The organism is Paracoccus sp. SY, assembly GCF_002901215.1.
Taxonomy (GTDB): Bacteria; Pseudomonadota; Alphaproteobacteria; order Rhodobacterales; family Rhodobacteraceae; genus Paracoccus; species Paracoccus acridae.
Window position 1 is genome coordinate 1 of sequence record NZ_NWMQ01000021.1, and the last position, 55377, is coordinate 55377.

Consider the following 55377-nt stretch of genomic DNA (forward strand, 5'->3'; position numbering starts at 1 on the left):
AATCCCCAACTTGCAAGGGGAAATTTCTTCCCGCGGACAATTATTTTCCGGTGGGCGTTCCGATGCCTTCGGAACAGGGCTTTCCGGCGAATTCCGGGCTGAACTGGAGCCATGACGGCCTTAAGGACAACGGGATCTGCCCGGGAACGGGCCGCTGGCGCGATGGAAACCGTGCTTCGCCAGCTGACGCTGCTCATTCGGAATCATCCAGCCCGCGCGTGATCTGACATGCACAGGAAAGAAGCCGCAGGCTGACCTCACCGGCAACGACCGGCTATCGCCGGGTGATCCCCTCGATCAGCTGCGGCGGAACAGGGCGCGTCACAAGATAGTTCCGGCGCTTCTCGTAGAAGGCGTTGCCGCCCGTCACGAGAACGTAATGCATGTTGTCATAAGGGAAACGGTGTCCCGCAGTATGGAAGAACATCGCATTGCCGATCAGGGGGTGACGCTCACCGCGCAGGACGGATCGGGCGGCCTCGCGCACCTGCGGCGCCGTCTTGAGGTTCATCTTGCGCTTCATGATCCCCGGCGCGAACTGGTTCTTCTGGGCCACCACCCCGCAGACCGAACGGGGATACTGCCCCGATTGGACCCGGTTCATGACGACGCTGCCGACAGCGATCATGCCGTCCCGGCTGGAACGGTTCGATTCGAAATACATGGCCCGTTCCATGCACTCCTGCTCTGACATGCGGGAGCCGAAGCCGCAGCCCGACAGCACGAGCGCAGCCGCGGCCAGGGTCAAGCACACCCGCGCCTTCAAGTTGAGGTTCATATCACTGCCCTTGTTCTTCCTTGTCGTTTCCCGGGATGCTTCTGACCCCTGGGTGCCTTGATCATCATGCAAATCCGCACCGAACCGGAAAGCTCTTGTTGAGGCCATCCGGCCAGGCTGCTTCTTTTCCCTCAACCAGCAAAGCGCGTTCTTGAAAATGCCGAGCTGAGATCTGCCCGATGTTTCCATTGGCCAAAGACCGCCAAGACCCTCCTGCCTTTGCAGGAAACGACAAGATCAGGCCCGGACAGCTCCGCCAGCGAAGCTGCCCCGGACCGTCCACTGCCGCTGACACCGTCATGCGAAGCTTGGGCGCACAAGCCCTGGCCTCGCAGATCATCGTATTCGAAACTGGCTTCCGGTCCTTCAGAGGCGAAGCGCCATGCTTCTATTCCGGCACCTGCTGTCCCACGGTGGCCGACAAGGACGGCTCGGCGGGGTTTTCGGTCGGGGGGGCCGCCTCTCCGGTCAGGCGCTCGGCCACTTCGGCCGCGAGGGTTTCAAGAAGCTCGCGTTCCTTGTCCTCGAGGTCGCGCACCTCGTCATGGATCAGGCACAGGGCGCCCAGAACAACCCCATCCGCCTGGCGCATCGGCGCGGCGGCAAGGGCACGGGCGGACCAGGCCCGCAGGACGGCATTCTCGGCAAGCAGCGGGTCGCGTTCGATGTCGGGAACGATCAAGGACCGTGCTTCCGCCAGCAGCAAGGAGGCCATCGAGGCATCCTGCGGCAGCACCATGACCTTAGCCTGAGGGTCGATGCCCAGGCCGGGCAGTTCGCGATTGGCCCCGATCAGCAGTTCCTGCCGAGGGCCGATGGCGATGATGGCGGCGGTCTTGACGTCGAACACATCGGCGGCCCGGATTGCCAGATCGTTCAGATCCTCGCGCAAGTCAGGATCGTCCAGCGGCACCTTCTTCAGGGTCTCGTTCCGGGCTTCGACCGCCTGGGGATCCTGGACGATCCCGACCGTCTTGTCCTCTGCGTTCCGCAACAGCAGCAGGATGCGGCGCGCCGCCTCGTTGATCGAGGCCACGACGGCATCCGCGCCAAGCATCTCGGCGCCGTGCCGGTCCAGTTCCTCCAGGGGCACGCCCCACAGGCCCAGCACGATCTTGAGCCGGGGCCACCGCGCCCGAAGACGGCGGGTCAGGTTGCGGGCGGCGGCGTCGGGTTCGCTGCTGAAGAAGCTCAGCACCACGATCTCGACCCCTTCCAGTTCCAGCCCGGCGACATAGCGCGAAGTGGTGCTGCCATAGGCCCTGGATACCGCCGGCACCCCGTCCAGTTGCAGGCTGTGGACCAGCATCTCGCAGGCCTGGCGGTCGATTTCCCATTTGCCGGGAATGCAGGCGACGCGGGGCGCGGCACCTTCGGGCAGGTCGGCGGGATGGTCCTCGCGGATCGCTTCCAGCAGTTCGTCCATGCCGTTGGCGATCCGCAGCCTGTGTTCGGCGCGGGCGTTGTTGATATAATCGATGCTAGCCTGGCACAGCACCTCCATCCCCTCGTCGTTATAGAACTGGGTGACGGATGTTTCCTCGATCGCATCTTCGGCGATGTCGATGGCGTCGTCGGGATCGTTGGCGATCAGCCGCTGATAGATGCGCGTGTGACGACTGAGGGCGGGACTGGATCCCAGAAGCGTTTCCAAGATCGACAGCTGCGGGATATAGCGGCCAACGACCAGCAGGCAGACGGTCAGCGGCGTGGACAGGACCAGCCCCACCGGTCCCCAGATCGCCGTCCAGAAGGTCGCGGCGGCGATCAGCGACAGCACCGAAAGCCCCGTGCTGGTGCCATAGAGCAGCGGCTCGATCACGTTGTTCGAGACAAGCTCCAGCACCAGGATCAGGCCTGCGGTCATCAGCACCATGTTCCATCCGGGATCGACCGCAAAGGCCAGGCTCAGCGGGAAGACCGCCGACAGGATCGGCCCGACATAGGGGATGAAGCGCATCACGGCGGCCAGCGTGCCCCACAGGATGAAGCCCGGCACCCCGATCAGCCAAAGCCCGAGGGCCATCGGGATCGCATAGGTGACGTTCACCACCAGTTGCATCAGCAGGTATTTCGAGATGCGCCTGCTTGCTTCCTCAAGGGCGTCGGTGGACCGGAACATGTTGCCGCCCAGCAGCCGCAACAGCCTGTCGCGCAGATCCCCCTGGTCCAGCAGGATCAGCACCACGAAGACCAGCACGATGCCGGCCGTGGCAAGGGGCGCAAGCAACGGCGACAGCCACAACAGCGCCGTTTCGAAGGGCGAAACCGGTTCGGGAATCACCCGCACCCGCTGGGGCGGGACTTCGTTCTCCTCGCCCCCGCCCACCACCTCGGCCACTTCCTTCTGCACGGTGTCCACGGTCTGCATCGCGCCTTCCAGGATGCCGGGCCCCTTCATCCGGGCGCCCAGATCCTCGATCTTGCTGCGGATGGTGGTCTGATAGGTCGGCAACTGCGCGCTGAGCGACCGCATCTGGATGCCGACAAGCGTGCCCACCGCGCCCAGCACGGTCAGCACCAGCACCATGGTCAGGGCGACCGCCAGGATGCGCGACAAGCCCCGCCGCACCAGCCAGTGGACCACCGGTCCCAGGGCAAAGCTGATCAGGAAGGCGATGGCCAGCGGGATCAGCACCGCCTGCCCGTAATACAGGGCGGCGACGATGATGGCTGAGATCACAAGGCCCGCCGCAAGGCGCAGCAGATCGCCTTGCTGGGACTGGATCAGCGGCCCGCTGCCGCGTGGCGGAAGGGGTGGGATCACAGGGGCACCGATCGGATGAGGTCCAGAAAAAGAACAAAGCCTGTCCCTTGGACGATGACATGGACCGGATCGTGCTTCTGGATTGGTCCTCCAAAGTCATGGATGCCGGCCGAGGCATCGCAGCCCAGGTCGTCGCGCCTGGCATAAGTCGAGGCAAGAAGGTCGAGCACTTTGGGATCCTTCCAATGCCCTGCACAGCAGTTCCGCAACCAAACCTTCCGAAAGGAAGCAGAGTTCCGCACAACCCTGCACACCTTCCTTGCAGGCTGGATCCTTTGGGTACGGCAACAGGGTCATGTCGCCCAACATCCCCGGCCCCGGCATCCCGCCGGTAGCCGGGCCTTGTCTGAACCCACGTCACGGCCACCCCCAGGCCGCCTGAAATTACGGATCGGAGTGCTGGAACACTCTTGCCACTTTCGGGTTTACAGAGCTTGGCCCGCTCGCCTGCAGATGGCACGAGCAGCCAAATGCCAGACGCGGCCGACACCGGATCGGTTGCACCAGCAAGGGGGACATCATGGATCTGACCGTGAACGGACAGGCGCGCAACTTCGGGGGCGACCCTGACATGCCGCTGTTGTGGTATCTGCGCGATGAACTGGGCCTGACCGGCACCAAGTTCGGATGCGGCGCGGGCTATTGCGGCGCCTGCGTGGTCCATATCGACGGCGTGGCCAGCTTTTCCTGCGTCACCCCGATGACGGTGGCCGAGGGTGCCGAGGTCGTCACCATTGAGGGCCTGTCGCCCGATGCCAGCCATCCTGTCCAGGTTGCGTGGCGGGAGTTGAACGTGGCGCAATGCGGCTATTGCCAGTCCGGCCAGATGATGCAGGCCGCGGCCCTGCTGGCCGAAACGCCCGATCCCACGGACGACGACATCGACGGCGTGATGGCCCAGAACATCTGCCGTTGCGGCACCTATCCACGCATCCGCGCCGCCATCAAGCGCGCCGCCGGGCAGGAGGCAGGGTGATGGCCGTGCTGGAAAACGTCAGCCGTCGTGCCGTTCTGCTGGGCATGGGCGCAGGCGCCCTGGTCCTGTCGCTTGGCCTGCCCACTGCCGCGCAAGAGGAACCGCTGAAGTTCGGGGCCGATGCCATGCCGCATGGCTGGCAGGACGATCCGCGCATCTTTGTCGCCATCGACCCCGATGGCACGGTCACGGTGACCGTGCACCGATCGGAAATGGGACAAGGGGTCCGCACCTCGATCGCCATGGCCGTGGCGGATGAACTGGACGCGGACTGGGCGCGCGTGCGCGTCGCACAGGCGCCGGGGGACGAGCCGACCTTCGGCAACCAGGACACCGACGGTTCGCGCAGCTTGCGCCACTTCTTCCATCCGATGCGCCGCGCAGGCGCCGCCGCCCGGCAGATGCTGCGAGAAGCGGCGGCGGCCGAATGGGGCGTGCCCGTGGACGAGGTCACGGCCGAGAACCACATCCTTGCCCATGCCGCATCCGGGCGGCAGGCGGGCTATGGCGACATGGCGACCCGCGCGGCGGGCGGCCAGGTTCCGGCGCGCGAAAACCTGACGCTGAAATCGCCGGACCAGTTCCGCTATATCGGTCGCGACGACATCGGCCTGATCGACAACCCCGCCATCGTCACCGGCGGCACCGTCTATGGCATCGACGCCAAGGCCGACGGCATGCTGTTCGCGGTCATTGCCCGCCCGCCCGTCATCGGCGGTCGGGTCGCAAGCCATGACGCGACCGCCGCATTGGAGGTGCCGGGCGTCGAGCGGGTCGTGGTGATCGACCCCCCGCCCCAGCCGTCCGAATTCCAGCCCCTTGGCGGGGTTGCCGTCATCGCTACCAACACCTGGGCAGCCATGCGCGGCCGCGAGGCATTGGTGATCGAATGGGACAACGGCGACCACGGCGCCTATGACAGCGAGGCGTTCCGGGGGGAACTGGAACAAGCCGCGCGCAGCACCGACGGCGCGGTCGTGCGCAACCAGGGCGACGCGCTGACCGCCCTGCAGGAAGCGCCCCGCAGGTTCGAGGCCGAATACTACATCCCCCATCTGGCGCAGGCACCGATGGAGCCTCCGTCAGCCCTGGCGATGATCCGCGACGGCAAATGCGAGGTCTGGGCCTGCGTGCAGGCGCCCCAGGTCACGCGCGTGCGGGTGGCGGAAAAGCTGGGCCTCGATCCCAAGGACGTCACGGTGAACGTGACCCTGCTGGGCGGTGGCTTCGGGCGCAAGTCCAAGCCCGACTTCGTGCTGGAAGCAGCCGTTCTCAGCCGCGAAATGGACGGCAGGCCCGTCAAGGTCACCTGGACGCGGGAAGACGACCTGCATCACAGCTTCTATCACACCGTCTCGGTCGAGCATCTGCAGGCCGGGCTGGATCAGGACGGCCGCCCCGTCGCCTGGCTTCACCGCACGGCGGCGCCGACCATCGGGTCGATCTTCGCGCCCGATCCCATGCAAAAGCTGCCCTTCGAACTGGGCATGGGGCTGACCAACATGCCCTTGGACATCCCCAATGTCCGGGCCGAGAACCCGCAGGCCCAGGCCCATACCCGGATCGGCTGGTATCGGTCCGTGTCCAACATCCCGCATGCCTTCGCGATCCAGTCCTTTATCGCCGAACTGGCGCACGAGGCGGGCCGCGATCACCGCGACTACCTGCTGGAGGTGATCGGACCCGCCCGCAAGATCGACCCGACCGAACAGGGCGATGTCTGGAACTATGGCGAGGATCCGGCGCGCTATCCCATTGACACCGGCCGCCTTCGCCGGGTGATCGAGACAGCAAGCGATGCCGCGGGATGGGGCAAGGAGATGCCGGCCCGCAGCGGCCTGGGCCTTGCCGCGCATTACAGCTTTGTCAGCTATGTCGCGGTGGCCGCCGAGGTCGAGGTGGGCGAGGACGGCAATGTGCGCGTTCCCGTCGTCCATATCGCCATCGACTGCGGCCCTCATGTGAACCCCGACCGGATCCGGTCGCAGATGGAAGGTGCCGTGATCATGGGCACCGGGCAGGCCCTGATGTCGCAGATCACCTTTGCCGAAGGACGGGCGCAGCAGGACAACTTCGACAGCTATCTGGTGCCCCGCATGGACAGCGCGCCGCGCAAAATCCACGTCCACCTGGTTGGCGGCGAGGATCCCGACCAACCCCTTGGCGGCGTCGGCGAACCCGGCCTGCCGCCCGTCACCCCCGCCATCGTCAACGCCATCTTTGCCGCCACGGGCCAGCGCATCCGCCGGTTGCCGGTCGGCAATCAACTGACCAGCTAGGAGAGAGCCATGATCCCCTTCCGGTCTGCCCTGACCGCCACGCTCCTGGCCCTTGCCGGGACAGCCGCTGCGGCCGATTGCGCGTCGCATCTGGACCTGATGGACGAGGTCCTGGACCAGGCATCGAGAGAGTCCATCGCCTCGTCATCGGGCGGGCAGGGCGTCGCCGGTGCCCGCGAGGCCCGGGCGATGACCGACACCGAGGCCCCAGGCAATGACGCGACCGCGACCGAGGCGGCGCAGGATCCCCAGCCCCCGCAGGCACCGGGCCATGCCCCCCCGCCCGAGGCCGGCGATCAGGTGCAGCGGCTCCGCGCCTCGCTGGACGAGGCAAGGGCCCAGGCGGGCCAGGACGATGCGGCCTGCCGCGAGACGCTTGTGACAGCCCTGCGGGAGTTGGTGTCCGGGGAAGACAAGCCCGAGACCCCTTGAAGCCACCGGGGTTTGACCGCCGGCTTACGTCCCGGACTGTCCCGAAAGGGGCAGTCCGCCCGGTCCGTCCAGCGATGCTGATTCCTCAGCCTTCATTTGCTGACCCGGACTGCCGAGGGTTCCAGCCTTCGTGACAGGCTCAGCCACCCCCCAGGGTGGTCAGAAGCAGCGCGCCCAATCCGACAAGGGCGCCCAAACCCGCAAGAAGGATCACGAGCCCGTCCCTTGCCATCAATCCCAGGCCCATCAAGGCGATGGCACCCATCGGGATCGAGGAGGCAAAGGGCAGAAGTTCCAGCGGCGGAACGGTCATGCACAGGAAAATGCAAAGCAGCGCAACGACGCGCAGGCCTGCCTTTCCCGAAAGCCAGGAAAGCCGCCGCCGCAGCACCCGGTCGATCCAGCCTGCCGGCCGTTCCAGCCAATCCATCCCCTTCTTGATGCGGTCGCCCTTCAGTGTCTGGCGCTCGAGAAGTCCGGGAAGCCAGAGGTGATCGCGGCCAAACAGAAGCTGGGCCGAGACAAGGGCAATCACAAGGGCGATCACCGTCGGAAGGCCGGGGATGCCGCCGATCGGGGTGATCTCGATCAGCGCGGGAATGGCCAGAAAGGGGCCGAAGCTGCGTTCGCCCAAGGCCTCGTGGATATCGTGGACGCTGACCTGATCCTGCTGTTCTCCAAGCTCGCGCAGGTCGCCCACAAGGTCGGAGAGATTGGTGTCTTTGCTGCTCATCCCAGCAAACGGGGCTGCGGCGCTGCCGGTTCCTGATGCGCGATTTCGAAAGGCCAGCCACGAAGGTGCCGCAGGCTTCCCGACGGCGATGTTCCCGACGACACGCGATGATCTTGTCATGAAGGACATTCATGGCGCGGACGCACCGGGTCAGCCGGCGTCGGCCTTGCGGCACATCGGGCGACGAGCCATGGAAAAACCGTCGTCCCTCCCGTCGCCCGATGGCGTTCCGACAGCCCCCCTGATCCCATAGCGTGACGGTGCGATCCCTTTGCGGAACGGAAGCAGGCCATGGCGGACCACCGCCAGAGAAAGGCCACCACCCTCATGCTGCCGGAACTGCAACACGACGACCGCACATGCGGCACGACGGCGATGCGCCGCCTGATTGCCGCCGCTTGAGCAAGCAGGGCAGGACGGCTAAGGACGAAGGATAGGACGGACGCGCCGTCCTGGCCTTTCGTGATATCCTCTGACCTCGGGTGCATGATGACCGACACGTCCTTTCTTCAAGAAGCCATTGATCTGGCGAAAGACAACCTGGCCGCGAAAGGCCGCCCGTTCGGCGCGGTCGTGGTCCGGGACGGCGCGATCATCGCCCGTGGCGTGAACAGGATGGATGCCGACAAGGATCCCACGGCGCATGCCGAACTGCTGGCGCTTCGCGCCGCCGGGGCGGCGACCGGAAGCACCCGGCTTGACGGCTGCACCGTTTATGCCAGCGGACAGCCCTGCCCCATGTGCCTGGCGGCAATGCGGCTTGCCGGCGTGACGCGGGTCGTCTTTGCCTATTCGAATGAAAACGGCGCGCCCTACGGGCTGTCCACGGCACAGGTCACGCAAGACCTGTCGGTGCCGCTGTCCCAGCAATCATGGGCCGAGATCACCCATCTTCCGCCGGAAGACAGCAACGACCCGGTGATCTACAAGACCTGGGCCGAACAGCGTGGTGGCAGGGCCTAGCCCTTTGACAAAGGCCGGCCAGCCTTGATCCGCCGGATCCGATCCGGCGACGTCATCCCCGCGCCTGCTCCAGCATTCGGATCACATGCTCGGGCCCCGCAGGCACGATCCCGGTGGGGTTGAGCGCCTTGATCGAGTAATATCCCGCCTTGATGTGGTCGAGGTTCACGGTTTCCGCCACGCCGGGCAGGCGCAGGATCCGTTCCTGATAGGCCGACAGGCGGGGATAATCCGCGATGCGGCGGATGTTGGCCTTGAACAGCCCGTGATAGGCCGCGTCGAAGCGGATCAGCGTCACGAACAGGCGAATGTCGGTTTCGGTCAATCGCTCGCCGAACAGGTAAGGGCCATCCAGCCGATCCTCCAGCCGGTCGAGCATCTCGAAGACGCCCGCCACCGCCTCGTTATAGGCGGCCTGCGAGGAAGCGAAGCCGGCCTTGTAGACGCCGTTGTTCAGGCCGTCATAGATCTGGGCGTTCAGCGCGTCGATCCGGGTCGCCAGGTCGGCGGGATAAAGATCGGGCCTGTCCGGCACCAGACCGGCAAAGGCGCTGTTGAACATGCGCAGGATCTCGGCGCTTTCGTTGCTGACGGCGGTGTCGGTTCGTTCATCCCACAGCAAGGGCACAGTCGCGCGGCCGGTATAGTTGGCATCCGCGCGGGTATAGAGCTGGTGCAGATGCCCCGCCCCGTGCAGCGGGTCGGCATCCGCGCCGGGATGGCCGCCAAAGGCCCAGCCCTGGTCGGTCAGGACCGGGTTCACCACCGTCACGGCCACCAGATCCTCCAGCCCCTTCAGCTTGCGCGCGATCAACGTCCGCGACGCCCAGGGGCAGATCAGCGCCACATACAGGCGATAACGCCCGGCCTCGGCCTTGAAGCCGCCCGTGCCGGTCGGGCCGGGGCTGCCATCGGGCGTGATCCAGTTGCGAAAGGACGACACCTGCCGCACGAAGCGCCCCTGGTCGTCCTTGGCCTGCACCGGGTGCCAATCCGTCGTCCATGTTCCGTTCACCAGCATGTCGTTCTCCGTCATCAAGGGGGAACCGCGCCGCAACGGGCGGCGCGGCCAAAAGGTTCAGGCGCGCTTCTGCGTGGGCGCCAGGGCATAGGGACCGTCACCCAACAGGGCCAGCGCGGCCTGCACGACGGCCCACATCACCGGGTATTCCCAGCCGCCGCCCGCATTGGACCAGTTGAAGCCCGCGCTGCCATGCCCGAAGATCGCCGCGCCCAGCAGGACCGGCACAAAGGCGGCCGAGACCAGCCGCGCCTTCACGCCCAGGATCAGCGCCAGGCCGCCCAGGATCTCGAACAGCATGGTAAGATAGCCGAGCGCGCCCGGCAGGCCCAGCGATTCAAAGAAGCCCGCGGTTCCGGCCGGCGTGAAGACGAAAAGCTTGACCAGTCCGTGGACAAGGAACAGCGCACCCGTGGTGACGCGCAGTGCAAGGATGCCCATGGGGGCGGTCTTGTGGTCGATCATGGTGTTTCTCCTGACAAATGGCCGGCGGGAACGGTTGTCCTGTCCCGGCGCTGATCTCATGCAGACAATATGCCATCGGCGGCCTGTGGCAGAAATGGCGGTATTGGCGTATGATAATCGCCGCTTTGTTCCGAATGAGGTACGGGATGGATCTGGTTGATGGGATGCGGGTCTTCGTGTCGGCTGTCGAAACGGGTTCCTTCGCAGGGGCGGCGCGTCGGGTGGGGATCACGCCGAAGCTCGCCTCGAAATACATGGCCGAGCTTGAGGCGCGGATGGGCACGCAGCTTCTTCATCGCACCACCCGCCGCCTGGGTCTGACGCCCGCAGGCGAACGGCTGATGGCCCAGGCCCCTGCCTGGCTGGGCCTGCTGGACGAAATGACCGCCGACCTGCGCGATGCGCAGCGCGGCTTGTCGGGGACGATCCGTGTCTCGGCCGCGGTGACGCACGGGGAACTTGTGGTCGCACCTTTGTTGCGGCGCTTCCGGGCGGACCATCCCGACCTGGTCATCGACCTGCGCCTGTCGGATCGCTTCGTGGACCTGGTGGCGGACGGGGTCGATCTGGCCTTGCGCATCGGGCATCTGGAGGCCTCGTCGCTGATCGCGCGCAAGTTGGGCACGATGTCGCTGCTTGCGGTCGCCTCGCCGGGTTATCTGGACCGGCATGGCCATCCCGAAACACCGGGCGACCTGGCTGACCACCTTTGCATCTGCGACACCAACATGCGCGGCGATGGAAGCTGGCCGTTGAGGGACGGCAAGCAGGAACATCGCGTCCGGGTGACCGGTGGCTTCCAGGTCAACAACGCGCGGATCGCCCGCGACCTGGCAGTGCGGGACGAGGGGATCGCGCTTTGTCCCGATTACGTTGTCAGGGATGATCTTGCCGAGGGTCGGTTGGTCCGCGTCCTGCCGCGCTTTCACGGACCCTGCCTGAACATGCACGCGGTCTATCTGCCCCAACGCCGCCTGCCCCGGCGGACGCGGACCTTGCTGGAGTTTCTGGTGAAATCCTTTGCCGAGGCGAAAGGGCCAGCCGCCGGGTTCTGATACAGGCGGCTGGTGACCTGCGCCTGCGATCAGGGGGCAGCGGCTATCCCCAGGACGAAGGCAGCAGCCTTTCGCGGCCCCGGTCCGGTCCCTGCCCGGAACCCTCGCCAAACGCCTCGCTGGTCCTGCGCGCCAGGTGCCTGCCCCCGGGATCGCCCATGGGCCGGCCGTTCAGGGCGATCGTTCGTCCCCGCAACAGGGTCCGGACGGGCCAGCCGGTGATCTCCATGCCTTCATAGGGCGTGTAGTCGCAGCCGTGGTTCAGGTCGTCCTGGCGGATCGTCCGCGTCGTCCGGGGATCCCACAGGGTCAGGTCCGCGTCGGCCCCCACCGCGATGCTGCCCTTTTGCGGATAAAGCCCGTAAAGCCGCGCGGGATTGGTCGAGGTCAGAGCGACGAAACGCTGAAGGCTGATGCGGCCCTTGATTACCCCTTCCGAAAACAGGATCGGCAGGCGCGTCTCGACGCCGGGGATGCCGTTCGGAACCCATCGGAAGGATGTCCGGGCACGGGGATTGTCCTTGCTGGCCTCGCCGGCGAAGCGGAACGGGCAATGATCCGACGAGAAGATGTCGAAGGTCCCGTCGCGCAACCCCTGCCAGATCGCCGCCTGGCTGTCGGCGTCGCGCGGCGGGGGCGAACAGACGTATTTCGCGCCCTCGAAATCCATGTTCAGGCCGCGCAGGTCGTCGGCGGTCAGGGCGATGTATTGGGGACAGGTTTCGGCATGGACCCGCAGGCCGCGTGCGCGCGCCCACTGGATCTGCTCCATCGGGTCGCGGCCCGAGACATGGACGATGACGATGGGCAGGTCGATCAATTGCGCATGGCTGATGGCGCGGTGGGTCGCCTCTCGCTCGGCGATCTGGGCATGGGCCTGGCCGTGGTAAAAGGGCGCGGTGCGGCCCTCGGATTCAAGCCTGCGGGTCAGATGCTTGATCGCGTCATGGCCTTCGGCATGAACCATCACCAGGGCCCGTTCGCGCCGCGCGACCTCGAACACGTCCAGCAGTTCGGCGTCGTTCAGCACCAGGTCGTCATAGGTCATGAAGACCTTGAACGAGGTATATCCGTCCCGCACGAGCGCGGGCAGTTCCTGTCCCAGCACCTGCGGGGTCGGGTCGCTGACGATCAGGTGGAAGGAAACATCGGTATGGCAGTTTCCCTGGGCCTTGCGATGATAGTCCTCGACGCAGGACCGCAGGGACTGTCCCTTGATCTGCAGGGCGAAGGGCAAAACGGTCGTGTTGCCCCCGGCCGCCGCCGACCGGGTGCCGCTGGCAAAGCCGTCGGCCATGAGCGTGCCGTCCGACGTCGGCTGGTCCAGATGCACATGCGCGTCGATCCCGCCCGGCAGGACCAGAAGGCCGGTGGCGTCGATCCGGTCGGCCCCGGCAAGGCCTTCCCCGATCTGGACGATGCGGCCGTCCCTGATGCCGACATCCGCCGGAAAGCTGTCGGCGGCCGTGACCACGGTCCCGCCCGAGATCACCAGATCCAGCTGGCTCATGCGGCAGCATCCGCAAGGATCCGGGTCAGCGCGTCCGTCAGGCGGTCCACCTGTTCCACCGTGTTGTAATGGACCATCGACACGCGCAGGACGCCCCCGTCCCGATCCTGACCCAGGTGTTCGACCAGGCGGCGGGAATGGAAATCGCCAAAGCGCATGGCGATGCCGTGATCGTCCATGGCCCGCGCCATCGCGCCCGAATCCACGCCGTCGAACTTGAAGGCGATCGTGGGCACGCGGGTGCTGTTCCGGTTCAACGCCTCGCCGATAATGCGGCAGTCGTTGCGCCCCGACAGCCAGGCCAGCAGGCGGTCGGTCAGCGCGTCTTCCTGCGCGGTGATCAGCCGGAACGCCGCCTCCAGCAGGGCACGGTCGTCGCCGGTCGCGCCATGGTGCCGCGCAAGGTCGGTCAGGTATTCCAGGATGCCGTCGGTGGCATAGGCCGCCTCATAGCTGGGATTGCCCGGCTCCAGCTTGGCCGTCACTTTGTCCTTGCCGTAAAAGTAATGGTAAAGCCCGTCCAGTTCGGCCAGCAGGTCGTATTTGCCATACATCAGCGCGCCATGCGGGCCATAGGCCTTGTAAAGGCTGAAGACATAGTAATCGACATCCCAGGCCCGCACGTCGATCAACCGGTGCGGCGCATAGGCCACCGCATCCACGCAGATCCGCGCGCCCCGGTCGTGGACGAAGCGGGCGAAATCCGCGACCGGATGAACCTTGCCAAGGATGTTCGACACATGCGTGACGCAGACCAGCCGGGTGCGGTCGGTCATCAGCGGCTCCAGGTCGGCCAGTTGCAGGTCCATCGTCTGCGCGTTCAGCGGCCAGACCTTGATGGTGACGCCGAATTCCTGAAGCCGCATCCAAGGGCCGATGTTGCTTTCGTGGTCGGCCATGGTGACGATCACCTCGTCGCCCGGCTGGAACTGGCGGCGCATGGCCTGCATCAGGTTGCCCATCAGCACCGTGGTCGAGGGGCCGAAGACGATCTCCTCGGGGCGGGCGGCGTTGACCAGGGTGGCGGCGGCCCGGCGGCCCGTCATCAGCGCCTCGGCCGCGGATTGCGACACGGCATAGCTGCCGCCGATCTGGACGTTGCGGTGGGTCAGGAACTCGACCATCCGGTCCAAAGCGGGCTTGGCGATCTGGGCGCCGCCGGCATTGTCGAAAAAGACCCAGTCGCTGGCAAGGCCGGGAAATTGCGCCTGCACATAGGCCATGTCCAATTCTGTCGTCATTCTTGTTTTTCCTTAGTGGTTCAGGACAGCGCCCAGAAAGTTGCGCGTGCGGGTTTCCTGCGGGTTCGACAAGACCTGCGACGGCGGGCCCTGTTCGACGATCTGGCCGCCATCCATGAAGATCACCCGGTCGGCGACCTGGGATGCAAAGCCCATCTCGTGCGTGACGACGATCATGGTGACGCCGGTGCGGGCCAGATCGCGCATGACGTCCAGCACCTCGCCCACCATCTCGGGGTCAAGGGCGCTTGTCGGTTCGTCGAACAGCATCACCTGCGGCTCCATCGCCAGGGCGCGGGCGATCGCCACGCGCTGCTGCTGGCCGCCCGACAGATGTTCGGGATACTTGTCGGCCTGGCTGGCGATGCCCACGCGCGCCAGAAGGCGGTCGGCCTGGGCTGCGGCATCCGCGCGCGACGCGCCGCGCACGCGGCGGGGGGCCAGCATGACGTTCTCGCGCACCGTCAGATGCGGGAACAGGTTGAAGGACTGGAACACCATGCCCACCTCGGCCCGCACCTTCGCCAGGGCCCGGCCGGCGGTGACGGGAATGCCGTCCACGCGGATCTCGCTGTCGGGCGAGAAGCTTTCCAGCCGGTTGATGCAGCGGATCAGGGTGGACTTGCCCGACCCCGAGGGGCCGATGATGCAGACCACCTCGCCCTTGGCGACGTCCAGGTCGATGCCCTTCAGCGCCTCGAAGCTGCCATAGGATTTGCGCAGGTTGCGGATGCTGACGAAACCGGCCATCTCAGCGCCTCCTGGCCGCGAAGCGGCGTTCCATGCGCGACACCAGCGCCACCAGCGGCCACAGGAAAGCCACATAGATCGCTGCCGCGACGATCAGCGGCGTCGGATTGGCCGCCAGGGCCTGCGCCTGCGTCGCCTGTTTCAGAAGGTCGGGCATGGCGACGACCGATGCCAAGGCCGTGTCCTTGACCACGTTGATCGAATTGTTCGTCAGCGGCGGAATGACGATCTTGACGGCCTGCGGCAGGATCACGTCCGCCATCGTCTGCCGCCCGCTGAGACCCAAAGCGGCCGAGGCTTCGAACTGGCCCTTCGGAATGGCCTCGATCCCGGCGCGGAAGATTTCGGCTGTATAGGCGCCGGAGACCAGGGTCAGCGCGGTCATGGCGGACACGAAGGGCGAAAGGCGCAAGCCCACGAAGGGCAGCGCGTAATAGACGATGATCAGCAGCACCAGAAGCGGGATCGACCGGAAGATGTCGATATAGACGCGCGTCAGGAAGCGGACCGGCGCGGGTCCGTAAAGCCGCAGCATCGACAGGCCCAGCCCCAGAACCAGGCCCGCGACGATGCTGGCGGCCCCCAGTTGCAGCGTGATCCACAGCCCCTGCAGCAGCATGGGAAAGGTCCGCCGCATCACCTCGGCGTTCAGGAAGGTGTCGAAGATATCCATGGGATCCTTTCGGGTCCGGGGCCATTCCCCCCGAACCCGGCGTCAAAGATCAGTCGAGCGAGGGCATCGGCAGCACGGTCACGGTCGAGGAGCTTGCCTCGGGCGCCACGCCGAACCATTTCTCGTGCAACTGGGCCAGAACGCCTTCCGTCTTCAGGTCGTCCAGGACGGCGTTCACCTGGGTTGCCAGTTCGGCATCCTTGGCGAACATCATCGAATATTTCTCACCCGTCGGGATGCGTTCGACCACGGCCAGTTCGGGCTTGTCCTTGACGTAATACTGCAGCGCCGGAATGTCCGAGACATAGCCGTCGATGCGCCCAGCGGTCAGATCCAGCATGGCAGGCGCCAGCCCTTCATAGCGGCGGATCTCGGCGAATTCGTACTGGCCCTGATGTTCGGTCGCCCACATGTCGCCCGTCGATCCCGTATCGACGCCCACGACCTTGCCCTTCATCTCGGCCAGCGACTTGGGTCCGGTGGCAAGCGCCGTCAGCGACTGGTCGCTGTCATAATAGGGCTGCGCGAAGGACACCGATTGCAGCCGCTCGTCCGTGATGGTGATGGACGAGGTGGCGATGTCGATCCGCCCCGACTGGACGGCCGAGAAAAGGCCGTTGAACGGGATGTTCACCGTCTCGACCTCGGCGCCCAGGCGTTCGGCCACGGCGGCGACAAGATCGATCTCGAAGCCGACGAAGTCGCCCGACGCGTCCTGGAATTCCCAAGGCACGTTGCCGATATTCGCCCCGACAGTCAGTTTCTCCTGCGCCGCCGCCGCAAGGGCTGAACCCGCCAGCAAGGTGGCGGTGACGGCTGCGACACGAACCCCATTCCAGAACATCCACATCTCCCTGTCTTGTTTTTTGGATTGACCGGACAAACCGGTCTGACCAATATGGCCATGGTTTTTCCCGCTTGGCAACCATGCCGTTGCATATGGATAAGGACGGGCAGACGTCGCCGGATTGAAGGGCAGTTGAATTGATGTGGGACAAGGGACCGGTGGCACAGGGCGTCGCCAGCCGGTTGCAGGACATGATCCGGTCGGGCCAGTTGAAGGCCGGGCAGAAGCTGCCGTCGCAGCGGATTCTGTCGGAACAGTTGCAGGTGTCGCGCCCGACCCTGCGCGAGGCGCTGATGACGCTGGAAACGCTGGGCCTGATCCAGACGCTTCCCGCGCGGGGGACGTTCGTGCTGGACCCTGCGTCCCAAGCGCCGCGGACGACCTGGCGTTATGACGATGCCCATGCCCTGCGGGACGTGTTCCAGACCCGGCTTCTGGTCGAGGGCGAGATGTGCCGCCTGGCTGCCAATGCGATCGATTCAGCGGCGGTTACCGGCCTGACCGCCGCGGCCGATGCCTTCGAGGACGCCTGGCACCGGCAGGATCTGGTCGCGCATGTCGAAGCCGATCTGGCCCTGCACCAGGGTATCGCCGACGCCTGCCCCAACCGCGTCCTTGCAAGCGTTTACGGCAACCTCAAGCATCTGCTGAGCGAAACCCAGCGCCAGCCGATCCCGAACACCGATCCCGGGCGCATGGAACAGTCCATCGCCGAACACCGCCTGATCCTTGCAGCCCTGGCCAGCCGCGACCCCGAGGCGGCCTGCCGCAGGATGCAGGAGCATATCCGGAACACCGCCCGTTGTGCCGGGCACGACCTGTGAACGGTCCAGGGCGCCGTGAAGGTCAGGCGGACCTTGCCTGTGGCGAAAGGACATGCGTCTTCGCCGGCATGTCGCCGGCGGGCTCCGGCGGCGCACCCATGACGGTGATCCGGCGCAAGGGCGTGGTCGCGTCGGCCTCTCGGAGCGCCTTGTCCACCTGGCGCCAGATGGCGTCGCGGCATTCTATCTCGCGGTCGAACCTGTCCAGCCAGTATCGCAGCGCGTAATGGACGCCGTCGGTCCCGATGGACTGGACCCGCACGTCCGGCCGGGGCACCCGCTTGATCATCGGCGCCTGCAACAACGCTTCTTGCAGGATCTCGACGCCCCGTTCCGCGGGAATGGCGTGATCCAGGACCAGTTCCACCTGGGCGCGAAAGACGGAACTGGGCGCGCTGTAGTTCACGATCCGCTGCCGAGAGACTTGGCTGTTGGGAAGGATCACATAGGTCGAATCCCGCGTCAGAAGCCGGGTGGTGCGCCAGCCGATCTCGATCACGCGGCCGCGTCCCAGACCCTCCACATCGACCCAGTCACCGATGCGGAACGGCCCTTCCAGTCCAAGCGCGATCCCCGACAAGGTATCCGCAACGACGTTCCGGATCGCAAATCCCATCAGCGCCAGCACCACCCCGGACCCGGCCAGGGCGCCGCCGGCGCCATGACCCAGCATCAGGATGACGCCCGACACGATGGCGATCAGGAACAGCAGTCCCGACACGAGGTCCTTCACCAGCTTCGGGATCGGCCTGCTGCGGGGTCGCAGGTTGCCCAGAAGCAGGCCCGAGATCCTGCTGAGCAGCCAGGCCAGCGACAGGTAGATGGCGAAATGCAACGCATTCCCGGCATTTTCCGGGGGTTCGCCGATGCCCAGGCGCAGCCCGATGCCCGGCCCGCCAAGGCCAAGAACGACCAGGATCGCAAACAGCGCGGCCGGTGGAAGTAGCCGGCGGAGATGCTTCAAGACCGCCTCCTTGCATCGCGCAGCATGGCATGGCCATCCCCTTCCCCGTTCGAGGTCCGCAGCGCCCCCCCTCGCGGCGATGCTGCCGCCTGGGTCACGGCAACGAACTCGGTCCGGCACAGCGGGCAACGCCCGGCGGCAGAACGGGGTATCCTTGCCTGGCAAGCAGAGCAGGTCGCGGGAAGAAGACGGCGGAACATCGGGTATCCTTTATGGTGAAGCTTTATGGGGGGACGGCGAACCCCGGATCATGCGGCCGCCAGCGGCAGGCCAAGCCGCAGCACCGTCAGGGCACCTTTCTGGCCCGTGCGCGTGGTCCAGCCGACACTGGTCCCGACAGGCAGGCCCAGAAGCGCGACCCCGATCGGGGTCAGCACCGAAATGGCGCCCTGGCTGATGTCGGCGTCCTCGGGCCAGGCCAGGGTGACGTCCTGTTCGCGGCCGGTGACATCGTTGCGATAGGTCAGCGCCGTTCCGATCGTGACCACCTCCGCGGGCATCTGCCTGGCAGGGACCACCTTGGCTGCGGCAAGCTTTGCCAGAAGCGGTTCAGCCACTTCCGGCAAGCCCGCATCGGCGGCGTCGGCAAGGGATTCAAGACGGCCGACATGATCGGCGTCGATGACCGCACGGATGCGGCGTGGGGATCGAGACATGGCAGTCTCCTTTCAGGTCATGAATGTGATTTCGTTTCAGTCGTTCAGGCTTGAACAAAAGTCCGCAGGATCCTGGACGGCCAGGACCGTGACCGTGCCCAGCACGTCCTCGCTGTCCAGAAGGGCCATGCCCTGCCCGATGCGCAGACCGATCAGCGTCACCCCCAGATAGGTGCCGACGGCCAGACGGCTGCGGTCATGGTCGGGATAGGTCCAGTGATACAGCGTCCGGGTCTGCGGCTGCCCGGCCCCCAGGACGAAGCTGACGCGGGACGCGCCTGTCACGACACCGGGACCGACATCGCGGGTGTTGACGACCTCGGCATCGGCCATCTTGGCACGGATCAGTTGCGCCAGCCGCAGGAACGGCGCGGTGCCGATTTCCTGAAAGCGGCGCCTGTGTTCGTTCAGCTGCCAATAATCGTAGGTCCCCAGCCGGGCGCGGATCGGCCTGAGCATGGAGATGTCGCGCAAGGCGGGCAGGTGGTTGTGCTGGCGGGCGATAAGCCCTGCTCCGTTCCGGAGCCGGTCCTGAGAAGTGTAGCGCATGATGATCCCGGTCGGGCCTGAGGCCCGGTTGACTGACACGGTGAAAGGAAGTCGCGCCCGGGAAGAGGCGTCAGCGGTCGCCCGCCTCTGCCCGGGGCAGAGAGCGCGTCAGCAAAGACCCGGAATAGATCCGGAACCTCGCGATATGGGCAAAGATCATCATGTCCAAAAACCTAGGCTGGGCGGGCAGCGTTTGCAAGCCATGCGGCCGTGCCCCCGTTTCCGGGCACAGCCGCATGGACCTTCTTTCTAGCGGGCCGATGCGGTCCGGCCGGATCGCAGCACCTGCGCCGGACGCGGATCGTCGGCCAACAGATCGTCGGCCACCCGGCCGATCTCATGCCGCGGCAGGCCGATGTCATGGAGCAGCCGATCATCAAGGCCTTGGAGCGTTTGGATCGCGCGGCGCCTGTAAAGCGGGCGAAGCGCCGCCCTGACGCGCTGTCGCAAGGAAGGGATGATCCCTGCGGTGCTTCCTGAGGAAAAAGGGATGCGCGCGGCAAACGGATCCCACGGTCCTGAATCATGTGGCATGACGGCCTCCTGCGTCATCGGGCCGCTGCAGGTCCGATCGACGGATCGTGCAACGACGATGCTGAACCCCGGGGCGGCTTGCGACCGACACGCCTGCGCGCGGTCCCTTGGCTGCCCGAATGTGAAGAAGGATGTTCCAGGTCCCCGCAGTGGTGGCCGGATGCAACTCCGCCCCCTGCGGGGTCAGCCGCGGTTCAGCATCGGACCCTTGATGCTCGGCCGGCGCCGGTTATGGTTCAACATGATAGCCATGCTTCATAGATGGTGATCCGGGCCATCAAAGTCAACTGCGTGCCACCGCCATCAGCAAGGGGCGGGAACATTGGGTCGTGTCCAAGGCCCCCTGTCACCATCCGTCGATCACCGGCGCCTCGACAGCACGGAATCCTTTCGACACGCGGCGGGTTCAGAGGCTGCCCGATACAGGTGCGTGTCGACCATCCGTCGGCTGGCCGCCGCGACGGGCAATCATCCGGCGGCGGGGTCTGGGAAGGTCACCGCGCGGCGATAAAGATGCCAGGTCGCATGGCCCAGAATCGGCAGCACCACGATCAGCCCGGCAAAGAACGGAATCATCCCCAGCAACAGCGCCCCGCAGACGATCATCCCCCAGGCGGCCGTGGCGCCCGGATTAGCCCTTGCCACCGCCAGCGAGGTCGCAAGCGCCATGGGGACACCCACGGGCCGGTCGATCAGCATGGGGAAGGACACCATGCCGATGGAAAGCACCAGGACGGCGAACAGAAAGCCGGTGGCGACCCCCAGGATCAGCATCTCTTGGCCCGCCTGGGTCGTCAGGCAGTCGCGCAGCAGGACCAGAAGGCTGTCATAGGTCTGCGGCCCCAGTGTCGCGGACCAGATCGCATGGGCGGTGTTCAGCCACAGCACGAAGACCACCAGCAGAAGCAGGCCAAGCATCAGCACCGGCCCAAGCACCCGCCCGCCCAAGGCCGAGAGTGCGGCGCCCCAGTTAGCGGGCAAGCCCGCCTCGCGACGGCGGCTCATCTCGTAAAGGCCGACGGCGGCGGCAGGGCCGATCAGCGGAAAGCCCGCCACAAGGGGAAACAGCAGGTGGACCTGACCGGCGTTCAAGACCCAGACCGCCAGGATGAAGCCGATGACCGGATAAAGGGCCACCAGGAAGATCACGTCCGACCGCAATGCGGCAAAGTCGCGGGCACCTTCCCTCAGGGCCATGCGAAGATCGGCAAGTTCGATCCGGTTGACCTGTGGTCGTGCGATCTGATGGCCGCCGATCCCGTCGATGGCATGTCCCACGCCCCGCCCCATGCCGGCCAGCTTCTGCGCGCTCCAGCTTACCGGGTTGCCGATGGTTCTTCCTGTCATGGCTGCATCCTCCCCGTGCAGGGGTCGGCCAGACCGAGGTATCCGCCGGAGGCCCGGCCTCTGCCCCGCTTTTCGGGCCGATCCGTCCTTGAGACGCCAGCATAGCAGATTTAGGTGATTCCCGCACGCGATGATTGCACCAACCAAGGTGCAACCGTCATGGGCGCAGGCCGAGGACACGGGCCTCCTCGCGGATCCGGATGCGCAGGATCAGGGCATTCAGGATCGTGAAGACGGCGGCCACCGGCCACAATCCCAGGACCATCGGCGCCACGATGATCTCGGCGATCACGACCATGTAGTTGGGGTGCGAAACCCAGCGATAGGGGCCGCGCGCGACCAGCGGTTCGTCCAGGACGATGATGCGGGTGGTCCAGCGGGATCCGAGGCTGACAAGCACCCAGAGCCGCAAGACCTGCAGGACCGCGAAGGCCGCAAGCCAGCCCAGATGGATCGGGTTCGACCAGCCGAGGACCGCGATCGCCAGAAGCCAGGCCGCGTGCATCGCGACGATCAGCGGGTAATGCCCGGCGCCGTGTTCGACCGCCCCCCGCGCCAGAAGGCGGCGCGTGTTGCGGCGGGCGATGACCAGTTCCGCCCCCCGCTGCAGCAGCAGAAAGGCGATGAATGCCAGGGCGGGAAGGTGGGGGTCCATCTCAGGCCACCATGATCGGCAAGACCGACAGCGTGAAGCCCGGTCCCAACGCCATCGCCATCAGCTTCGGCGGCGGACTGTTGCGCAGCACGGCGGCCAGAACGAACAGCACGGTCGGCGCGGACATGTTGCCGTTCTGGGCCAGCACCCGGCGTTCGACATCCAGCGTCCCCGCCGCCAGATCCAGCGTGGCCTCCAGGGCGGTGATGACCTTCGCGCCACCGGGGTGGCAGACATAGCGGTCCACGTCGCGGTCGGGGGCCAGGCTGTCCAGGGCCGCCCGCAGCTCGGCCTCGGCGAAGTCGGGGATCGAGCGGTCGAAGATCACGCCCAGGCCGGTTTCCTCGACCGTCCAGCCCATCATGCCCAGCGTGTCCGGCCACATGTGCTGCAGGCCCCGGCCGATCACGGGACTGCCGCCATCCGCGTCCACGCCCGCCCGCAGCACGACCGCCGCCGCGCCGTCGCCGAACAGGGCCGTGGCGATGATGTCGGCCTTGGCCAGCCGGTCCAGGCGGAACAGCAGGGTGCAGGTCTCGACCGCGACCAGCAGGACCACCGCGCCGGGCCGCGCCGCCGCCAGGTCGGCTGCGACCGACAGCCCCGACACGCCCCCCGCGCAGCCCAGGCCGAAGATGGGCACGCGCGTGACATCGGCGCGAAAGCCCATGTCGCGGGCCACCAATGCCTCGAGCGTGGGGGTGACGATCCCGGTCGAGCAGACCGTGACGATCACGTCCACCTGATCGGCCCGCAGCCCCGCCTGGTCCAGCGCCGCCCCGGCGGCCCGCCGGAACAGGTCGGCCGCGCCCGCCGCGAAGGCCGCCGTCCGGTCCACCCAGCCATGCGGCTGGCGGAACCAGTCCAGCGGCACCACCGAATGGCGCCAGTCGATGCCGGCGTTGCGAAAGGCAGGCGCCAGGCGGTCGAATTGTGCAAAGCGCGATTGCAGCAGCGCGCGGGATTCGCGCAGGATGTCGTCCTGGTGCATGGGATGGGGCGGCACCGCCGTGGCGATGGACAGAAGCCGGGGCCGGGTGGCGGTCTGGTCTGCGGTCATGGGCGGCGGTTCCCGCGTGTTCGGATGGCGCTGATGGGCTTGGAACGGCCCGGCGGAGGTCCGCACCGTGACACGGACGGCACCCAACGCGCGAAACGCCCGAAACGGTACGCGCATCCTTATCTGCGCCCCATCGCGTTGTCCCGAACAGCCAAGGCGCCCGGCATCCGGCCGCTGGGACCGGAAACCCGCGATTCCCGCGCTCACGCCTGAAGGAGGTAATGGTTCATGCCGCCGGCCCTCGGCTTCGCGCTGCGCGCAGACCGCAGAGGTCTGCCGCGCATCCGCCGTATCCCAAGGGGACTGCCCGCCCTCAGCCCGCCGACAGCCAGGCGTTGAAGCGTTCCGTCAACTCGGCCTCGTGATCGACCCAGAAGTCATAGGACGACCCCAGCGCGTTCTTCATGTTGTCGGGGTTGGTCGGCATGTTCGGGGCCATCTCGGTCTTGCCGTCCTGGTAAAGGCCGACCAGGGGCGCCGACGACTTGCGGGCCGGCCCATAGCTGATCCATCTGGCCTGATCCGCCAGCCTTTGCGTGCCGGTGGCGAAGGCGATGTATTCCAGGGCCGCGTCCTTGTTCGGGGCGCCCTTTGGAATGGCGAACAGGTTGTATTCATAAACCTGTCCGTCCCAGACGATGTCGAAGGGACGGCCTTCGGACAGGGCGGCGTTGAAGATCCGGCCGTTATAGGCGGTGGACATCACCACCTCTCCGTCGGCCAGAAGCTGCGGCGCCTGCGCCCCGGTTTCCCACCAGACGACGTCGTTCCTGATGCCGTCCAGCTTGGCAAAGGCGCGATCGACGCCTTCGGGGGTGGACAGCAGGTCATAGACCTGGTCGGCCGGAACGCCGTCGCCCATCAGGGCCATTTCTAGCAATGCCTTGGGTGCCTTCTTCAGGCCGCGCTTGCCGGGAAAGGCGGTGGTGTCGAAGAAGTCGGCGATGGTCGAAGGCGGGTTGTCCGGGAAGCGCGTGCGGTCATAGGCATAGACGGTCGAGAAGACGATCGAACCCACCGCGCAGTCGCTGAGACCCTGGGGAAGGAAATCCTCGGTCGCGGGCGTGCCATCGGGCGCGGGGGGCAGGATGGCGGGGTCGATCTCCTCCAGCAGGCCTTCATCGCAGAGGCGGATGGCGTCGGCATATTCGATGTCCACCACATCGATGGTGACATTGCCTGCCCCGACCTGGGCCTTGATGGGGATGGCGGGATTGTCGCTGTCCACGGAGGTGACGGTGATGCCGGTCTGTGCCGTGAAGGGCTTCTGGTAAGCCTCGACCTGGCTTTGGCTATAGGTGCCGCCCCAGGACATGACGGTGATCTGGTCCGCCATGCCTGCTGTCGCGACCAGCGCCAGTGCGGTGCTGAGGATGAGTGATGTCTTCATGATGCGTCCCCTGCTGGATGTGGATGTCATCAGCCTGGCCGGTCTTGGCCCGAGGCTGTCTTTTTCCCAAAGCGGAGCGTCCGAATGCACCTTCTGTCAAAGGAGCTTTCCTCATCGGATGATGAGATACACTCATGCCCGATCCGGTATCGTCCCATCGACCGGGCCGGGCCCGGCCGCCCGGGACGATGCCGCGTCAGTCTTCCAGGGGCCTCCCGGCGGTTTCCCGACAGGACAGCATGGCCATCAGGGCCACCACGGCCGCGGCCACCAGGAACCAGGCGGGGGCGGCCTTGCTGCCCGTGGCGGCGATCAGCCAGGTGGCGATAAAGGGCGCGGTGCCGCCGAACAGCGCATTGGCGGTGTTGAAGCTGAAGGCGAAGCCCGAATAACGCACGCGCGTCGGAAAGATCTCGGTCAGGAAGCAGGGCAGCGTGCCGTCGTTCACGGTCAGCAGGGCGCCGAAGATGACCTGGATCAGGACGATCATGCCGAAACTTGCGCCGTCCAGCATCCCGAACAGCGGCACCGTCAGCAGGATGAACAGCACCGACGCGCTGATCAGCGCGGTCCTTCGCCCGAACCGGTCCGACAGCGTGCCCATCAGGAAGATCAGGAAGATATAGGCGGTCAGCGCGATGCTGTTGGCCAAGAACGACGCGCTTTCGTCCATGCCCATCCCGGTGATCAGATAGGTCGGCATGTAGCTGAGGATCAGGTAGAAGCCGACCGCGTTGAGGCAGGTGACGGCGAAGGCCCGCACCATCGGCTTGCGATAGGTGGTGAACAGTTCGCGCGTGGGGGTGGCCTCGACATGGTGCCGGGCCTCCATCTCGCGGAACTTGGGCGTGTCCTCCAGCTTCAGCCGGATGTAAAGGCCGACAAGCCCCATCGGAAAGGCCAGCAGCAACGGCAGGCGCCAGCCCCAGCCTTGCAACTGTTCGGTGTCCAGGACCGAGAACAGCAGCGCCGATATCAGCGATCCCGCCAGAAGCCCCGCAGCGGTGCTGGCGGGAACCATGCTGGTATAGAAGCCGCGCTTTTCGGGGGGCGCATATTCCGCCAGGAACGACGCCGCGCCCGCATATTCGCCGGATGCGGAAAACCCCTGCACCATGCGCAGGACCAGAAGCAGGATCGGCGCGGCGATCCCGATCTGTGCGTATCCGGGAAGAAGCGCGATCAGGGTGGTCGCCCCCGACATGATCAGGATCGACCAGGACAGCGCCGTCTTGCGGCCGACACGGTCGCCGATGCTGCCCCAGACGATGCCGCCGACCGGGCGGATGACGAACGAGATCGCGAAGACCGCGAAAGTCGCCAGCAGCGCCGCCGAGGGCGCGATCTCGGGGAAAAAGACGACGGCGATCACCGTCGCGAAATAGCCGTAGGATGCATAGTCGAACCATTCGACGAAATTGCCGATGAAGCTGGCGGTCAGGACCTTGCGCAGGACGGCCGGCGTGGCCTTGGCATCCGCACTGGTGTCAGGTCCCGCCGCGGCGGGCATGGTCATGGCGGTCATGGTCATGGTCTCCTCCCATGTGGACCGATGATGGCAGGTGTCATCGTTGCCGGCCCGACCCTCCCGGTGCGCCGACGGCTTTGGCGTCTTGCCGAAAGCGAAACCGGCGGGGTCTGCGCCCCGCCGGTCGTTGTCTCAGGCGGCCTTGGCCTTGCCCGCCTTCCTGACGATCAGGTGGTCGGGACCATAGGGGAAGCCGGTGATGTTGCGGTTGCCGCCTTCCTCGATCACCAGGATGTCGTGTTCGCGATATCCCCCGGCGCCCGGCCGGCCTTCGGGGATGGTGATCATCGGTTCCATGCTGACGACCATGCCGGGTTCCAGGACCGTGTCGCAATCCTCGCGCAGTTCCAGCCCCGCTTCGCGGCCGTAATAATGCGACAGCACGCCGAAGCTGTGGCCATAGCCGAAGCTGCGGTATTGCAGCAGATCCTGGGCGGCATACATCTCGTTCAGTTCGGCCGCGATGTCGGAACATTTCGCACCGGGCACCAGCAGTTCCTTGCCGCGGTCGTGGACCTGGCAGTTGAAGTCCCACAGGCGGATATGGTCGTCGCTGGCTTCCTCGGCGAACAGGGTGCGTTCAAGCGCGACGTAATAGCCCGCGACCATCGGGAAGCAGTTCAGCGACAGGATGTCGCCGCGTCCGATCCGGCGCGAGGTGACCGGGTTATGGGCGCCGTCCGTGTTGATGCCCGACTGGAACCAGGTCCAGGTGTCCATCAGCTCGCCCTCGGGCCAGGACTTCGCGATCTCTCGCACCATGGTCGCGGTGGAATGCAGCGCCACCTCGTGTTCCGGCACGCCCACGGCCGCGGCCTCGACGCAGGCCGCGCCGCCGATATCGGCGATGCGCGCCATTTCGGTGATATGGGCGATCTCCTCGGCCGACTTGATCATGCGCAGGCGCATGGCGGGGGCGGCGATGTCCACGAACTCGACGCCGGGGAATTCCGCCTTCAGCTGGGCCAGCAGGTCGATGTTGACGTGGTCGAACTCGATCCCGATCCGCCTGGCGCCGCCGATGACCTGGCGGATGGCGTGGAAATAGTTGTCCTTCTGCCAGTCGGTATAGGTCAGGTTCCGCCCCCCGAAGGTGCGCCGCCAGGGCTGGCCGCCGTCGATGCCCGCGCTGATCGACGTGGCGTGGTCATGATCGACGAAGAAGCCATAGCGCCGCCCGAACTGGCAGAACATGAAATCGGCATAATAGTTGATGTTGTGATAGGACGTGAACAATGCCGCGTCGATGGCGTTGCCGGCCATGTGCGCGCGGATCGCATCCAGCCGGCGCTGCATCTCGGCATCCGAGAAGGTGCCCCTTGCCTTGTCCCCGTTGCCGACAAAGTCCTGAAGTCTTTCGCGTTCGCTCATGGCATTCCTCCTTCCATGACATTTCCTGGAGGATGCGAGGAAGGTATGCAGCAGTCAAAGGACCATTTATAAAGCGGTGATTAGGTATTCTCATGTGAAGGCAGACGGATGACCCAACCTCCGCTGAATGCGCTTCGCGCCTTCGAGGCCGTGGCCCGGACGGGAAGCTTTCGCGCGGGGGCCGAGGATCTGTGCGTGACGCAATCGGCGATCAGCCACCAGATCAAGCATCTGGAAGACTGGCTGGGTGTGTCGCTGTTCGACCGCAGCGGGCGGACGCCCCGGCTCTTGCCGCGCGGCATCGCCCTGGCCCGCGATCTCACGACGGCGTTCGACGGGATCGATGCGGCCTGCCGCAGGGCGCGGCCCGCATCCGCGGACGGGGCGGTGGTCGTGGCGGCGATCCCTTCCGTGGCGGTCTGCTGGCTGATCCCCCGGCTGCCGCGGTTCCGGGCCCTGCATCCCGATGTGCAGTTGCGCGTGATCTATGCCCATCATGGCCACGAGATCGACTTCACGGCCACCGACGTGGCGTTCACCTTTGCCGATATCCGCCCCGTGGCCGAGGGGGTCCTGGCCGAACCGTTCCTGTCCGGGCGCAGCGTTCCCGTCGCCAGCCCCGCCCTGGTCGGGACCGATCCCGTCACCCTGTCCGCCGAATGGCTGCTGGGGGTCGGGCTGCTGCACGACAGCGACCTGTCCGGCTGGAAGACATGGCTGGCGCGTTCATCGACGGTGGTCCCCGACCGCCTGCCAGGAGCCATCTTCGAGGATTTCAACCTGCTGCGTGCCGCCGCCTTGGCCGGTCAGGGGGTGGCGCTCTGCTCTCTTGCCATGGTCGGGCCGGACCTGAAGGAAGGGCGGCTGGTGCAACTGTCCGAAAGCTCGGTTCTGGATGAATTCGACTATTACCTGATCCAGTCCAACCTGACGCCCCGCGATGCCGGCAGGCGGCGGGCACGCGAAGCCTTTCTGGCCTGGATAGGACAGGAACAGGCTGGCAGTTCGGTTCCTTAGGACGCGCGCCCGGGCTCAGGGACCGAAAGCGGGGATCGTCATGACCCTGTTTCCTCCGGCCCCTGCCGTCCCCTCATTCCGGCAGGGCAAAGGCGACCGGCTGGTCGGCGACCTGCGGCTTGATGATGGAATTGCCGCCCGCCGTGGCCGGAATGGCCAGCGTCCCTTGCAGGCTGGGCGGCGCATAGCGGCCCTCATAGCGCAGCTCCCCGAACCGTCGCGAGCAATGGCCGAGGGACGCGATGTCGGCCGGGCCGAACACCCCGCCCCAGCCGTCGCCCGTGGTGGGGCGGGAAGCGTGGGCACGGGCTGGGTCGGGGCGGCCCTCTCACCTTCAACGTCTGACGCCGGGACGGGACGATCCTCGATCGGGAAGACCGGCTTGCCGGTCAGGCGGTTCAGGACGAAGGCAAAGCCCATCTTGGTCGGCTGGATCAAGGCGGAGATGGCCCCGCCCTCGCCGGGGATCCACCAGCGTCGGGGCCGAAGCGGTGTCATGGTCCCAGATGTCGTGACGGACCAGTTGGCGCGACCAGACCGTTTCGCCGTCCAGCGCCGTGACCGAGGTCGCAAGCGGGATCTGATCCAGCCGCGTGCCGCCGTGGTAATCCGCACCGGGGCTGGACACGGGCAGATGGACCAGCCCGTTTTCCTCGTCCAGGGACATGGCGGTCCAGACATTGGCGGTGCCCGTCACAGCACCGAGGTCATGCCTCCGTCGGCATAGATGATCTGGCCCGACACATAGCTGGATGCGTCGGATGCCAGGTATATCACCGTGCCAGCCAGCTCCCTGGGCAGGCCCCAGCGGCGCATCGGCGTGCGTCCCTTGACCCAGGCGTCGAAATCGGGGTTTTCCAGCAGGGCCTTGTTCATCTCCGTGACCATGTAGCCGGGACCTATGGCATTGGCCTGGATGCCCTTTTCGCCCCATTCGGCGGCCATGGCCTTGGTCAGCATCACGATGCCGCCCTTGGCCGCCGTATAGGGGGCGATGGTGACGCGGGCCATCTGCGAATTGACCGAGCCGATGTTGATGATCTTGCCCCGACCGCGCGGGGCCATGCGGCGCGCCGCCTCTCGGCCGATGACGAAGGCCGAGGTCAGGTTGATGTCGATCACCCGCCGCCAATCGGCGCTGTCCAGTTCCAGCATGGGGCGGCGGAACTGGATGCCTGCGTTGTTCACCAGGATGTCCACCTCGATCCCCTGGGCGTCCAGGTGCCGGAAGGCCGCGACGATGGCGTCTTCGTCGGCCACGTCGAAGGCAAGCGTCAGCACGTCATGCCCGTTAGCGCGCATGGCGGCGGCCGCGGCTTCCAGCCGGTCGGGGTCCTGGCCGTTCAGGATGACGCGCGCGCCCGCCCCGGCCAGTCCTTCCGCGAAGGCCCGCCCCAGCCCCCGCGAAGAACCGGTGACAAGGGCCGTCCTGCCGGTCAGGTCAAACAGCGAAATGGACATCTTCATCTCTCCTCGGACGGCTGGTCGGACAGGGGCGCGCGCCGCATCAGTGGTTATGGCGGGGCAGGGTCGCGCTGATGCGGCGGAAATCCTCGGCGCCCCGGATGGTCGCGCCGTCTTCAAGCTGCGTCACCGTTTCACGATAGATCCGCTGCCAGGGCGTGGCCGAGGGCGGGACGGGCGGCAGCCCCTCGGCCCTGCGGCGCGCGATCTCGGCATCGTCCACCAGCATGTCGCAGCGGCCGTGGTTCAGGTCGATGCGGATCCGGTCGCCCGTGCGCAGGAAGGCAAGCCCGCCCCCCGCCGCGCTTTCCGGCGAGGCGTTCAGGATCGACGGGCTGTCCGCCGTCCCCGACTGCCGCCCGTCGCCAAGGGTGGGCAGGCTGCGGATGCCCCGCTTCAGCAGGCGGTCGGGCGGCTGCATGTTCACCACCTCGGCCGCGCCGGGCCAGCCAAGCGGCCCTGCACCCCGGATCACCAGGATCGAGTTCTCGTCGATGGGCAGGTCCGGGTCGTTGATCCGGTCGTGATAGTCCGCCGATCCGTCGAAGACGAAGGCCGTGCCCTCGAACACGCCCTCGTGGCCCGGCTGGCACAGGTAGCGGGCGCGGAAATCCTCGGAAATCACGCTGGTCTTCATGATCGCGAAGTCGAACAGGTTGCCCTTCAGCACCAGGAAGCCCGCGCGGTCCATCAGCGGCGCGTCGAAGGGGCGGATCACTTCGCGGTCGGTGGCCTCGCGGCCCACAAGGTTCTCGGCCATGGTCCGGCCGGTGACGGTGGGGCAGTCCCCTTCCAGCAAGCCAGCCCCCATCAGTTCCCACATGATCGCGGGCACCCCGCCCGCGCGGTGGAAGCGTTCGCCCAGATAGGCGCCGGCGGGCTGGACATTGGCCAGCAAGGGCACGTCATAGCCGTGCGTCTGCCAGTCGGACGGATCCAGCGCCACGCCCGCATGCTTGGCCATCGCCATCAGATGCGGCTGGGCGTTGGTGGACCCGCCGATGGCCGAGTTCACGCGGATCGCGTTCAGGAAGGCCCTGCGCGTCAGGATATGCGACGGGCGCAGATCCTCTCGCACCAGTTCCACCGCGCGCAACCCGGTGCGATAGGCGATCTGGCCCCGTTCGCGATAGGCGGCGGGGATCGCCGCGCAGCCGGTCAGCGACATGCCAAGCGCCTCGGCGATGGCATTCATCGTGGAGGCGGTGCCCATCGTGTTGCAATGGCCGATGGACGGCGCGCTGTCCAAGGCGGTCTGCAGGAACTCGTCGCGGCTGATCTCTCCGGCGGCGTATTTGCGGCGCGACTGCCAGATGACGGTGCCCGACCCCGCCAGCTTGCCTTCGTGCCAGCCGTCCAGCATCGGCCCGCCCGACAGCACGATGGCCGGGATGTCCACCGTCGCCGCCGCCATGATCGCGGACGGCGTGGTCTTGTCGCAGCCCGTGGTCAGCACCACTCCGTCGAAGGGATAGCCATAAAGCAGTTCCACCAGGCCCAGATAGGCCAGGTTGCGGTCCAGCGCGGCGGTGGGGCGCTTGCAGTTCTCGAACAGGGGGTGGCTGGGAAACTCGATCGGGATGCCGCCCGCGTCGCGGATGCCGTCGCGCACCCGGCGGGCCAGATCCAGGTGGTGGCGGTTGCAGGGGTTCAGGTCGCTGCCCGACTGGGCGATGCCGATGATGGGGCGGCCCGATCGCAATTCCTCGGGCGTGGTGCCATAGTTCATGAACCGTTCAAGATAAAGCGCGGTCATGTCGGCGTGGTCCGGGTTGTCGAACCAGTCCTGCGAACGCAGGCGGCGGGGCGGGGTGTCAGTCATCGGTCGTCCTTCGCTTCGGGATGCGCGCCATTCATCGCTTCCAGATGAAGCAGCAGCCCGCTGTGGTCTGTGTCGCCATGGCCCGAGGCCACGAAATCGCTGAAGGCCGTCCGCACCGTTTCGGTCAGCGGCAGGGCCAGCCCCGCGCCCGCCGCCAGATCGGCGACGGCGTTCAGGTCCTTCAAATGGAACCGGGAAGACCCGCCCGGCCGGAAGTCCCGCGCGACCATCCGGCCGCCATGCAGGTCCAGGATGCGGCTTTCGGCAAAGCCGCCGCGGATCGCCTCGCGGAATTTGGCGCGGTCGGCCCCGCCGGATGACACTAGCATCATCGCCTCGGCCACGGCGCCGATGGTGATGGCGACGATCTGCTGGTTCGCCAGCTTGCAGACCTGTCCCGCCCCCGCCGGCCCGACATGCGTCAACCGGCCCAGCGGCGCCATGACATCGGCGATGCGGGCGATCACCCCGGCCTCGCCCCCGGCCATCAGCGCAAGCGTGCCGTTCTCGGCCCCCGGAACCCCGCCCGAGACCGGGCAATCGATCGCCGCGATGCCCCTGGCGGCCAGGGCCGCGGCATGGTCGCGGGCCTGTGCGGGCGCGATGGACGAGGTATCGACCAGCACCGCGTCCCCGGACATGGCATCAACGACGCCGCGCGCGAACAGCACATCGGCCACCGCGGCCCCGTCCGCCAGCATGGTGAACACCACCTCGGCGCCGGCCACGGCCTGCGCGGGATCGGCGGCGGGCACGGCGCCCGCCTGGGCCAGCGCCTGCGCCTTTTCGGGACTGCGGTTCCAGACGGCGGCATGGTGGCCCGCCCCCAGCAGGCGCCGCGCCATCGGCGCGCCCATCAGACCGGTCCCCAGGAACGCGATCCGGGTCATAGCGTGCCGCCCAGTTCGTCCTCGACATGGGCGCGAATGATGTCGTCGAAGCTGTCTTCGGACACGAAGCCCAATTCGCGGGCGCGTTTCGCTTCGAAGCCGGGCGCCCAGCCTTCGCACATCCGGGTGATGGCCGGGTCCGGTTCGCGGCGGATCAGCCGGACCGCGTCTTCGCCCGCGATGCGGCGAAGGGCCTCGATCTGGTCGCCCACGGTGGCGCTGACGCCCGGCATCGACAGGTTGCGCCGCGGCCCCACCTTGGACAGGTCCATGCTGGCCGCGTGGATCATGAAGCCCACCGCCGACCGGGGCGAGGTGTGCCAGTGACGGACGCTGTCGGGCACCGGCAGGACGGCCTCTTGCCCGACAAGAGGTTCGCGCAGGATCGAGGAGAAGAAGCCCGAGGCCGCCTTGTTGGGCTTGCCGGGGCGGATGCAGATCGTGGGCAGCCGGATGCCGATCCCGTCGAAGAAGCCGCGGCGCGTGTAGTCGGCCAGCAGCAGTTCCGTGATCGCCTTCTGCGTGCCATAGCTGGTCAGCGGCGTCGCGTGGAAATCGTCGGGGATCGGATAGGGCAGCGGCGCCCCCATCACCGCGATGGACGAGGCGAAGACCACGCGCGGGAAATAGCCGTCGGCGGCATGGGCATGGCGGATCGCCTCGAACAGGTCGCGGGTGGCGTCCAGGTTGATCCGGTAGCCCTTTTCGAAATCGGCCTCGGCCTCGCCCGACACGATGGCTGCGAAATGGAAGATAATATCCGGCCGTCCCTGGATCAGTTCGGCGGCGGTGCCGGGCGCGGAGAGATCCGCGGCAAGCAGCCGGACCTGTCCCGCGAAACCTTCCGGCATGTCGGGCGCGATCACATCGACCAGGGTCATCTCCTTGACCGGGGTTCCGGCGATTTCGCCCATTTGCACAAGCCGTTGCGTCAGCTTGCGGCCCAGCATCCCCGCCGCCCCGATGGTCAGCACATGCATTCGCGCCCTCCCTTTCCAGATCCGGCTGGAAAACCGGACGATTTAGATTAGTATGATTGTCTGATGACCTGCAAACATAAATATCCGTAAGGCACGGCGATGCACGATCAACAGGAACTGCCTGACATGGCGGCCGGGGTTTCCGGTGAAAAAGACCTGCCCCTGGCAGAACGGCTGACCGCGATGCTGGGCCCCGACATGGTGCTGACCGGGGACGCGGTCCTGCCCTATTGCCGCGACTGGCATGGCGATGTGCAAAGCGACGCGGTTGCGGTCCTGCGCCCCCGCGACACCGCCGAGGTGCAGGCCTGCGTCCGCGCGGCCGTGGCCCTGGACCTGCAGATCGTGCCGCAGGGCGGCAATACCGGGCTGGTCCTGGGCGCCCTGCCCGACCAGCCTTTCCGGCAGGTGGTCGTCACGCTTGAGCGCATGTCGCGCATCCGCTGCCTGGACCCCGACAACTTTTCCGCCGTGGTCGAGGCGGGGGCGGTCCTCGAACAGGTCAAGGAGGCCGTGGCGGCAGTGGGCCTGTATTTCCCGCTGACCCTGGGCGCGCAGGGCAGTTGCCAGATCGGCGGCAATGTGTCCACCAATGCGGGCGGGGTGAACGTGCTGCGCTATGGCATGACGCGCGAACTGGTTCTGGGGCTGGAGGTGGTGCTGCCCGACGGCCAGCTGTTCGACGGGCTGTCGCAGCTGCGCAAGGACAACAGCGGCCTCGACCTCAAGCAGCTGTTCATCGGCGCGGAAGGCACGCTGGGCATCGTCACCGCCGTGTCGATCAAGCTGCTGCCCGCCCCCGAAAAGGTCGCCACCGCCCTTGTCGCCCTGTCCCGGCTTGAGGACGCGATCGAGCTTTACCGCCGGGCGCGCCGGGATTGCTGCGACCTGATGTCGGCCTTCGAGTTCATGCCGCCCCTGGCCATCGACCTGGCAAGGGAAGCGATGCCGGATCTGCCGATCCCGCTGGACGCCGCCCATCCCGCCTATGCCCTGATCGAGATCTCGGGGTCGGGCCTGGTCGATATCGACGACCTGATGCACCGCTTTCTGGAATCCGCCTTCGAATCAGGCCTTGCCGTCGATGGGGTGGTGGCCCAGTCGCGGGCGCAGGCCCGCAACCTTTGGGCGATCCGCGAAGGCATGAACCTGGGCCAGGCCCAGCGTGGCCGGCACCTGCGGACCGACGTGTCGGTGCCCCTGTCCCGCCTGGCCGATTTCGTGGCCGAGGCCGAGGCCGCGGTCAGCGCGCGGATGCCGGGCTGCATCTGCGTGTCCTATGGCCATGTGGGCGACGGCAATGTCCACCTGAACGTCCTGCCGGACTTTGCCCAGGGTCCCGCCGGCATCGACGCCCAGATCCTGACGGCAAAGAAGATCGTGAACGAGGTGCTGGACCGATACAACGGCTCGATCAGCGCGGAACATGGCATCGGGCGGCTGAAGAAAGCCGATTTCGACGACCGCCTGCCTGCGGTAAGGCGTCATCTTCTTGCTTTGATCAAGAACGCGTTGGACCCGAAGATGACGATGAATCCCGGCTGCCAGGTCGATCCTTCCTGATCGGGCGCCGGCATACCCCAAAAGGAGTTGGAAGATGAACGGCGACTTTACCCAGATCATGCGTACCGAACACCTGCCGACCCGCATCGCCACCCAGTTTTCGCGGCAGATCCAGAAGGGCGCGCTGAAGCCCGGCGACAAGCTGCCCACGGAACTGGCCATGTCGAAAAGCTTCGGGGTCAGCCGGACCGTCATCCGCGAAGCCATCGCGCAACTGCGCAACGAGGGCATGATCGAGACCCGCCAGGGCGTCGGCGCCTTCGTGATCGAACGCCCGACCCGCCACATCCGTCTGGATGACGGCGGGCAGATGGACAAGCACGCCTTCCGCGACCTGTTCCAGTTGCGCGTCCCGCTGGAGATCGAGGCCGCGGGACTGGCCGCGACCTATCACCGGGCCGAACACCTGCAGCAGATGGACGAGGCCCTGGCCCGCATTACGGCGACCGGCGAAAATGCCAATGACGGCATCGTGGCCGACCTGGATTTCCACCGGACCATCGCGATGGCGACGGGCAACGATTACTTCGTCCAGTTCCTGGGCGCCATTTCCGACCGGATCATGCAGACCATCGTCGCCTCGCGCGAACGGCTGCAACTGGACGAGATCGTGGCGGTGGTGCGGCGCGAACACGGCGAATTGCGCGACGCCATCGCCGCGCGCGATCCGCTGCGCGCACGCGAGGCGATGCGGACGCATATGCGCAATTCGGCCGAACGGGTGGCCCTGCAACTGGAGGTTTATGCCTGAGGCCCGTCCGGCGGTATGGGAAAGTTTCCCGTGGACAACGGGCCGTCATCGCAATTATGGTCCGATCATACGGTTGTCTGACATCGACAACCCTGGTGCTGGAGGGCACCGACGCGAGGGAGGAGAATACGTGGCTTCAATGCAGGCGCTGACGTCAGCCATGCTTTTGCCGGACGATGCGGATCGCGCGATCCTGCTGGGCCGGGTCTGGTCCGACCGACTGGGCGGCCCCTGCCCTGTCCTGCTGCGCGACGGGCGGCTGTTCGACCTGTCAGGCATCTCGGCCACCATGTCCGGCCTTCTGGAACGGCACGACCTGATGGCGGCGGTCGCGACCGATGGCCTGCCCGATCTGGGTGCCCTGGACGATTTCCTGGACGGCACGGCGGGTCGCCTGCTGGCGCCGGTCGATCTGCAGGCCGTCAAGGCCGCGGGCGTCACCTTTGCCGACAGCATGCTGGAACGCGTGATCGAGGAACAGGCCCGCGGCGACAGCGCCCGCGCTCAGGACGTGCGCGCGCGCCTGGCCCCGGTGATCGGCGACAGCCTGCGCGGCGTCCGGGCCGGGTCCGAAAAGGCCGCGCGGGTCAAGGCGCTGCTGCAGGAAATGGGCCTGTGGTCGCAATACCTGGAAGTCGGCATCGGCCCGGACGCCGAGATCTTCACCAAGGCCCAGCCCATGTCGGCGGTCGGCTGCGGCGACAAGGTCGGCATCCATCCCATGTCCGAATGGAACAACCCCGAACCCGAGGTCGTGCTGGTCGTGCGGTCCGACGGCACGATCCTGGGCGCGACGCTTGGCAACGACGTGAACCTGCGCGACGTCGAGGGGCGGTCGGCCCTGCTGCTGGGCAAGGCCAAGGACAACAACGCATCCTGCGCCATCGGCCCCTTCATCCGCCTGTTCGACGACGGTTTCACCCAAGGCGACCTGGACCGGCTGCGCGTGTCCTTGCGGGTCGAGGGCGAGGACGGCTTCGTGATGACCGGCGAAAGCCCGATGGAGGCGATCAGCCGCAGTCCCGCCGACCTGGTCGGCCAGCTTCTGAACCGATCGCACCAGTATCCCGACGGGGCGGTGCTGTTCCTGGGCACCATGTTCGCCCCGGTCAAGGATCGCCGAGGCGCGGGCCAAGGCTTCACCCACGAGGTCGGCGACCGGGTCGAGATCGCGTCCCCCCGCCTTGGCCGGCTGGTCAACTGGGTGGACCGGACCGACCGCTGCCCCCCATGGGACTTCGGCGTCGGCGCGCTGATGCGCAACCTGGTCGGGCGCGGCCTTGGCGAAAGGATCTGACATGGCGCGCGCGGTGCACCTGTTCTTCCGCTTCCTCGACATCCTTCTGGCGCTGTTGCTGGCCGGAATGGCGATCATGGTCTTTGTCAACGTCGTGATGCGCTATGCCATGAACTCGGGCATCGCGGTGTCGGACGAACTGTCGCGCTTCGCCTTTGTCTGGCTGACCTTCATCGGCGCGGTCGTGGCGCATCACCACCACCAGCACATGGGGATGGAGACCCTGGTGGCCCGGTTCGGCCGGCGCGGGCGCACCGTGCTGATGGGCCTGTCGGACCTGCTGATCCTGGGCTGCGCGGGGGTCCTGACCGTGGGCACCTGGAAGCAGCTGCCCATCAACGCCAGCATGAGCGCGCCGGTCACGGGCCTGTCGATGGCCTGGGTCTATGGCATCGGCCTGTTCACCGGCATCGGCATCATCGTCATCACGGCCGAACGGCTGTTCCGACTGCTGACCGGCAGGATCACCGAGGCCGAGGTGGCCGCCTTCGGCGGCGACCATGACGACATCCTGCCGGACGGCAGCACCCGGGGACACATGGAATGACGCTGCTGGTCTTCATCGTTTCGCTGCTGGGGGCCATGGCCATCGGCGCCCCGGTCGCCTTCGCGCTGATCTTCTGCGGCGTCGTGCTGATGTCCTACATGGGCATGTTCAACACCCAGATCATCGCCCAGAACATGCTGATCGGGGCGGACACCTTCACGCTGCTGGCGATCCCGTTCTTCATCCTCGCGGGCGAGCTGATGAACGCGGGCGGCCTGTCCAAGCGCATCATCGACTTTGCCATCACCTGCGTGGGCCATATCCGCGGCGGGCTGGGTTTCGTGGCGATCATCGCGGCGGTCATCATGGCCTCGATTTCGGGGTCGGCCGCCGCGGACACGGCCGCCCTGGCGGCGATCCTGATCCCGATGATGGCGCGCGCGGGTTATAACGTGCCGCGTTCGGCGGGGCTGATCGCGGCGGGGGGCGTCATCGCGCCGGTGATCCCGCCCTCGATGGCCTTCATCATCTTCGGCGTGGCGGCCAACGTCTCGATCTCCAAGCTGTTCATGGCAGGCATCGTGCCGGGCATCCTGATGGGCCTGTCGCTTGCCGTGGCCTGGATCATCGTGGCCGGCAACGACCCCGTGGATACCCTGCCCCGCGCAAGCTGGGCCGACCGGGCGCGCGCCTCGGGTCGGGCGGCCTGGGCGCTGGGGATGCCGGTCATCATCCTGGGCGGCATCAAGCTGGGCGTGGTCACCCCCACCGAGGCCGCCGTGATCGCGGCCTTCTATGCGCTGTTCGTAGGCATGTTCGTGTATCGCGAACTGAGGCTGGCCGACCTGCCCGCCGTGCTGATCTCGGCCGGGCGGACAACGGCTGCGATCATGTTCCTGGTCTGCGCGGCCCTGGTGTCGGCCTGGCTGATCACCGCCGCCAACATCCCCGCCGAGATCACCGGCTATATCGAGCCGCTGATCGAGAATCCGAAGCTGCTGATGCTGGCCATCATGATCCTGATCCTGATCGTCGGCACCGCCCTGGACCTGACGCCCACGATCCTGATCCTGACCCCGGTGCTGATGCCGATCATCACCCAGGCGGGCATCGACCCGATCTATTTCGGCGTCATGTTCATCATGAACTGCTGCATCGGGCTGCTGACGCCGCCGGTCGGCGTCGTGCTGAACGTCGTCAGCGGCGTCGGCCGCGTGCCGCTGGGCAAGGTGATCATCGGCGTCTGGCCGTTCCTGGTCGCGCAGATCCTGGTTCTGCTGCTGCTGGTGGCGTTCCCCAGCATCGTGATCGTTCCGGCAAACTGGTTCCACTGACTGACAAGACCAAACGAAACGGGAGGAAAAAACCATGAAACACACCATCCTGACCGCCGCCCTTTGCGCGGCCACCGCACTGACCGCAGCCGGCCCGGCCCTGGCCCAGTTCCAGGAACGCACCTTCCGGGTGTCGAACGGCATCAACGAAGACCACCCGGTCAATACCGGGATGCAGGCGATGCAGGCCTGCCTGGACGAAAAGACCGGCGGCAAGATGAAGATGCAGGGCTTCTGGGGCGGCGCGCTTGGCGGCGACCTGCAGGCCACGCAGGCGCTGCGCAGCGGCCTGCAGGAAGCGGTCGTGACCTCGTCCTCGCCTCTGGTGGGGATGGTGCCGGCGCTTGGCGTCTTCGACCTGCCCTTCCTGTTCCGCACCCCGGAAGAAGCCTATGCCATCATGGACGGCGAATTCGGCGACATGCTGAACCAGAAGCTGGACGAGGTGGGCCTGGTCAACCTGGCCTATTGGGAAAACGGCTTCCGCAACATGTCGAACTCTCAGCGGCCCATTACCAAATGGGAAGACTTCGAGGGGATGAAGGTCCGCGTGATGCAGAACAACATCTTCCTGGACACCTTCTCGAACTTCGGGGCCAATGCCACGCCCATGTCCTTTGGCGAGGTCTTCTCGGCCCTGGAAACCAAGGCGATCGACGCGCAGGAAAACCCCTATGTGACCATCGACACCTCGAAGTTCTACGAGGTGCAGGAATACATCAGCGAGACGAAGCACGCCTATACGCCGTTCCTGTTCCTGTTCTCGAAGGCGATCTTCAACACCTATTCGCCGGAAGAACAGCAGGCGCTGCGCGTTTGCGCAATCGTCGGGCGCGATGTGGAACGCGAGGCGATCCAGAAGCTGAACCAGGATTCGCTGGCGAAGATGCAAGAGGCCGGCCTGAAGTTCAACACCATCTCGCCCGAGGATCAGGAGGAGATGCTGCAGAAATCGCAGGTCGTCTATGAAAAGCACAAGGACGCCATCGGCGCCGATGTCGTGGATCAGGTGCAAAAGGCCCTGGCGGACCTACGCGCGGGCAACTGATCCCGCGGCTTCAAGACAGCCCGCGCCGCCGGTGACGGCGGCGCGGCCATGACAAGAAACGGGCTTGGGCGGGATACATGATGTCAGGCAATCTGGCCGGCGCGCTGCTGATGCTTCTGGGCATGGCGGCCTTCGCGCTGAACGACACGATCGGCAAGTGGCTGGTGGCCGATTACGGCGTGGCGCAGGTGATCCTGCTGCGGTCGGTCGCGGCCTGCCTGCTGATGGCGCCCTTCTTCCTGCGCGGCAAGAGCATCGTGGCGCGGGTCAAGTCGGCCCCCCGTCCCGGCCTGCAGGCCCTGCGCGCGATCTGCGCCACGGCCGAGGTGTTCTGCTTCTACCTGTCCGTCTTCTACATGCCCCTGGTCGATGTGATGGCCTTCTGGATGGCCGCGCCGATCTATGTCGTGGCGGTATCCCCGCTTCTGCTGGGCGAAAGGGTGTCGGCCAAGACCTGGACCGCCGTCGCGGTGGGCTTTGCGGGCGTCCTGATCCTGCTGGCCCCGTCGCTGCAGGTGTCAGGGCTGGGCGTCCTGTTCGCCCTGCTGGGCACGGCGGCCTTTGCCGCGATGGTCATCCTGGGCCGGTCCCTGCGCGAAACCCCCGACCGCGACCTGGTGCTGTTCCAGCTTGCGGCGGCACTGGTGGCCGGGCTGTTGCTGGCGCCCTTCGACTGGCAGCCGGTCCGGTCCGCGGGCGACCTGGGCCTGCTGTTCCTGCTGGGGCTGGTCGCCACGGGGGCGCATATGCTGGTCACGCGGTCGCTGAAGCTGGCCGATGCGTCCGTGGTGGCGCCGCTGCAATATTCGCTGCTGGTCTGGGGCGCGCTGCTAGGCTTCATCGTGTTCGGCGATGTTCCGGCCACCGGCATGATCGCAGGGGCGGCCCTGATCGTGGGCTCCGGCCTGATCGTCCTGCGCCGCACCCAGCGCGAGGACGAGGCCGCCCGTTCCAGGGCGCCCGCCCCGGACCTAGCCCCGACACAGGACACCGCCGCCTGACAGACGCCCGGCACGCGGGCCTTGTCAGCGATTTCGCCGCAACATCTTCCAGGCCGCATTCCCCATCAGCACCATCGCCAAGGACAGGTCGGTCGTCGGCGAGGTCGCCGCGGCTCCGCTTCGGGCCCTCTGCCCACGGTTCTGTCCAGCCCGGCCCTGCCCGGACCGGCCCTGTTCGCCGGGCGGGGGCGTGTCGGCCTTGACCGCGTCGCGCTGGCCCATGGGCAGGGGTGCGCCGGTTGTGGTGTCCTTTTCCGTCTGTTGCTCGGTCTCGGCGTTCAGTTCGGCGCCGCCAAGGATCACGAAGGCCGACAGCCACAGCCAGGTCAGCAGCACGATCACGCCCCCAAGGGTGCCGTAGGTTTCGGTATAGCTGCCGAAATTCCGGACATAGATCGAAAAGCCGAGGGTGCCGACGATCCACAGCGTCGTCGCGACAACGGCCCCGATGCTGATCCACCGCCATTTCGGTTCCGCGCGCGAAGGTCCGAACCGATAGAGTGCCGCAAGTCCCAGCATCGCCAGCGCCGCCATCAGCGGCCAGCGCAGGACGTTGATCACCGTCTCGAGGATCGGCGGCAGGTTGCCCCAGGCAACCAGCGAAGGCAGAAGGATCATCAGCCCCAGCCCCGCCGCAGTCCCAAGGATCGCGCCGATCGTGATCGCCAGGGCCGTCAGGTAAAGCTTGATGGTGCCGCGCGTTTCTTCCTCGTCATAGGCGATGTTCAGCCCCTCGATCAGGGTCATCACCCCCTTCATGGCGCCGTAAAGGGCCACGGCCACCCCGAACAACGCGACCAGCCCTGTCCCCGTCTCGCTGCCGGTCGTGACTTTCGCAACCTGGTCCTGCAGGATCCCGGCGGCTTCCTCGGGCAACATCGCCACCACGGTGTCCAGCTGGCCCGCAATGTCCGCCGGGTCAAGGACCAGCCCTGCGATGGAAACCAGGGCCGCGATGGCGGGAAAGATGGACAGCAGCGCATAAAAGGCGACCCCCGCCGCCACGACCGAGATGTGATCCTGGGAAATCTCGTCCTTGACCCGCCACAGGATCTGCTTCCACCCGGCGGCCGGGATGCGGGCCGGCGTTTCCGCGCTTCTGCCGGGATTGTTGCGATCCTGTCGTGACATGGCCTGTTCCTTCAGTACCGGTGCAGCGGGGCGAAGCGGGCGCATCTGCAAACCTTCGGGGAAAGCGCATTGCGTCGCTGCGGTGGAACGCCTGGAAAGCCGCCGTTGGTTCCACGGACCGTCTTGCCAAGCCGTCGTGGAACATTCGGCAAATTGTGTCGTTGTGACCCCTATGACAAGGTTCGGGCGCCGCATCCTCGGCCCCGACGTTTCAGACATCGGGAGGCTTCCCATGAATTCAGACGATCACCACGCTTCGGCAGGACAGAACCAGTCCACCTTGGGCAATCTCAAGGAGCAGGCGGGCGAAAAGGTCAGCCAGGCTGCCGATACCCTGAAGGATGAAGTTGCGCGGCGCGAAAAAGGCCTTCGAAGCGGCCTGTCCAGGCAGGCGGACCAGTTGGCCTCGGCCCTGCGATCCGCCAGGTCCGAAGTCGATCCGGATTCCAGCATCGGCCGGATGTTCGACTATGCCGCCGACAGCGTCGGCAGCCTTGCGCAAAGCATGAACTCGACGGACACGAGCGACATCGTGCATGGCGTCCGCGACTTTGCCCGCGAACGTCCCGGCGCATTCCTCGGCATCTGCGCCTTGGGCGGCTTTGCGGCCGCACGCTTCCTGTTGGCCAGCGCACCCGATGGCCACCGGACCGGCAGCGGCGGCCACAGCGGGTCCGGCTATCCGGGCAGTTCGTCAGGTTCCAGCTATCCTGGCAGTTCGTCGCGGTCCCACGGAACGATGGGAGAGTCGGGCAGCCAGGCGCGTGCCATGACCGGCAGCATGTCGGGGGCCGGACAGACCCGGACCGGTGCAGGGCAAGCCGGCATGAGCGACAGCGGCACCGGGCGGTCCGGCACCGGCACCGGATATGGAACATCCGGCACGGCCGCCGGCGGAGGCACCTCTGGCTTCGGAACAACCTCTGCAGGCACGGGTGGCACCGGGTCCGGCACCATGTCCCCAAGCAGCAGCACCGGAAGCATGTCGCCTGCGATGGGAACATCCGGGGGCGCGATCGGCGGCAGTGGCGCGGGCAGCGAGGTTGGCGGTGACCTGTCGTCGCAGTCTGCCGGCACGGGCGGCACTTCTGGCACCCAGGGGCAGTCCTCTCGCGATGCGTCCGCCACTGATCGGAATGGAGGTCGGGATGTCTGACTATTCGAACAACGCCGGGCGCATCGACGATCCGGCCAGGCCGCAGAACCCCGCGTCCCTGGCTTCCGAGGCGATCCGCCTGTCGGGCGACCTTGTCCGCAAGGAGGTCGCCCTTGCCAAGGCCGAACTCAGCCAGAACATCCAGCGGGTGGCGGTCGCGCTGGGCTTTGTCGCCGCCGCGGCCGTCATCGCCATCGTGACCATCAACGTGCTGGTGGCCGCCTTGGTCGCAGCGCTTGCCGAAACCGAGCTTGGCCCGATCTGGAGCGCGGTCATCGTGGGCGTCGTGCTGGCGGTGCTGGCCTATGTCCTGCTGCGCAAGGGCATGAACGACCTGAAGCCCGAAGCACTGATGCCGTCGCGCACCGTCCAGAACGTGCAGCGCGACGCCCAAGCCATCAAGGGGGCCTACAATGACAAATGAGACAGACAATCCCGAACGCCTCGAGCGTGAGATCGAGCAGGACCGGAATGCGCTGCGCCGCACCCTGGACGACCTGCAGGACGAACTGTCGCTGGACGGCTTTGCGCGCCGCCTGACCGACAAGTTCCGCGAAAACGGATCCGAATGGGCCAATACCGCCAGCCATGCGGCGCGGTCGAACCCGGTGGCGCTTGCGCTGACGGGGGTGGGGCTGGCCTGGCTGATCTTCGGGCGCGGCTATGATCCCACGCACCGGGCCACGGATTACCGTTCCATTCGCCGCAGCAGGGATTGGGACAGGACGTCAGATCCATATCATGTCAGTCGCACCGGCACCGATGCTGACGGCACTGGCAATATCGGTATCCAACCGGTGCCTTCTTCCGGACGCGGTGGATGGAATTCGACCGGAACCTCGCACGGCTCGGACTCAGGCTCGGGGGTTAGTTCCAAACTGGGCGGCATGACCGACACGCTGCGCCAGAAGGCCCATGACTGGAAGGACCGCATCAGCGAAGGCACCAGCAGCCTGCATCACCGGCTGAACGAAGGCACCGAAGGCCTTGGCGAAGAAGCCCGGCGCCGGGTTTATGACGCCCGCCGTCGCGCCGTCGAGGCGCGCGACAGCGCAGCGCGCCGCCTTCGCGAAAGCAGCCGCACGGTGTCCAGGGGCTATGACAGCGAACCCCTGGTCTTCGGCGCTGCGGCCGCAGCCATCGGTGCAGGCCTTGCCTGCCTGTTGCCCCGGACCCGGCAAGAGGACGAGATGCTTGGCAGCTACAGCGATCAGCTGTTCCATGAGGCCGAAAGCATCTTCGAGGAAGAAAAGGCCAAGGTCCAGAATGCCGTGTCCGCAGGCCTCGAGGAGGCAAAAACGGCTGCGGCCCAGGTGACTGCGGCGGCGAAGAAGGAACTGACCGACGGTAACGATGATGGTGCCCGCCAAGGTTCCGATGCCGACGCCACCTCCAGGCCCGGCAGCCCATCCGAACGCCTCGGCTCCGGGTCCTGATACAGGGTCGGGGCTTGCGCCAGGCCGACGTTGATTGCGCCGCGACCAAGGCGCAATCAACCGGCGCAAGTAGCCGCCTTTGGCCTGGCATCGGATTGCCGGCCAGTTTCCGCTTCCGAAGGAACAGCCTGCGGCGGCCTGCACTTGCGGGCCGCTGTTGCCAGCCTGCGGCCCTTTCCGGCTGCAACGCCATGAACCGGGATCCGTCCATGCAGTCGTGGCAATCGGTCCCCTGCCCGGGCAGGCAAGGACCGGCCATGTTTCCGTGAACCTCAGCCCTGCGCGACTGCCTTCTATACCGGGCGGTGTAGGCTGGTCGTGCGGCAAGCAGACCAGCCGCGCGGCTGCCGTGGTCCGCGCGACAGGGGCAGGCATCCCAGGACAACCTTCGCGGCGGTCTGCGCTAGAGCGACGGCAAGGTACTGACGATGCGCAGCGAAAGCCCCTCATAGGGGCTGAGCTTGATCGTAAGGGCACCGTCTTCGTGCAGATCCCCCACGATCGTCTCGGCGACCATGTCGACCACAGGGCCGGGCTGGACCTCGGTCAGCAGGACAACCTCCTCCAGGGCCTCACCGCTGAAATTCAAGGCGGTGACCTGTGTTCCCCGCCCGTTGGGCAGGACATGGACCATGACCAGAAGACCTGGCGCGGACACGTCGGGAATATGGGTCTGATGACTGGCGGCAAGGCCATAGGATTCCCGGACAGCAAGAAGCCGCTTCAATTGCGACGCGAAGGAATCCGGCTGTTCCAGTTGTTCGCAGATCGAACCGTACAGGGAACGGGCCCGGGGTATGCCATCCGGTGAAAACTCCTGGTCCGGCGCCTGTCCGGTAAGGTCGTATGCGCCGCGCTCGATCCAGCGCGTGTCGCCGTCCGACATCAGGTCCTGCACTTGCGCGGGCTCCAGGGGCAGCGCACCGACCAGATCCCAGCCCGACAAGGCGAATACCCCCGGCTGGAAGGCATTGTACATGACAAGCAGCAGGTGAACCTTCTTGATGCGCTCGATATCTTCGTCGCCGATCTCGTCCAGATCGGAAATGCCAAGGGCGGCGGTGATCACGCTGGCCGTCGTGCAGGCAATTCCGTTCGTCACGAAGGGCAGGTTGTAGGGGGCGTTCGTTCCGGTCAGCCTTTCCCGGATCTCGTCGCGCAGATGCATCCGCAACGTCCGCCCCTGCCAGGTCTGGCCGGCGAATGTATAGATGTCGTCGGCATGCAGCGTCCAGAAATGGACCAGTTCCGTGGTCAGTTCGTCGTGGTTCTGCAGGGCATGGATCAGGGATGCCGGGTCGATCCCGAAATCATGCACCATCCGAAGCATCATGCGCAGGAATTCTGTATCCCCGGTCAGAATGGCGTGGTGATAGGCAGGCCTGGTGATGAAGTCATAGGACAGATCGGCCCCGCCCTTCGACATCGTGGCGATGTCGTCCACGGTCAGGTTCAGTTCCTGGAAGGAAAAGCCCCCGGCCTTGCGGATCATGCCGGCCAGCAGCGCGTTTCCGGTGACCGACAGGGGATGGCCTTCCGACCAGGCCGGACCTTCGGTCCGACGCTCGACCCCCAGGAAGCCGTTCGCATCAAGCCGCAGCCCCCGTGCCCCCATCTGGTCGATGGAATGCAGGGCGTCGCCGATGATCATCTGCTGCGCCGCAAAGGACGGGTCCAGCCAGTTCAGGCTGGGTTGGCCTTCCTTGAAATAATGCAGGTAAACCCAGCGGCGAACCTTTCCGTCCACGCCGGTGACGGGTCCGGTCACGCTCCAGTCGGTTTCCTTGACGCCCGGCTCGAAGAAGATGACCCGCTGCAACTGCCCGACGATCAAGCCGCGTTCCTTGAGGTGATCGACGATCGCGGGCGACAGGTTGACGGCGTCGCGCCCTTCGGGAACGTCGGGAAGAACGGGCCATTCCTCCTCGGGAACCTCGACCATGTGGTAGAGGCCGGGATAGCCGGAATGGTTCATTTCAGCCAGTCGGAAATCGGGACCCTTGCCGGTATGGGCGGGGATCACGTCGTCGATCACGACCGCATTATGGGCGGCCGCGATGCGGCTGATCGCCTGGAATTCCTCGGTTGCGCCGAAGGCGGGGTCCGTTGCGAAGCCGGTCCGGTCGAAATTCCCGTCGATCGTCGGCGTGTATCGTCCGTCCTTGTAGCCCCCCGCCTGCTTGGTGGGTCCGGTATGGATCGCCCGGACCCCCATCGAGGCCAGCGCCGACCACAGACGGGGATCGCCAAGCGTGCCAAGGACGGATTCGCCGGGGCGCGTGATGACCGACGGCGGATAGGCGGTGAACCACACGGGGGCGATGGCCGAAGCGGCGCGCGGCCGGGAATCGGCATAGGGATTTTGCCACATCCGCCCCTTCCCGCCATAGTTTTCGGCCAGGCGACGTGCTTGATGAAGCATCGACAAGGAGACCAGCTTGTCGATCGTATCGCTGTCCGGCGCTGTGGTCATAGAAGGCAATCCCATCTTCACGTTCTTCGAAACAACAGCAGAGCCTGGAGGGAGTTCCTCGGCAATGCCGTGCGTCCCGGGGCCCGGCCCGCGCGGAACGAACCCGGTCACTCGGGCGCCAGGACGATCGTCGCCAGCGGCGGAAGCGTCAGGGCGACCGAGGCCTTGCGCCCGTGCCATGCGATATCCTCTGACCGAAGCGAACCCCCATTGCCGACGCCCGATCCGCCGTAATCGGCATCGTCGGTGTTGAGGATCTCGCGCCAGTCGCCGGGCTGCGGCAGGCCGATGCGGTAATCGTGATGCACCTGCGGCGTCAGGTTGCACAGGACCACCACCGGGGGGGCACCGTCGTCGGATTTCCGCATGAAGACCAGCACGCTTTGATCCGCATCGCTGGCGTCGATCCATTCGAAGCCTTCGGGATCGCAGTCCAGCCTGTGCAGCGCAGGCAGGTCGCGGTACAGGTGGTTCAGGTCCCTGACCAGCCGCTGCATCCCCGCGTGCAGCGGATCGTCCAGCAGGTGCCAGTCCAGCGACTGGTCGTGGTTCCATTCGCGGTCCTGCGCGAATTCGCCGCCCATGAACAGCAGCTTCTTACCCGGATGGGTCCACATGAAGCCGAAATAGGCGCGCAGGTTCGCGAATTTCTGCCAGCGGTCCCCCGCCATCTGCCGGATCAGCGAGCCCTTGCCGTGGACCACCTCGTCATGGCTCAGCGGCAGGACGAAATCCTCGGACCAGGCATAGACCATTCCGAAGGTCAGGTCGTTCTGGTGGTGGCGGCGGTGGATCGGATCGCGCCGGAAATAGCCCAGCGTGTCGTGCATCCAGCCCATGTTCCACTTGAACCCGAAGCCCAGGCCGCCGTCGCTGACGGGGCGGCTGACCTTGGGAAAGGCGGTGGATTCCTCGGCGATGGTGATGGCGCCGGGGTAATCGGCGCAGACGCGTTCGTTCACGCCGCGCAGGAAGTCGATGGCCTCCAGGTTCTCGTTCCCGCCGAACTGGTTGGGGATCCACTGGCCCGGCTGACGCGAATAATCCAGATACAGCATCGAGGCCACGGCATCCACGCGCAGCGCGTCGATGTGGAACTTGTCCAGCCAGTACAGCGCGCTGGCTTGCAGGAAGTTCGCCACCTCGCGCCGGCCGAAGTTGTAGATCAGCGTGTTCCAGTCCTGGTGAAATCCCTGCCGCGGATCGGCATGTTCGTAAAGCGCGGTGNTTCCCGCCGAACTGGTTGGGGATCCACTGGCCCGGCTGACGCGAATAATCCAGATACAGCATCGAGGCCACGGCATCCACGCGCAGCGCGTCGATGTGGAACTTGTCCAGCCAGTACAGCGCGCTGGCTTGCAGGAAGTTCGCCACCTCGCGCCGGCCGAAGTTGTAGATCAGCGTGTTCCAGTCCTGGTGAAATCCCTGCCGCGGATCGGCATGTTCGTAAAGCGCGGTGCCGTCGAAGCGGCCAAGCCCGTGCGCGTCGGAGGGGAAATGCGCGGGAACCCAGTCGATGATGACGCCGATGCCTGCCGCGTGCAGCCGGTCCACCAGCCGCGCGAAAGCCTCGGGCGAGCCGTAGCGGCTGGTGGGCGCGAACAACCCAATGGGCTGGTATCCCCAGGATCCGGTGAAGGGATGTTCCGACACCGGCAGGAATTCCACATGGGTGAAGCCCATTTCGGTGACATAGGGAACCAGCAGATCGGCGATGGCGTCATAATCGAGGATCTCGTTCTCGCCGCCGCGCCGCCAGGATCCCAGGTGGACCTCGTAGATCGAGATCGGGGCGGTGCGGTCCTGCCGCGCGGCCCTGTCCGCCATCCAGTCCTTGTCGTGCCAGGAATAATCCGGCAGGCCGCTGATGATCGAGGCCGTGCCGGGCGATTGTTCATGCAGGAAGCCCACCGGGTCGGCCTTCAGCGGCATCCGTTCGCCATGGGCGCTGATGATCTCGTATTTGTACAGTTCGCCCACCGACAGGCCGGGGATGAACAGTTCCCACAGGCCCGGTCCCAAGCGCCTGCGCATGGGATGGCGGCGGCCGTCCCAGGCGTTGAAATCGCCCACCACGCTGACCCGCCGCGCATTGGGCGCCCAGACGGCAAATGCCACGCCGTCCACGCCCCCGTGGGTGATCGGATGCGCGCCCAGCTTTTCGTAAAGCTGGCGGTGCCGCCCTTCGGCGATCAGGTATTCGTCCATCTCGCCCAGGACCAGGCCGAAGCGATAAGGGTCCTCGACCACCCAGCTATGGTCGCCGGATGTCATCTCAAGCTGATAGCGGTCGCCGTCGAAGGGCCCGGCAAAGAAGCCCTCGGGGTGGACGCGTTCCAGCGGCGTGCGCTTGCCGTCGGCCAGGACCGCAACCTCGGCCGCCTGCGGGGCGAAGACCCGCACCTCGCCGTCATGGGGTCCGAGGATCGCGAACGGGTTGGGATGGCTGCCGCGCAGAATGGCTTCGATTTCCGATGCGGAAGCCTTGGTCATTGGTCTTTTCCTTCCAGCAGGTCGAGGATTCCCTTCAGCGGGATGCCGATCCAGGCGGGCCTGTTGCTCAACTCGTAGCCCGCCTCGTAGATCGCCTTGTGCAGCAGAAAGAAGTCCAGCAGCGTTTCGCGCGATCCCTCGTCGGACGGCAGGTTGGCCGCGCCTTCCGAATGCAGGCGGTAGGCATCCAGGAAGTCGCGGATGACCGACTGCCGCCATGTCTCGATCCGGTCCAGCCCAGCTTTGTCGCCGTCGTGCCGCGCGATCACGGTCATCGCGGCATAGTCGAAGGACCGCAGCATCCCCGCCACGTCGCGCAGCGGAGAGGATTTCTCGCGCCGTTCGGCAAGGGTGCGGGCAGGCTCGCCCTCGAAGTCGATGATGACGACGTCGTCCTGGGCCAGCAGAACCTGCCCCAGGTGGTAATCGCCATGGATGCGCGACAGCTTGCAGCCGGGCGCAAGATCGGCCACCGCCCGCAGCCGGGACAGCAACGCTTCGCGTTGTGCCAGCAGGGACTGCGCCAAGGGGGCGGCATCCTCGGGCAGGCGGGCCTGTTCCAGGCGCGCGATCAATGCTTCGGCCTCGGCCACGGCATCGCCTGCCCATGTGCCAAGCTGGTCCGGCGTCAGATCCTCGGTCGCGAAGGCCGGATCGTCGGTGGTTGCCGCCAAGGCCTTGTGCAGTTCCGCCGTGCGCTGTCCCAGGATCGACCCCAGGTTGAGAGGGAAGCCGAATGCGTCCGCCGTGGACTGCCCCGCGCCGGCCGAAGCACGGGCTTCCTGTTCCAGCGCATCGACGATGCCGGCCCAGGCATCGCCCTGGTTCGCGACAAAGGCAAAGGCCGCGGCAAGGGTCGTCGATCCATGCGCGACCTGGCCCAGGAAGCGGGGCGTATGGCCGAAGCCCGCGACCTCGGTCAGGAACTTCGCGACTTCCACGTCCGGCTGCTCGCCCTCGCGGATGCGGCGGTAAAGCTTCAGGATGATCTTGTCGCCGAAGGCGATGGACAGGTTCGACTGTTCCGCGCCAAGCTGCCGGAGATTGCCCGGATCCCCGATCCGGCGCAGGGCATCCGTTCCCTCGAACCGCAGGGATCCGTCCCGGCGGTTTTCCTTCAGCCCGTCCAGCAGCAGTTGCGGCAGACGCTCGTCAAAGGCGCCGTCGATCAGGGTGCCTGCCCGGCCGGCATGGCGGATCCCGGCCAGCGCATGAGACGGCTTGGGCGCACCGGAACGCTCATCCCCCCAGCGGACCGAGATCGGCAGCAGATAGCTTTGATCCTCGTCGCCGACCGTCACATCGACAGAAACCAGTTGATGCTCGCCCTGGGCCAGGTCGCCCAATGGCGCCATGGCGACCGCACCGATGGCCTTGTCCTTGCCCGCGAACCAGCGTTGCAGCGGCAGCCATTTCGGCAGGATCTCGGTCTTGAACTGTGTCCCCGCGCGCCCCTCAAGGGCCGTCGCCACCCGTCCGTCCGGCGCGTCCAGGACCATGAACTCTGTCAGATCGTTCATCAGCGGGGAACTCCGGGGGCGAAAAGCTGCCAGATGGCATAGGGACGGCTGTGCGGCTCAAGCTCCAGCCACTGGTTCTTGCCGTGCCAGGTGAAGCTATTGCCGTGGATCAGGTCGCGCACCTCGACGGATGCCTCGTCAGGCAGGCCGAATTCCCACAAGGGAACCTCGAATTCGAAGACCTGGGTGTTGTGGGGATCCAGGTTGACGTGGATCAGCACGAAGTCGTTGCCGGTCTGCTTGCCATAGGACAGCACCTTGTCGCTGGAGGCGTTGTAGAACTTCACGTTGGTGAAGTCCTGCAGCGCGGGATGGCTTCGGCGCAGCCGGTTCATCAGGCGGATGTCGTCCTGGATGTTGCCGGGCTGGTTCATGTCCCAGGCGCGAATCTCGTATTTCTCGGAGTTGAGGTATTCCTCCTTGCCCGGCACCGCCGCCGCCTCGCAGATCTCGAAGCCGTTATAGACGCCGTAATTGCCGCCAAGGGTCGCGGCCAGCACCAGCCGGGTGCGGAAACCGGGCCTGCCGCTGGATTGCAGGAAGCGCGGGTTGATGTCGGGCGTGTTCACGAAGAAATTGGGCCGCATGTATTCGCGGCATTCCTCCTGCGTCAGTTCGGTCAGGTATTCGATGATCTCCTGCTTCTCGTTGCGCCAGGTGAAATAGGAATAGGACTGCGAATAGCCGAGCTTGGCCAGCCGCTTCATCACCTTGGGCCGGGTAAAGGCTTCGGCCAGGAAGATCACGCCGGGGTCCTTGCGGCGCACCTCCTCGATCAGCCATTCCCAGAAGGGGAAGGGCTTGGTGTGGGGGTTGTCCACGCGGAAGATCCGCACGCCCTGGTCCACCCAGAACAGCACCACGTCGCGCAGCGCATACCACAGGTCGGGCAGCGCGCCGCGATAGAAGTGGACGTTGACAATGTCCTCGTATTTCTTGGGCGGGTTCTCGGCGAACTTGATGGTGCCGTCGGGGCGCCAGTCGAACCATTCGGGATGTTCGCGGATCCAGGGATGGTCGGGCGAACACTGGATGGCGAAATCCAGCGCGATTTCAAGTCCGTGGTCCTTCGCGGCCGCGATCAGGCGACGGAAATCCTCGAAGCTGCCCAGTTCGGGATGGATGGCGTCGTGCCCGCCCGCCTCGCTGCCGATGGCATAGGGGCTGCCGGGCTCGCCTTCCTGGGCGGTCAGGCTGTTGTTGCGGCCCTTGCGGTTGGTCTTGCCGATGGGGTGGATGGGCGGGAAATACAGCACGTCGAAGCCCAGGTCGCGCACATAGGGCAGCCGCGCGATCACGTCGTCGAAGGTGCCGTGGCGGTTCACGTCGCCCGACTGGGACCGGGGCATGATCTCGTACCAGGCGCTGAAGGCGGCGGCCCGGCGGTCGGCGAAGACGGTCAGGGTCTTGTATTCGGTCAGATTGGTGCGCGGCCCGACCTGCTGCATCAGGGCCAGGACCGAGGGATCGCCCATCCGGGCGAAGCGCGCCGCATCCACCGCTGCGTCATCGCCCGTCGCCTCGGCATAGGCCGCATCCGCCGCCAGCAGCCCCACCAGCGTCGCCCGCGCCTCGCCGCCGGCGCCCTCATCGACCGCGGACTGGACCAGCCTGCGGCCTTCCTCAAGCTCAAGCCCGATCCGCTGGCCTGCTGCCAGCTTCTTGGTCACCTCCTTGTGCCAGGTGGTGAACAGGTCGCGCCAGGCGAGGATGGTGCAGTCGAAAAAGCCGTTTTCGGGAAAGGTGACGGTCCCGGCCCAGCGGTCGTTTTCAAGGAAGGCCATGCGGGCCTCCTGCGCGCCGCCATCATCGCCCGCGCGATGCCAGCGGATCGCCGCGGCGATGGAATCGTGACCGTCCGAGAAGATGTCGGCCTCGATGACCGTGGGCTGGCCCGCGACGGCCTTGGCAGGAAAGCGGCCACCGTCGATCTCGATCGACACCCCTTCGATGGCGATGCGCTGCGCGGCAAGCGCCCGCAGCCTCGTGTCCGACCCTGCCTCGGGGACCGGCTGCGGCCTTGTGCCTGCAGCATCCTGGGCTGCGTCCTGCCTTGTTTCATTCGTCCGGTTCTTGCCCAGCATGATCGCTTCCCCAACAGCCATGTGCGAGGAAAACCGGCTTTGCGCGGCAAAGGTTCCTGCCCGATCACGCCCCAGTGATCGCCGACCCGCCTGCAGGTGGTTCGGCATGTCCAAACGGGCAGGACCTGCCTTTTCGCTGACCATCCTGTCCGCAGAAGGCCATTGCAGGTTCAGTCGGCGGCTGGCCTGACCGGATCTCGGACGGCCAGTGCCCTCCTATTCCGACCTTGCGCGACCGCATCATGGAACGAGTGGCGGCGTGTCTTGTTGTTCCTGTTGCAAGAACACACTGCAGAAAGAACCTGAGAATGGCACAGAACCAGACTGCTGAACACGAACAAGGCCTTGGGACGACTGCAACCGGGGTCCTCGACGATCTCAAGTCCGGGGCTTCCCATCTGGCCGAGCGTGCTGCCACGACCGTGAACGATACCCTGGATACGGGACGCGAATATGCCGGCCGCATCCGAGAGGCGGGACAGAACCTTGCCGAGGGTGTCTACCAGACCGGGCACCGGCGGGCCGAGGAAGCCGCCTTCTATGCGGAACTGGGCTATGAGGAAGTCCGCGACTGGGCGCGCAGCCATCCGTCCCAGGCCTTGGGCATCGCGGCGGGAATCGGCCTGCTGCTGGGGATCCTGGTCGCGCGCCGCTGAGGGCTGCCTGTGCCGGCAGCGGCAATCCTGCGGCCAGGAATGCCGGGACGCGCAGGATGGGGCCTGACGATCTCCTCCGCAGTCGCTCGGGGCCTCGGGGCATCCCTGATGTCCTGACGGCTTTCGCGGGCGGCCTTTCCTGGACCCGTACGGGTTCTTCCTCAACCAGCACGGATCGCATGGCAGGACATTCCTTCAAGGCCCTTGCACAGGTCAGGCGACCCGGTTTCGGACGGACAGCGCGAAGGCGGCGGCTGGGACTTGCCGTCGCGGGCGTCCTGGCGGCCACGGCCGTGGTCAACCACCAGCTTGCCAAGCGGGCCGAGAAGCGCAACCCTCCGGCCGGGCGCTTCATTGAGGTGGACGGGGTTCGCCTTCACTGCCTTGAGCGCGGCGAGGGACCGCCGCTGGTCCTGCTGCACGGCAACGGCAGCATGATCCAGGACTTCCTGTCCAGCGGGCTTGTCGACCTGGCGGCCCGGCAGCACCGCGTCATCGTCTTCGACCGCCCCGGCTATGGGCACAGCCCGCGGCCGCGCGGTCGGGTGTGTAGCCCGCAGGCCCAGGCCGACCTGTTCCGGGCAGCGCTTGACCGGCTTGGCGTGGCGCAGGCCGTGATCCTGGGACATTCCTGGGGCGCATCGGTGGCCCTGGCGATGGCGCTGAACCATCCGCAGATGGTGCGGGGGCTGGTGCTGGCGTCCGGCTACTATTTCCCGACCAACAGGATCGACATGGCGCTTCTCTCCGGCCCGGCCGTGCCGCTGCTGGGTGACGTGGCGCGCCATACCATCGCACCCCTTGCCAGCAGGCTGATCTGGCCGCTTCTCATGCGCAAGATCTTCGGCCCCGCGCCCGTCCCTGACAAGTTCGGGGCCTTCCCCGAGGAAATGGCCGTGCGCCCGTTGCAGATCCGGGCCGAAGCCGCCGAGTCCGCCCTTCTGATCCCGTCTGCCGCCGCGATGTGCAAGGGCTATGCGGGGCTGACGATGCCGGTCGCCATCGTTGTGGGTGCCGAAGATCGCCTGATCGATCCTGCCGCGCAGTCGCACCGGCTTCATCAGACGATTGCCCAAAGCAGTCTCCACATCGTTCCGGGCTGCGGCCACATGGTTCACCAGACCAGCCCGGAAGCCGTGATGGCAGCGATCAACGCGGTCAGCGCCTGAGGCCGTCGGGCCGGTTCATCGACGAAAGCCCTTCCTGGCCGCACAAGCCCATCCGACCAGGGCGAAACCCCGGCTGCTGGGAACAGGCTGACGGCCTGCTGCGCCGCCCCCCCATCCATGACGTGATCCTTGGCCGCCGTGCCTTGCGGTGCATCCGCACCGTTCTTATCGCAGCACCCGCTGCAATGCTGCGATCAAGCGTGCCTCGGTGACGGGCTTGCGGACATTCTCGACCCC

At 66.2% G+C, this 55377-nt stretch carries 50 protein-coding genes and 2 pseudogenes; 19 read left to right on the plus strand and 33 right to left on the minus strand.

Annotated elements, in window-relative coordinates; translation table 11 throughout:
• Positions 1–274: 274 nt before the first annotated feature.
• The 3 genes from CK944_RS14575 to CK944_RS23250 form a co-directional block, all read right to left on the minus strand.
• Entirely contained in the window at positions 275–778 is a 504-nt protein-coding gene (locus CK944_RS14575; RefSeq protein WP_192877764.1) for a cell wall hydrolase, read from the minus strand.
• Positions 779–1166: 388 nt separating this feature from the next.
• Complete coding sequence (locus CK944_RS14580; protein WP_103173801.1) at positions 1167–3545, minus strand: AI-2E family transporter; 2379 nt, start codon at positions 3543–3545, stop codon at positions 1167–1169.
• Positions 3542–3715 (minus strand): hypothetical protein, encoded by a 174-nt coding sequence (locus CK944_RS23250; RefSeq protein ID WP_158248012.1) that lies wholly within the window; start codon positions 3713–3715, stop codon positions 3542–3544. The genes CK944_RS14580 and CK944_RS23250 overlap by 4 nt, the downstream gene beginning before the upstream one ends.
• A gap of 347 nt (positions 3716–4062) precedes the next feature.
• On the opposite strand from CK944_RS23250, the gene CK944_RS14585 reads away from it, so the two are divergent.
• From CK944_RS14585 to CK944_RS14595, 3 genes are read left to right on the plus strand one after another with little or no spacing between them, the layout of a single operon-like run.
• Positions 4063–4521, plus strand: coding sequence for a (2Fe-2S)-binding protein (locus CK944_RS14585; protein WP_103173802.1), 459 nt, complete (start codon positions 4063–4065; stop codon positions 4519–4521).
• On the plus strand, positions 4521–6800 hold the full coding sequence (locus tag CK944_RS14590) for a xanthine dehydrogenase family protein molybdopterin-binding subunit (protein ID WP_103173803.1): 2280 nt from the start codon (positions 4521–4523) through the stop codon (positions 6798–6800). Before CK944_RS14585 ends, CK944_RS14590 begins: the two co-directional genes overlap by 1 nt.
• A gap of 9 nt (positions 6801–6809) precedes the next feature.
• Positions 6810–7232, plus strand: coding sequence for a hypothetical protein (locus CK944_RS14595; protein ID WP_103173804.1), 423 nt, complete (start codon positions 6810–6812; stop codon positions 7230–7232).
• A 139-nt stretch (positions 7233–7371) separates the two neighbouring features.
• Here the strand turns inward: CK944_RS14595 and CK944_RS14600 are convergent, their stop codons facing one another.
• A complete protein-coding gene (locus CK944_RS14600) occupies positions 7372–7965 on the minus strand; it encodes an exopolysaccharide biosynthesis protein (RefSeq protein ID WP_103173805.1) in 594 nt (197 codons plus the stop codon).
• Positions 7966–8451: 486 nt separating this feature from the next.
• On the opposite strand from CK944_RS14600, the gene CK944_RS14605 reads away from it, so the two are divergent.
• Positions 8452–8928, plus strand: a complete 477-nt coding sequence (locus CK944_RS14605) for a nucleoside deaminase (RefSeq protein WP_239986080.1) — start codon at positions 8452–8454, stop codon at positions 8926–8928.
• A 52-nt stretch (positions 8929–8980) separates the two neighbouring features.
• Here CK944_RS14605 and CK944_RS14610 read toward each other — a convergent pair whose 3' ends face one another.
• Together CK944_RS14610 and CK944_RS14615 are read right to left on the minus strand one after the other, a co-directional pair.
• On the minus strand, positions 8981–9949 hold the full coding sequence (locus CK944_RS14610; protein WP_103173806.1) for a glutathione S-transferase family protein: 969 nt from the start codon (positions 9947–9949) through the stop codon (positions 8981–8983).
• A 57-nt stretch (positions 9950–10006) separates the two neighbouring features.
• Positions 10007–10414, minus strand: a complete 408-nt coding sequence (locus CK944_RS14615) for a DoxX family protein (protein WP_103173807.1) — start codon at positions 10412–10414, stop codon at positions 10007–10009.
• Positions 10415–10560: 146 nt separating this feature from the next.
• Here CK944_RS14615 and CK944_RS14620 point away from each other — a divergent pair, with 146 nt between their 5' ends.
• A complete protein-coding gene (locus CK944_RS14620) occupies positions 10561–11469 on the plus strand; it encodes a LysR family transcriptional regulator (RefSeq protein WP_103173808.1) in 909 nt (302 codons plus the stop codon).
• Between the two features lie 43 nt (positions 11470–11512).
• On the opposite strand, the gene hydA is transcribed toward CK944_RS14620, so the two are convergent.
• From hydA to CK944_RS14645, 5 genes are read right to left on the minus strand one after another with little or no spacing between them, the layout of a single operon-like run.
• On the minus strand, positions 11513–12979 hold the full coding sequence (hydA, locus tag CK944_RS14625) for a dihydropyrimidinase (RefSeq protein ID WP_103173809.1): 1467 nt from the start codon (positions 12977–12979) through the stop codon (positions 11513–11515).
• Positions 12976–14220, minus strand: coding sequence for a cysteine desulfurase-like protein (locus CK944_RS14630; RefSeq protein ID WP_103173810.1), 1245 nt, complete (start codon positions 14218–14220; stop codon positions 12976–12978). Before CK944_RS14630 ends, hydA begins: the two co-directional genes overlap by 4 nt.
• Before the next feature lie 12 nt (positions 14221–14232).
• Positions 14233–14970, minus strand: a complete 738-nt coding sequence (locus CK944_RS14635) for an amino acid ABC transporter ATP-binding protein (RefSeq protein WP_103173811.1) — start codon at positions 14968–14970, stop codon at positions 14233–14235.
• Position 14971: 1 nt separating this feature from the next.
• Positions 14972–15643, minus strand: coding sequence for an amino acid ABC transporter permease (locus CK944_RS14640; RefSeq protein ID WP_103173812.1), 672 nt, complete (start codon positions 15641–15643; stop codon positions 14972–14974).
• Between the two features lie 49 nt (positions 15644–15692).
• Positions 15693–16487, minus strand: a complete 795-nt coding sequence (locus CK944_RS14645; protein WP_103173844.1) for a transporter substrate-binding domain-containing protein — start codon at positions 16485–16487, stop codon at positions 15693–15695.
• 143 nt (positions 16488–16630) lie between these two features.
• Here CK944_RS14645 and CK944_RS14650 point away from each other — a divergent pair, with 143 nt between their 5' ends.
• Entirely contained in the window at positions 16631–17314 is a 684-nt protein-coding gene (locus CK944_RS14650; protein ID WP_103173813.1) for a FadR/GntR family transcriptional regulator, read from the plus strand.
• Between the two features lie 22 nt (positions 17315–17336).
• On the opposite strand, the gene CK944_RS14655 is transcribed toward CK944_RS14650, so the two are convergent.
• The 10 genes from CK944_RS14655 to CK944_RS14700 form a co-directional block, all read right to left on the minus strand.
• Positions 17337–18278 (minus strand): mechanosensitive ion channel family protein, encoded by a 942-nt coding sequence (locus CK944_RS14655; protein WP_103173814.1) that lies wholly within the window; start codon positions 18276–18278, stop codon positions 17337–17339.
• 248 nt (positions 18279–18526) lie between these two features.
• A complete protein-coding gene (rnk, locus tag CK944_RS14660) occupies positions 18527–18934 on the minus strand; it encodes a nucleoside diphosphate kinase regulator (RefSeq protein ID WP_103173815.1) in 408 nt (135 codons plus the stop codon).
• A gap of 36 nt (positions 18935–18970) precedes the next feature.
• A complete protein-coding gene (locus tag CK944_RS14665; RefSeq protein WP_146038672.1) occupies positions 18971–19483 on the minus strand; it encodes a hypothetical protein in 513 nt (170 codons plus the stop codon).
• A gap of 249 nt (positions 19484–19732) precedes the next feature.
• Positions 19733–19933: a DUF1127 domain-containing protein gene (locus CK944_RS14670; protein WP_158248013.1), complete on the minus strand. Its 201-nt coding sequence runs from the start codon at positions 19931–19933 to the stop codon at positions 19733–19735.
• Positions 19934–20485: 552 nt separating this feature from the next.
• The gene (locus tag CK944_RS14675) at positions 20486–21364 is read right to left on the minus strand and encodes a DUF2189 domain-containing protein (RefSeq protein WP_103173818.1); all 879 of its coding nucleotides are present in this window, start codon (positions 21362–21364) and stop codon (positions 20486–20488) included.
• 157 nt (positions 21365–21521) lie between these two features.
• A complete protein-coding gene (locus CK944_RS14680) occupies positions 21522–22019 on the minus strand; it encodes an isoprenylcysteine carboxyl methyltransferase family protein (RefSeq protein WP_103173819.1) in 498 nt (165 codons plus the stop codon).
• 1 nt (position 22020) lies between these two features.
• Positions 22021–23079, minus strand: coding sequence for a type III polyketide synthase (locus CK944_RS14685; RefSeq protein ID WP_103173845.1), 1059 nt, complete (start codon positions 23077–23079; stop codon positions 22021–22023).
• 313 nt (positions 23080–23392) lie between these two features.
• On the minus strand, positions 23393–24469 hold the full coding sequence (locus tag CK944_RS14690) for an ABC transporter substrate-binding protein (protein ID WP_103173820.1): 1077 nt from the start codon (positions 24467–24469) through the stop codon (positions 23393–23395).
• A gap of 196 nt (positions 24470–24665) precedes the next feature.
• On the minus strand, positions 24666–26000 hold the full coding sequence (locus tag CK944_RS14695) for an MFS transporter (RefSeq protein WP_103173821.1): 1335 nt from the start codon (positions 25998–26000) through the stop codon (positions 24666–24668).
• A 129-nt stretch (positions 26001–26129) separates the two neighbouring features.
• The gene (locus CK944_RS14700) at positions 26130–27368 is read right to left on the minus strand and encodes an aminopeptidase P family protein (RefSeq protein WP_103173822.1); all 1239 of its coding nucleotides are present in this window, start codon (positions 27366–27368) and stop codon (positions 26130–26132) included.
• Between the two features lie 108 nt (positions 27369–27476).
• On the opposite strand from CK944_RS14700, the gene CK944_RS14705 reads away from it, so the two are divergent.
• Complete coding sequence (locus CK944_RS14705) at positions 27477–28385, plus strand: LysR family transcriptional regulator (RefSeq protein WP_103173823.1); 909 nt, start codon at positions 27477–27479, stop codon at positions 28383–28385.
• A 73-nt stretch (positions 28386–28458) separates the two neighbouring features.
• On the opposite strand, the gene CK944_RS14710 is transcribed toward CK944_RS14705, so the two are convergent.
• The 6 genes from CK944_RS14710 to denD all read right to left on the minus strand — a co-directional run bounded on the left by CK944_RS14710 (position 28459) and on the right by denD (position 33541).
• Positions 28459–28647, minus strand: coding sequence for a hypothetical protein (locus CK944_RS14710; RefSeq protein WP_103173824.1), 189 nt, complete (start codon positions 28645–28647; stop codon positions 28459–28461).
• 72 nt (positions 28648–28719) lie between these two features.
• Positions 28720–29082 (minus strand): hypothetical protein, encoded by a 363-nt coding sequence (locus CK944_RS14715; RefSeq protein WP_103173825.1) that lies wholly within the window; start codon positions 29080–29082, stop codon positions 28720–28722.
• Positions 29079–29846: an SDR family oxidoreductase gene (locus tag CK944_RS14720; protein WP_103173846.1), complete on the minus strand. Its 768-nt coding sequence runs from the start codon at positions 29844–29846 to the stop codon at positions 29079–29081. The genes CK944_RS14715 and CK944_RS14720 overlap by 4 nt, the downstream gene beginning before the upstream one ends.
• A gap of 46 nt (positions 29847–29892) precedes the next feature.
• On the minus strand, positions 29893–31671 hold the full coding sequence (locus tag CK944_RS14725) for an IlvD/Edd family dehydratase (RefSeq protein ID WP_103173826.1): 1779 nt from the start codon (positions 31669–31671) through the stop codon (positions 29893–29895).
• Positions 31668–32561: an NAD(P)-dependent oxidoreductase gene (locus CK944_RS14730; RefSeq protein WP_103173827.1), complete on the minus strand. Its 894-nt coding sequence runs from the start codon at positions 32559–32561 to the stop codon at positions 31668–31670. Before CK944_RS14730 ends, CK944_RS14725 begins: the two co-directional genes overlap by 4 nt.
• A complete protein-coding gene (denD, locus tag CK944_RS14735; RefSeq protein WP_103173828.1) occupies positions 32558–33541 on the minus strand; it encodes a D-erythronate dehydrogenase in 984 nt (327 codons plus the stop codon). Before denD ends, CK944_RS14730 begins: the two co-directional genes overlap by 4 nt.
• A 99-nt stretch (positions 33542–33640) precedes the next feature.
• Here denD and CK944_RS14740 point away from each other — a divergent pair, with 99 nt between their 5' ends.
• From CK944_RS14740 to CK944_RS14770, 7 genes are all read left to right on the plus strand, one after another.
• Positions 33641–35104, plus strand: a complete 1464-nt coding sequence (locus CK944_RS14740; protein ID WP_239986081.1) for an FAD-binding oxidoreductase — start codon at positions 33641–33643, stop codon at positions 35102–35104.
• Between the two features lie 34 nt (positions 35105–35138).
• Positions 35139–35855: a FadR/GntR family transcriptional regulator gene (locus CK944_RS14745; protein ID WP_103173829.1), complete on the plus strand. Its 717-nt coding sequence runs from the start codon at positions 35139–35141 to the stop codon at positions 35853–35855.
• 139 nt (positions 35856–35994) lie between these two features.
• Complete coding sequence (locus CK944_RS14750) at positions 35995–37152, plus strand: fumarylacetoacetate hydrolase family protein (protein WP_103173830.1); 1158 nt, start codon at positions 35995–35997, stop codon at positions 37150–37152.
• 1 nt (position 37153) lies between these two features.
• Positions 37154–37699, plus strand: coding sequence for a TRAP transporter small permease (locus tag CK944_RS14755; protein WP_103173831.1), 546 nt, complete (start codon positions 37154–37156; stop codon positions 37697–37699).
• Positions 37696–38973: a TRAP transporter large permease gene (locus CK944_RS14760; RefSeq protein WP_103173832.1), complete on the plus strand. Its 1278-nt coding sequence runs from the start codon at positions 37696–37698 to the stop codon at positions 38971–38973. Before CK944_RS14755 ends, CK944_RS14760 begins: the two co-directional genes overlap by 4 nt.
• Positions 38974–39007: 34 nt before the next feature.
• Positions 39008–40021 (plus strand): TRAP transporter substrate-binding protein, encoded by a 1014-nt coding sequence (locus tag CK944_RS14765; RefSeq protein WP_103173833.1) that lies wholly within the window; start codon positions 39008–39010, stop codon positions 40019–40021.
• A gap of 77 nt (positions 40022–40098) precedes the next feature.
• Positions 40099–41022: a DMT family transporter gene (locus CK944_RS14770; protein ID WP_239986082.1), complete on the plus strand. Its 924-nt coding sequence runs from the start codon at positions 40099–40101 to the stop codon at positions 41020–41022.
• 24 nt (positions 41023–41046) lie between these two features.
• On the opposite strand, the gene CK944_RS14775 is transcribed toward CK944_RS14770, so the two are convergent.
• Positions 41047–42153, minus strand: a complete 1107-nt coding sequence (locus tag CK944_RS14775; protein WP_103173834.1) for a YihY/virulence factor BrkB family protein — start codon at positions 42151–42153, stop codon at positions 41047–41049.
• Positions 42154–42385: 232 nt separating this feature from the next.
• Between CK944_RS14775 and CK944_RS14780 the strand changes: the two genes are divergently transcribed.
• The 3 genes from CK944_RS14780 to CK944_RS14790 are packed head-to-tail and all read left to right on the plus strand — an operon-like array spanning position 42386 to position 44745.
• Positions 42386–43309, plus strand: a complete 924-nt coding sequence (locus tag CK944_RS14780) for a hypothetical protein (protein ID WP_103173835.1) — start codon at positions 42386–42388, stop codon at positions 43307–43309.
• Positions 43302–43733 (plus strand): phage holin family protein, encoded by a 432-nt coding sequence (locus CK944_RS14785; RefSeq protein WP_103173836.1) that lies wholly within the window; start codon positions 43302–43304, stop codon positions 43731–43733. The genes CK944_RS14780 and CK944_RS14785 overlap by 8 nt, the downstream gene beginning before the upstream one ends.
• Positions 43723–44745: a DUF3618 domain-containing protein gene (locus CK944_RS14790; RefSeq protein ID WP_103173837.1), complete on the plus strand. Its 1023-nt coding sequence runs from the start codon at positions 43723–43725 to the stop codon at positions 44743–44745. The genes CK944_RS14785 and CK944_RS14790 overlap by 11 nt, the downstream gene beginning before the upstream one ends.
• A 403-nt stretch (positions 44746–45148) precedes the next feature.
• Here CK944_RS14790 and treS read toward each other — a convergent pair whose 3' ends face one another.
• From treS to CK944_RS14815, 5 genes and pseudogenes are all read right to left on the minus strand, one after another.
• Positions 45149–47218 (minus strand): maltose alpha-D-glucosyltransferase, encoded by a 2070-nt coding sequence (gene treS / locus CK944_RS14795; protein WP_103173838.1) that lies wholly within the window; start codon positions 47216–47218, stop codon positions 45149–45151.
• A 107-nt stretch (positions 47219–47325) separates the two neighbouring features.
• Positions 47326–48438: pseudogene (gene glgB, locus CK944_RS14800) on the minus strand (1,4-alpha-glucan branching enzyme); the annotation flags it as partial.
• 46 nt (positions 48439–48484) lie between these two features.
• A pseudogene (locus tag CK944_RS14805) lies at positions 48485–49711 on the minus strand (alpha-amylase family glycosyl hydrolase); the annotation flags it as partial.
• Positions 49708–51231 carry a putative maltokinase gene (locus CK944_RS14810; RefSeq protein ID WP_103173839.1) on the minus strand — a complete coding sequence of 508 codons (1524 nt, stop codon included), beginning with the start codon at positions 51229–51231 and terminating at the stop codon, positions 49708–49710. The pseudogene CK944_RS14805 and the gene CK944_RS14810, both read right to left, overlap by 4 nt.
• Positions 51231–53336: an alpha-1,4-glucan--maltose-1-phosphate maltosyltransferase gene (locus CK944_RS14815; RefSeq protein ID WP_239986083.1), complete on the minus strand. Its 2106-nt coding sequence runs from the start codon at positions 53334–53336 to the stop codon at positions 51231–51233. Before CK944_RS14815 ends, CK944_RS14810 begins: the two co-directional genes overlap by 1 nt.
• Before the next feature lie 287 nt (positions 53337–53623).
• Between CK944_RS14815 and CK944_RS14820 the strand changes: the two genes are divergently transcribed.
• On the plus strand, positions 53624–53971 hold the full coding sequence (locus CK944_RS14820; RefSeq protein ID WP_158248014.1) for a YqjD family protein: 348 nt from the start codon (positions 53624–53626) through the stop codon (positions 53969–53971).
• A 179-nt stretch (positions 53972–54150) separates the two neighbouring features.
• Entirely contained in the window at positions 54151–55140 is a 990-nt protein-coding gene (locus CK944_RS14825) for an alpha/beta fold hydrolase (RefSeq protein WP_103173841.1), read from the plus strand.
• Positions 55141–55377: the final 237 nt, after the last annotated feature.

Excerpts from the sequence above, each read along its gene's own strand:
- CK944_RS14645 (WP_103173844.1), bottom strand. The coding sequence starts at position 16,487 with ATGTTCTGGAATGGGGTTCGTGTCGCAGCCGTCACCGCCACCTTGCTG.
- CK944_RS14615 (WP_103173807.1), bottom strand. The coding sequence starts at position 10,414 with ATGATCGACCACAAGACCGCCCCCATGGGCATCCTTGCACTGCGCGTC.
- hydA (WP_103173809.1), bottom strand. The coding sequence starts at position 12,979 with ATGAGCCAGCTGGATCTGGTGATCTCGGGCGGGACCGTGGTCACGGCC.
- CK944_RS14810 (WP_103173839.1), bottom strand. The coding sequence starts at position 51,231 with ATGAACGATCTGACAGAGTTCATGGTCCTGGACGCGCCGGACGGACGG.
- CK944_RS14595 (WP_103173804.1), top strand. The coding sequence starts at position 6,810 with ATGATCCCCTTCCGGTCTGCCCTGACCGCCACGCTCCTGGCCCTTGCC.
- CK944_RS14775 (WP_103173834.1), bottom strand. The coding sequence starts at position 42,153 with ATGTCACGACAGGATCGCAACAATCCCGGCAGAAGCGCGGAAACGCCG.
- CK944_RS14765 (WP_103173833.1), top strand. The coding sequence starts at position 39,008 with ATGAAACACACCATCCTGACCGCCGCCCTTTGCGCGGCCACCGCACTG.
- CK944_RS14680 (WP_103173819.1), bottom strand. The coding sequence starts at position 22,019 with ATGGACCCCCACCTTCCCGCCCTGGCATTCATCGCCTTTCTGCTGCTG.
- CK944_RS14785 (WP_103173836.1), top strand. The coding sequence starts at position 43,302 with ATGTCTGACTATTCGAACAACGCCGGGCGCATCGACGATCCGGCCAGG.
- CK944_RS14730 (WP_103173827.1), bottom strand. The coding sequence starts at position 32,561 with ATGACCCGGATCGCGTTCCTGGGGACCGGTCTGATGGGCGCGCCGATG.
- denD (WP_103173828.1), bottom strand. The coding sequence starts at position 33,541 with ATGCATGTGCTGACCATCGGGGCGGCGGGGATGCTGGGCCGCAAGCTG.
- CK944_RS14820 (WP_158248014.1), top strand. The coding sequence starts at position 53,624 with ATGGCACAGAACCAGACTGCTGAACACGAACAAGGCCTTGGGACGACT.
- CK944_RS14590 (WP_103173803.1), top strand. The coding sequence starts at position 4,521 with ATGGCCGTGCTGGAAAACGTCAGCCGTCGTGCCGTTCTGCTGGGCATG.
- CK944_RS14640 (WP_103173812.1), bottom strand. The coding sequence starts at position 15,643 with ATGGATATCTTCGACACCTTCCTGAACGCCGAGGTGATGCGGCGGACC.
- CK944_RS14745 (WP_103173829.1), top strand. The coding sequence starts at position 35,139 with ATGAACGGCGACTTTACCCAGATCATGCGTACCGAACACCTGCCGACC.
- CK944_RS14690 (WP_103173820.1), bottom strand. The coding sequence starts at position 24,469 with ATGAAGACATCACTCATCCTCAGCACCGCACTGGCGCTGGTCGCGACA.
- CK944_RS14770 (WP_239986082.1), top strand. The coding sequence starts at position 40,099 with ATGATGTCAGGCAATCTGGCCGGCGCGCTGCTGATGCTTCTGGGCATG.
- CK944_RS14610 (WP_103173806.1), bottom strand. The coding sequence starts at position 9,949 with ATGCTGGTGAACGGAACATGGACGACGGATTGGCACCCGGTGCAGGCC.
- CK944_RS14790 (WP_103173837.1), top strand. The coding sequence starts at position 43,723 with ATGACAAATGAGACAGACAATCCCGAACGCCTCGAGCGTGAGATCGAG.
- CK944_RS14635 (WP_103173811.1), bottom strand. The coding sequence starts at position 14,970 with ATGGCCGGTTTCGTCAGCATCCGCAACCTGCGCAAATCCTATGGCAGC.
- CK944_RS14705 (WP_103173823.1), top strand. The coding sequence starts at position 27,477 with ATGACCCAACCTCCGCTGAATGCGCTTCGCGCCTTCGAGGCCGTGGCC.
- CK944_RS14815 (WP_239986083.1), bottom strand. The coding sequence starts at position 53,336 with ATGGCTGTTGGGGAAGCGATCATGCTGGGCAAGAACCGGACGAATGAA.
- CK944_RS14780 (WP_103173835.1), top strand. The coding sequence starts at position 42,386 with ATGAATTCAGACGATCACCACGCTTCGGCAGGACAGAACCAGTCCACC.
- CK944_RS14760 (WP_103173832.1), top strand. The coding sequence starts at position 37,696 with ATGACGCTGCTGGTCTTCATCGTTTCGCTGCTGGGGGCCATGGCCATC.
- treS (WP_103173838.1), bottom strand. The coding sequence starts at position 47,218 with ATGACCACAGCGCCGGACAGCGATACGATCGACAAGCTGGTCTCCTTG.
- CK944_RS14665 (WP_146038672.1), bottom strand. The coding sequence starts at position 19,483 with ATGCGCTACACTTCTCAGGACCGGCTCCGGAACGGAGCAGGGCTTATC.
- CK944_RS14630 (WP_103173810.1), bottom strand. The coding sequence starts at position 14,220 with ATGACGACAGAATTGGACATGGCCTATGTGCAGGCGCAATTTCCCGGC.
- rnk (WP_103173815.1), bottom strand. The coding sequence starts at position 18,934 with ATGTCTCGATCCCCACGCCGCATCCGTGCGGTCATCGACGCCGATCAT.
- CK944_RS14700 (WP_103173822.1), bottom strand. The coding sequence starts at position 27,368 with ATGAGCGAACGCGAAAGACTTCAGGACTTTGTCGGCAACGGGGACAAG.
- CK944_RS14600 (WP_103173805.1), bottom strand. The coding sequence starts at position 7,965 with ATGAGCAGCAAAGACACCAATCTCTCCGACCTTGTGGGCGACCTGCGC.
- CK944_RS14620 (WP_103173808.1), top strand. The coding sequence starts at position 10,561 with ATGGATCTGGTTGATGGGATGCGGGTCTTCGTGTCGGCTGTCGAAACG.
- CK944_RS14755 (WP_103173831.1), top strand. The coding sequence starts at position 37,154 with ATGGCGCGCGCGGTGCACCTGTTCTTCCGCTTCCTCGACATCCTTCTG.
- CK944_RS14725 (WP_103173826.1), bottom strand. The coding sequence starts at position 31,671 with ATGACTGACACCCCGCCCCGCCGCCTGCGTTCGCAGGACTGGTTCGAC.
- CK944_RS14720 (WP_103173846.1), bottom strand. The coding sequence starts at position 29,846 with ATGTCCATTTCGCTGTTTGACCTGACCGGCAGGACGGCCCTTGTCACC.
- CK944_RS14750 (WP_103173830.1), top strand. The coding sequence starts at position 35,995 with ATGCAGGCGCTGACGTCAGCCATGCTTTTGCCGGACGATGCGGATCGC.
- CK944_RS14825 (WP_103173841.1), top strand. The coding sequence starts at position 54,151 with ATGGCAGGACATTCCTTCAAGGCCCTTGCACAGGTCAGGCGACCCGGT.
- CK944_RS14605 (WP_239986080.1), top strand. The coding sequence starts at position 8,452 with ATGATGACCGACACGTCCTTTCTTCAAGAAGCCATTGATCTGGCGAAA.
- CK944_RS14685 (WP_103173845.1), bottom strand. The coding sequence starts at position 23,079 with ATGACCGCAGACCAGACCGCCACCCGGCCCCGGCTTCTGTCCATCGCC.
- CK944_RS14675 (WP_103173818.1), bottom strand. The coding sequence starts at position 21,364 with ATGACAGGAAGAACCATCGGCAACCCGGTAAGCTGGAGCGCGCAGAAG.
- CK944_RS14695 (WP_103173821.1), bottom strand. The coding sequence starts at position 26,000 with ATGACCATGACCGCCATGACCATGCCCGCCGCGGCGGGACCTGACACC.
- CK944_RS14740 (WP_239986081.1), top strand. The coding sequence starts at position 33,641 with ATGCACGATCAACAGGAACTGCCTGACATGGCGGCCGGGGTTTCCGGT.
- CK944_RS14575 (WP_192877764.1), bottom strand. The coding sequence starts at position 778 with ATGAACCTCAACTTGAAGGCGCGGGTGTGCTTGACCCTGGCCGCGGCT.
- CK944_RS14650 (WP_103173813.1), top strand. The coding sequence starts at position 16,631 with ATGTGGGACAAGGGACCGGTGGCACAGGGCGTCGCCAGCCGGTTGCAG.